54 protein-coding genes (1 of these 54 running past the window's edge) are annotated in these 57671 nt (G+C 59.5%); 33 read left to right on the top strand and 21 right to left on the bottom strand.

Annotated elements, in window-relative coordinates; translation table 11 throughout:
• From KW839_RS25165 to KW839_RS28190, 16 genes are all read left to right on the top strand, one after another.
• Positions 1-415, top strand: partial view of a TonB-dependent copper receptor gene (locus KW839_RS25165; RefSeq protein ID WP_218425779.1) — the 3' end only. The gene continues 1703 nt to the left of window position 1, outside the view; only the last 415 of its 2118 coding nucleotides appear in the window; its start codon lies beyond the left edge, outside the window; it ends in the stop codon at positions 413-415.
• Between the two features lie 129 nt (positions 416-544).
• Positions 545-1924, top strand: coding sequence for a PepSY domain-containing protein (locus KW839_RS25160; RefSeq protein ID WP_218425778.1), 1380 nt, complete (start codon positions 545-547; stop codon positions 1922-1924).
• Positions 1925-2193: 269 nt separating this feature from the next.
• On the top strand, positions 2194-3459 hold the full coding sequence (gene urtA, locus KW839_RS25155; protein WP_060542799.1) for an urea ABC transporter substrate-binding protein: 1266 nt from the start codon (positions 2194-2196) through the stop codon (positions 3457-3459).
• 401 nt (positions 3460-3860) lie between these two features.
• Positions 3861-5363, top strand: coding sequence for an urea ABC transporter permease subunit UrtB (gene urtB, locus KW839_RS25150; RefSeq protein ID WP_060542798.1), 1503 nt, complete (start codon positions 3861-3863; stop codon positions 5361-5363).
• Positions 5363-6442: an urea ABC transporter permease subunit UrtC gene (gene urtC, locus KW839_RS25145; protein WP_060542797.1), complete on the top strand. Its 1080-nt coding sequence runs from the start codon at positions 5363-5365 to the stop codon at positions 6440-6442. Before urtB ends, urtC begins: the two co-directional genes overlap by 1 nt.
• The gene (gene urtD, locus KW839_RS25140; RefSeq protein ID WP_060542796.1) at positions 6439-7308 is read left to right on the top strand and encodes an urea ABC transporter ATP-binding protein UrtD; all 870 of its coding nucleotides are present in this window, start codon (positions 6439-6441) and stop codon (positions 7306-7308) included. Before urtC ends, urtD begins: the two co-directional genes overlap by 4 nt.
• 130 nt (positions 7309-7438) lie before the next feature.
• Positions 7439-8137: an urea ABC transporter ATP-binding subunit UrtE gene (urtE, locus tag KW839_RS25135; protein ID WP_218425777.1), complete on the top strand. Its 699-nt coding sequence runs from the start codon at positions 7439-7441 to the stop codon at positions 8135-8137.
• Between the two features lie 54 nt (positions 8138-8191).
• A complete protein-coding gene (locus KW839_RS25130) occupies positions 8192-9028 on the top strand; it encodes an urease accessory protein UreD (RefSeq protein ID WP_060542794.1) in 837 nt (278 codons plus the stop codon).
• Positions 9029-9238: 210 nt separating this feature from the next.
• A complete protein-coding gene (gene ureA, locus KW839_RS25125) occupies positions 9239-9541 on the top strand; it encodes an urease subunit gamma (RefSeq protein ID WP_218425776.1) in 303 nt (100 codons plus the stop codon).
• 9 nt (positions 9542-9550) lie between these two features.
• A complete protein-coding gene (locus tag KW839_RS25120) occupies positions 9551-10084 on the top strand; it encodes a GNAT family N-acetyltransferase (protein ID WP_218425775.1) in 534 nt (177 codons plus the stop codon).
• Positions 10085-10090: 6 nt separating this feature from the next.
• Positions 10091-10624 carry a GNAT family N-acetyltransferase gene (locus KW839_RS25115; RefSeq protein WP_060542792.1) on the top strand — a complete coding sequence of 178 codons (534 nt, stop codon included), beginning with the start codon at positions 10091-10093 and terminating at the stop codon, positions 10622-10624.
• A complete protein-coding gene (locus KW839_RS25110; protein ID WP_218425774.1) occupies positions 10624-10959 on the top strand; it encodes an urease subunit beta in 336 nt (111 codons plus the stop codon). Before KW839_RS25115 ends, KW839_RS25110 begins: the two co-directional genes overlap by 1 nt.
• Positions 10956-12656 carry an urease subunit alpha gene (gene ureC / locus KW839_RS25105; protein ID WP_218425773.1) on the top strand — a complete coding sequence of 567 codons (1701 nt, stop codon included), beginning with the start codon at positions 10956-10958 and terminating at the stop codon, positions 12654-12656. Before KW839_RS25110 ends, ureC begins: the two co-directional genes overlap by 4 nt.
• A gap of 252 nt (positions 12657-12908) precedes the next feature.
• Positions 12909-14036, top strand: a complete 1128-nt coding sequence (locus KW839_RS25100; RefSeq protein WP_218425772.1) for a sensor histidine kinase KdpD — start codon at positions 12909-12911, stop codon at positions 14034-14036.
• Positions 14037-14153: 117 nt separating this feature from the next.
• The gene (locus tag KW839_RS25095; RefSeq protein WP_218425771.1) at positions 14154-15242 is read left to right on the top strand and encodes an RHS repeat-associated core domain-containing protein; all 1089 of its coding nucleotides are present in this window, start codon (positions 14154-14156) and stop codon (positions 15240-15242) included.
• Between the two features lie 253 nt (positions 15243-15495).
• Positions 15496-16419 carry an RHS repeat-associated core domain-containing protein gene (locus tag KW839_RS28190; protein ID WP_218425770.1) on the top strand — a complete coding sequence of 308 codons (924 nt, stop codon included), beginning with the start codon at positions 15496-15498 and terminating at the stop codon, positions 16417-16419.
• Positions 16420-16476: 57 nt separating this feature from the next.
• Here the strand turns inward: KW839_RS28190 and KW839_RS25085 are convergent, their stop codons facing one another.
• Positions 16477-16782 carry a chaperone modulator CbpM gene (locus KW839_RS25085; RefSeq protein WP_218425769.1) on the bottom strand — a complete coding sequence of 102 codons (306 nt, stop codon included), beginning with the start codon at positions 16780-16782 and terminating at the stop codon, positions 16477-16479.
• Positions 16783-16808: 26 nt separating this feature from the next.
• Positions 16809-17756: a DnaJ C-terminal domain-containing protein gene (locus KW839_RS25080; RefSeq protein WP_060542787.1), complete on the bottom strand. Its 948-nt coding sequence runs from the start codon at positions 17754-17756 to the stop codon at positions 16809-16811.
• 296 nt (positions 17757-18052) lie between these two features.
• Here KW839_RS25080 and KW839_RS25075 point away from each other — a divergent pair, with 296 nt between their 5' ends.
• Complete coding sequence (locus tag KW839_RS25075) at positions 18053-19327, top strand: Hsp70 family protein (protein ID WP_218425768.1); 1275 nt, start codon at positions 18053-18055, stop codon at positions 19325-19327.
• A gap of 158 nt (positions 19328-19485) precedes the next feature.
• Here KW839_RS25075 and KW839_RS25070 read toward each other — a convergent pair whose 3' ends face one another.
• The 3 genes from KW839_RS25070 to KW839_RS25060 form a co-directional block, all read right to left on the bottom strand.
• Positions 19486-20499 (bottom strand): AI-2E family transporter, encoded by a 1014-nt coding sequence (locus KW839_RS25070; protein WP_060542785.1) that lies wholly within the window; start codon positions 20497-20499, stop codon positions 19486-19488.
• A gap of 147 nt (positions 20500-20646) precedes the next feature.
• Complete coding sequence (locus KW839_RS25065) at positions 20647-20952, bottom strand: PsiF family protein (protein WP_060542784.1); 306 nt, start codon at positions 20950-20952, stop codon at positions 20647-20649.
• Positions 20953-21015: 63 nt separating this feature from the next.
• On the bottom strand, positions 21016-21810 hold the full coding sequence (locus KW839_RS25060; protein ID WP_060542783.1) for a helix-turn-helix transcriptional regulator: 795 nt from the start codon (positions 21808-21810) through the stop codon (positions 21016-21018).
• A 96-nt stretch (positions 21811-21906) separates the two neighbouring features.
• Between KW839_RS25060 and KW839_RS25055 the strand changes: the two genes are divergently transcribed.
• Entirely contained in the window at positions 21907-22800 is an 894-nt protein-coding gene (locus KW839_RS25055; protein ID WP_060542782.1) for a DMT family transporter, read from the top strand.
• An 18-nt stretch (positions 22801-22818) separates the two neighbouring features.
• Here KW839_RS25055 and KW839_RS25050 read toward each other — a convergent pair whose 3' ends face one another.
• Complete coding sequence (locus tag KW839_RS25050) at positions 22819-23709, bottom strand: triacylglycerol lipase (RefSeq protein ID WP_060542781.1); 891 nt, start codon at positions 23707-23709, stop codon at positions 22819-22821.
• 87 nt (positions 23710-23796) lie between these two features.
• A complete protein-coding gene (locus KW839_RS25045; RefSeq protein ID WP_156465524.1) occupies positions 23797-23940 on the bottom strand; it encodes a hypothetical protein in 144 nt (47 codons plus the stop codon).
• A gap of 72 nt (positions 23941-24012) precedes the next feature.
• On the opposite strand from KW839_RS25045, the gene KW839_RS25040 reads away from it, so the two are divergent.
• From KW839_RS25040 to KW839_RS25030, 3 genes are all read left to right on the top strand, one after another.
• Positions 24013-24543, top strand: a complete 531-nt coding sequence (locus KW839_RS25040) for a bacterioferritin (RefSeq protein WP_060542780.1) — start codon at positions 24013-24015, stop codon at positions 24541-24543.
• A 182-nt stretch (positions 24544-24725) separates the two neighbouring features.
• A complete protein-coding gene (locus KW839_RS25035) occupies positions 24726-25490 on the top strand; it encodes a hypothetical protein (protein ID WP_218425767.1) in 765 nt (254 codons plus the stop codon).
• An 81-nt stretch (positions 25491-25571) separates the two neighbouring features.
• Positions 25572-26273, top strand: coding sequence for a hypothetical protein (locus tag KW839_RS25030; protein WP_218425766.1), 702 nt, complete (start codon positions 25572-25574; stop codon positions 26271-26273).
• A gap of 79 nt (positions 26274-26352) precedes the next feature.
• Here KW839_RS25030 and KW839_RS25025 read toward each other — a convergent pair whose 3' ends face one another.
• Positions 26353-28422 carry an AsmA family protein gene (locus KW839_RS25025; protein WP_218425765.1) on the bottom strand — a complete coding sequence of 690 codons (2070 nt, stop codon included), beginning with the start codon at positions 28420-28422 and terminating at the stop codon, positions 26353-26355.
• A gap of 378 nt (positions 28423-28800) precedes the next feature.
• On the opposite strand from KW839_RS25025, the gene KW839_RS25020 reads away from it, so the two are divergent.
• From KW839_RS25020 to KW839_RS24990, 7 genes are all read left to right on the top strand, one after another.
• Positions 28801-29187 (top strand): hypothetical protein, encoded by a 387-nt coding sequence (locus KW839_RS25020; RefSeq protein ID WP_218425764.1) that lies wholly within the window; start codon positions 28801-28803, stop codon positions 29185-29187.
• Between the two features lie 152 nt (positions 29188-29339).
• Positions 29340-29972: a TetR family transcriptional regulator gene (locus tag KW839_RS25015; protein WP_060542775.1), complete on the top strand. Its 633-nt coding sequence runs from the start codon at positions 29340-29342 to the stop codon at positions 29970-29972.
• Positions 29973-30198: 226 nt separating this feature from the next.
• The gene (ureE, locus tag KW839_RS25010) at positions 30199-30699 is read left to right on the top strand and encodes an urease accessory protein UreE (RefSeq protein WP_218425763.1); all 501 of its coding nucleotides are present in this window, start codon (positions 30199-30201) and stop codon (positions 30697-30699) included.
• Positions 30696-31370: an urease accessory protein UreF gene (locus KW839_RS25005; protein WP_060542773.1), complete on the top strand. Its 675-nt coding sequence runs from the start codon at positions 30696-30698 to the stop codon at positions 31368-31370. Before ureE ends, KW839_RS25005 begins: the two co-directional genes overlap by 4 nt.
• Before the next feature lie 22 nt (positions 31371-31392).
• Positions 31393-32007, top strand: coding sequence for an urease accessory protein UreG (gene ureG / locus KW839_RS25000; RefSeq protein ID WP_060542772.1), 615 nt, complete (start codon positions 31393-31395; stop codon positions 32005-32007).
• Between the two features lie 29 nt (positions 32008-32036).
• Entirely contained in the window at positions 32037-32609 is a 573-nt protein-coding gene (locus KW839_RS24995; RefSeq protein ID WP_218425762.1) for a HupE/UreJ family protein, read from the top strand.
• Positions 32610-32807: 198 nt separating this feature from the next.
• Entirely contained in the window at positions 32808-33941 is a 1134-nt protein-coding gene (locus tag KW839_RS24990; protein ID WP_218425761.1) for an AGE family epimerase/isomerase, read from the top strand.
• Positions 33942-34000: 59 nt separating this feature from the next.
• Here the strand turns inward: KW839_RS24990 and KW839_RS24985 are convergent, their stop codons facing one another.
• The 9 genes from KW839_RS24985 to KW839_RS24945 all read right to left on the bottom strand — a co-directional run bounded on the left by KW839_RS24985 (position 34001) and on the right by KW839_RS24945 (position 45104).
• Positions 34001-34906 carry a cation diffusion facilitator family transporter gene (locus KW839_RS24985; RefSeq protein ID WP_060542769.1) on the bottom strand — a complete coding sequence of 302 codons (906 nt, stop codon included), beginning with the start codon at positions 34904-34906 and terminating at the stop codon, positions 34001-34003.
• Between the two features lie 128 nt (positions 34907-35034).
• Complete coding sequence (locus KW839_RS24980; RefSeq protein ID WP_218425760.1) at positions 35035-35796, bottom strand: SDR family oxidoreductase; 762 nt, start codon at positions 35794-35796, stop codon at positions 35035-35037.
• An 847-nt stretch (positions 35797-36643) separates the two neighbouring features.
• Positions 36644-37360, bottom strand: a complete 717-nt coding sequence (locus KW839_RS24975; protein ID WP_060542767.1) for an ABC transporter ATP-binding protein — start codon at positions 37358-37360, stop codon at positions 36644-36646.
• Complete coding sequence (locus KW839_RS24970) at positions 37357-38229, bottom strand: ABC transporter ATP-binding protein (protein WP_218425759.1); 873 nt, start codon at positions 38227-38229, stop codon at positions 37357-37359. The genes KW839_RS24975 and KW839_RS24970 overlap by 4 nt, the downstream gene beginning before the upstream one ends.
• Positions 38226-39509, bottom strand: coding sequence for a high-affinity branched-chain amino acid ABC transporter permease LivM (gene livM / locus KW839_RS24965; RefSeq protein WP_060542765.1), 1284 nt, complete (start codon positions 39507-39509; stop codon positions 38226-38228). The genes KW839_RS24970 and livM overlap by 4 nt, the downstream gene beginning before the upstream one ends.
• Before the next feature lie 3 nt (positions 39510-39512).
• Positions 39513-40427: a branched-chain amino acid ABC transporter permease gene (locus KW839_RS24960; RefSeq protein WP_046819754.1), complete on the bottom strand. Its 915-nt coding sequence runs from the start codon at positions 40425-40427 to the stop codon at positions 39513-39515.
• 253 nt (positions 40428-40680) lie between these two features.
• Positions 40681-41814: a branched-chain amino acid ABC transporter substrate-binding protein gene (locus KW839_RS24955; RefSeq protein ID WP_218425758.1), complete on the bottom strand. Its 1134-nt coding sequence runs from the start codon at positions 41812-41814 to the stop codon at positions 40681-40683.
• Between the two features lie 362 nt (positions 41815-42176).
• On the bottom strand, positions 42177-43460 hold the full coding sequence (locus KW839_RS24950; RefSeq protein WP_060542763.1) for an FAD-binding oxidoreductase: 1284 nt from the start codon (positions 43458-43460) through the stop codon (positions 42177-42179).
• Positions 43461-43613: 153 nt separating this feature from the next.
• The gene (locus tag KW839_RS24945; protein WP_218425757.1) at positions 43614-45104 is read right to left on the bottom strand and encodes an aldehyde dehydrogenase family protein; all 1491 of its coding nucleotides are present in this window, start codon (positions 45102-45104) and stop codon (positions 43614-43616) included.
• A 174-nt stretch (positions 45105-45278) separates the two neighbouring features.
• Here KW839_RS24945 and KW839_RS24940 point away from each other — a divergent pair, with 174 nt between their 5' ends.
• The 3 genes from KW839_RS24940 to nadE all read left to right on the top strand — a co-directional run bounded on the left by KW839_RS24940 (position 45279) and on the right by nadE (position 48473).
• Positions 45279-46190, top strand: a complete 912-nt coding sequence (locus KW839_RS24940) for a LysR family transcriptional regulator (protein WP_218425756.1) — start codon at positions 45279-45281, stop codon at positions 46188-46190.
• 227 nt (positions 46191-46417) lie between these two features.
• On the top strand, positions 46418-47641 hold the full coding sequence (gene pncB / locus KW839_RS24935; protein WP_060542760.1) for a nicotinate phosphoribosyltransferase: 1224 nt from the start codon (positions 46418-46420) through the stop codon (positions 47639-47641).
• Between the two features lie 4 nt (positions 47642-47645).
• The gene (gene nadE, locus KW839_RS24930; protein ID WP_218425755.1) at positions 47646-48473 is read left to right on the top strand and encodes an ammonia-dependent NAD(+) synthetase; all 828 of its coding nucleotides are present in this window, start codon (positions 47646-47648) and stop codon (positions 48471-48473) included.
• 181 nt (positions 48474-48654) lie between these two features.
• Here the strand turns inward: nadE and azu are convergent, their stop codons facing one another.
• A complete protein-coding gene (azu, locus tag KW839_RS24925; protein ID WP_060542758.1) occupies positions 48655-49101 on the bottom strand; it encodes an azurin in 447 nt (148 codons plus the stop codon).
• Positions 49102-49445: 344 nt separating this feature from the next.
• On the opposite strand from azu, the gene KW839_RS24920 reads away from it, so the two are divergent.
• Both KW839_RS24920 and KW839_RS24915 read left to right on the top strand, forming a co-directional pair.
• Positions 49446-50033 (top strand): TIGR00730 family Rossman fold protein, encoded by a 588-nt coding sequence (locus KW839_RS24920; protein WP_060542757.1) that lies wholly within the window; start codon positions 49446-49448, stop codon positions 50031-50033.
• Between the two features lie 68 nt (positions 50034-50101).
• Positions 50102-50281, top strand: a complete 180-nt coding sequence (locus KW839_RS24915) for a hypothetical protein (RefSeq protein ID WP_060542756.1) — start codon at positions 50102-50104, stop codon at positions 50279-50281.
• A gap of 246 nt (positions 50282-50527) precedes the next feature.
• On the opposite strand, the gene KW839_RS24910 is transcribed toward KW839_RS24915, so the two are convergent.
• From KW839_RS24910 to KW839_RS24900, 3 genes are all read right to left on the bottom strand, one after another.
• Entirely contained in the window at positions 50528-51418 is an 891-nt protein-coding gene (locus KW839_RS24910; protein ID WP_218425754.1) for a transglutaminase family protein, read from the bottom strand.
• Positions 51418-53904: a circularly permuted type 2 ATP-grasp protein gene (locus KW839_RS24905; protein ID WP_218425753.1), complete on the bottom strand. Its 2487-nt coding sequence runs from the start codon at positions 53902-53904 to the stop codon at positions 51418-51420. Before KW839_RS24905 ends, KW839_RS24910 begins: the two co-directional genes overlap by 1 nt.
• An 88-nt stretch (positions 53905-53992) precedes the next feature.
• A complete protein-coding gene (locus KW839_RS24900) occupies positions 53993-57268 on the bottom strand; it encodes a transglutaminase family protein (RefSeq protein ID WP_218425752.1) in 3276 nt (1091 codons plus the stop codon).
• Positions 57269-57671 lie beyond the last annotated feature (403 nt).

The raw sequence follows: 57671 nt of genomic DNA, 5'->3' as shown, positions 1-57671 counted from the left end.
AGCCGATGCAACCCTGGCCTACGCCTGGGGCAAGAACAGCAGCGATGGCAACGCCTTGCCGCAGATGCCCCCCCTGGATGCGCGTTTCGGTCTGACTTACAGCGAAGACAACTGGAGCGCCGGGGCACTGTGGAGAGTGGTCGCGGCGCAAAACCGTATCGACCAGAACAAGGGCAACGTAGTCGGCAAGGACTTCGACAAGACGCCGGGGTTCGGTGTGTTCTCCCTCAACGGTGCCTGGCGGATCAACAAAAACTGGAAGGTCAGCAGTGGCGTCGACAACCTGTTCGGCAAGGCTTACGCCGAGCATTTGAACCTGGCCGGCAACGCAGGTTTCGGCTATCCGGCCAGTGACCCGCAAGCCATCAAGGAACCGGGGCGCACGCTCTGGACCAAGGTCGATATGAGTTTCTGACAAGAAAAAAGATCGCAGCCTTAGGCTGCTCCTACATTGGACCGCCGTACACCCTGTAGGAGCTGTCGAGTGAAACGAGGCTGCGATTTTTTAAACAATAAATGATTTCGCCACAGCGGAGCACACGTGATGAAACAGCCCAAAGTGAATTTCTACAACATGGCCTGGCGCTGGCATTTCTATGCCGGGTTATTCGTCGCGCCTTTCATGGTGATGCTGGCCCTGACCGGCACCATCTACCTGTTCAAACCGCAGCTCGACTCGCTGATGTACAGCAGCCTGCTCAACGTGCCGGCCGGACATCACACCGTGCCGGCCGATGACCTGCTGACACGGGTCAAAGCTGCTTATCCACAGGGCCAGGTCAGCCAGTACCTGCCACCGGTAAATGCGCAGCGCAGCGCGCAGTTCGTCGTCCTCGACGCCGGCAAGGAGCTGAACGTTTTCGTCGACCCCTACCACGGTGACATTCTCGGCGAGCAAGACGCGAAGAAAAACCTGCAGGCCATTGCCCGGGCGATTCATGGCGAACTGATGATCGGCACCGTGGGTGATCGACTGATCGAACTGGCCGCCGGTTGGGGCGTTGTGCTGGTGGTGTCCGGCGTGTTCCTGTGGTGGCCGCGCGGCCAGGCGGCGGGCATCCTGTGGCCACGCCTGAACAGCCGCGGTCGCGTGCTATGGCGTGACCTGCACGCTGTGACCGGGTTCTGGGGTGCATCCCTGCTGCTGGTGATGCTGCTCAGCGGCATGACCTGGACCGGGTTCTGGGGCAAGCAATATGCAGAAGTCTGGAACACCTTCCCGGCCGCCATGTGGGATGACGTGCCCAAGTCCGATGTCGAGGCGCGCAGCCTCAACACCGCCACCCGCCAGACCGTGCCATGGGCCATGGAAAACACACCGATGCCAATGTCCGGCGGCCATGCCGAACACATGGGTCACGACGCTGCATCTGCCGGCCCGGCCGCGCCGACCATCCGCCTGCAAGACGTGCAGAACATCGCCACCCAGCGCAAGGTCGAAGCAGGCTACAGCATCACCATGCCGACCTCCGCGACCGGTGTGTTCACCATCGCCGTATTCGCCGACGACCCGCGCAACGACGCCACCCTGCATGTTGATCAGTACACCGGCAACGTTCTTGCCGATGTGCGCTTCGAGCATTACGGGACCGTCGCACGCGCCACGGAGATTGGCGCGATGCTCCACGAAGGCAAGATGTTCGGCGTGTTAAACCAGATTATCGTGCTGCTGATTTGCCTGATGATTCTGCTCAGCGCCGTCAGCGGCGTGGTGATCTGGTGGAAGCGTCGCCCGCAAGGCAAGTTCGGGGTACCGCCGCTGCGCCACGACCTGCCGAAATGGAAAACCGCGATGGTGATCATGTTCGCCCTGGCGGTAGCGTTCCCGCTGGTGGGTGCTTCGCTGGTGGTGGTCTGGCTGCTCGATCGGGTGCTGTTGTCGCGCTTCACCCGACAAACTGAACCGACCTCTTCGTCCTCATGAGGCAGGCGATCGCCCGAACTCTCCTCTGACGTGCAGGAGCTGCCGCAACCTGCGGCAGCTCCTGCAGGCACACCTTGCGCCCCAATGTGGCGCACCTCTTCGCACCACTGCCCCGACCTCGTCCCTTCATGGTGCGCCAGCGCCCCGCACAACTGCTCTGGCACGGTATTTCCCTGTCTTTTCCCGACCGGGCACAGCCCTTGCTAAAGACCCTTCAGTAGTCCGCATCTGCCAACCAAGAAAACTTCCAAGTTCATGGAGATCGCACAATGAAGCGTCGCAGCTTGATCAAGGCTTTCACACTATCGGCAAGCATTGCCGCCATGGGTATGACCTGGACCGTCCAGGCTGCTGAGACCATCAAGGTCGGCATCCTGCACTCCCTGTCCGGGACCATGGCGATCTCCGAGACGTCGCTCAAGGACATGGCCTTGATGACCATCGACGAAATCAACGCCAAGGGCGGTGTGAACGGCAAGATGCTCGAACCGGTAGTCGTGGACCCTGCATCGAACTGGCCCCTGTTCGCCGAGAAGGGCCGACAGTTGCTGACCCAGGACAAGGTCGCTGTGGTGTTCGGCTGCTGGACTTCGGTGTCGCGTAAGTCGGTGCTGCCGGTGTTTGAAGAACTCAACGGCCTGCTGTTCTACCCGGTGCAATACGAAGGTGAAGAGATGTCGCCAAACGTGTTCTACACCGGTGCCGCACCGAACCAGCAAGCGATCCCGGCGGTGGAATACCTGATGAGCGAAGAAGGTGGCAGCGCCAAACGCTATTTCCTGCTTGGCACCGACTACGTCTACCCGCGCACCACCAACAAGATTCTGCGTTCGTTCCTGCACTCCAAAGGCGTGGCCGACAAGGACATCGAAGAGGTTTACACGCCGTTCGGTCACAGCGATTACCAGACCATCGTTGCCAACATCAAGAAGTTCTCGGCGGGCGGCAAGACTGCCGTTATTTCCACGGTCAACGGCGACTCCAATGTGCCGTTCTACAAAGAACTGGCCAACCAGGGCCTGAAAGCTACGGATGTACCGGTCGTGGCGTTCTCGGTGGGTGAAGAAGAGCTGCGCGGTATCGACACCAAACCATTGGTGGGCAACCTGGCAGCGTGGAACTACTTCGAGTCGGTGGAAAATCCGGCGAACAAGAAATTCGTCGCTGACTGGAAAGCCTACGCCAAGAAACACAACCTGCCGGGTGCCGATAAAGCGGTGACCAACGACCCGATGGAGGCCACCTACGTGGGTATCCATATGTGGGCCCAGGCTGCGGAAAAAGCCAAATCCACCGACGTCGACAAAGTCCGCGAAGCCCTCGCCGGCCAGACGTTCGCTGCGCCGTCCGGTTACACCCTGACCATGGACAAGACCAACCACCACCTGCACAAGCCGGTGATGATCGGCGAGATCCAGGCCGACGGTCAGTTCAACGTGGTGTGGCAGACCGAAGGACCGATCCGTGCCCAGCCATGGAGCCCGTTCATTCCGGGTAACGACAAGAAGCCGGAATATGCGGTGAAGAGCAACTGAGGCGAATTCGGGTTTTGAGGCGGGCTTGAGAACCACCCCCTCACCCCAACCCTCTCCCCCAGGGGGGAGAGGGGGAAAGGGAGCCGATCTTCAAGCTTTTCAAAGGCTGAGTTCGAAGCAATACGGAGCCGGTTTTCAAGCTTTTCAAAGCCTGAGTTCGACACAGGATTGTCAGGTCGATGCTGATGACCAAACAACCCGGTCAGCGTCCTCGCCCACAAGCGTGCGAGGGAAATGGAGCCGGTTTTCAAAGCCTGAGTTCGACACAGGATTGCCAGGTCGATGCTGGATGACCAAACAACCCGGTCAGTCCCCTCTCCCTCTGGGAGAGGGTTAGGGTGAGGGGCGGATTCAACGCCGAACCCAGCTCCATCGGCCACCGCAGACAGGAACCACCACCAATGCCCACTGCCTTGCACCGCTTCATCCTCGCCATGGCACTGCTACTGCCGATGGCCTCCCATGCTGGTGACGCCGAAGACTTCGTCGCCGCAAACCCCATGCAGCAAGCAAAACTGCTTGAATCCTGGGCCGCCCAACCCGACCCGGTCCGTATCGAACTGGTCAACGCCCTGCAACAAGGCGAATTGACCGTCGACGGCCAGCCGAAAACCCTGCGCCTGAACAACCGCCTGCGGGGCCTGATCGACACCGCGCTGGCCAGCCATCAGCTCCTCGCCGCCGATGCCAAGATACGTCTGGGCGCCGCACAGCAACTACAGAAAAGTGCAAAACCGGCGCAGCTGAAATTCCTCGACCAGCAACTGGCGGGCGAAAAAGACGAAACCGTTCACGCCGCCCTGAGCCTGGCCCTGGCCAACCTGCAACTGGTCGATGCGGAGCCCGCCGTGCGCCTCGCCGCCGTGCGTTTGCTGGGTGCAACCGGCGACCCGTTGGCCCGCACTCGCCTCGAAGGCTTGCTCGAACCGGGCGTCGAAACCGATGCCGGCGTACGTACCGCCGCCGAAACCAGCCTGGCTCAAGTCAAACGCAAACTGCTGGTAGGCGAACTGCTTGGCCAGGCCTTCAGCGGCATGTCGCTCGGCTCGATTCTGCTCCTGGCGGCCTTGGGTCTGGCCATCACCTTCGGCCTGCTCGGCGTGATCAACATGGCCCACGGCGAAATGCTGATGATCGGCGCCTACTCGACTTATGTCGTGCAGTTGCTGTTCCAGCGCTACGCCCCGCAGGCCATCGAGTTCTACCCGTTGATCGCCCTGCCGATGGCGTTTTTTGTCACCGCGGCGATCGGCATGGCGCTGGAACGCACGATCATTCGCCATCTCTATGGCCGGCCGCTGGAGACCCTGCTCGCCACCTGGGGCATCAGCCTGATGCTGATACAACTGGTGCGTCTGGTGTTCGGCGCACAGAACGTGGAAGTCGCCAACCCGGCATGGCTGTCAGGCGGCATTCAAGTGCTGCCGAATCTGGTGCTGCCATACAACCGGATCGTGATCATTGCCTTCGCCCTGTTTGTGGTGGTGCTGACCTGGCTGCTGTTGAACAGGACGCGCCTGGGTCTCAACGTCCGCGCAGTCACTCAGAACCGCAACATGGCCGCCTGCTGCGGCGTGCCTACCGGGCGCGTGGACATGCTCGCCTTCGGTCTCGGCTCGGGCATTGCCGGCCTCGGTGGCGTGGCCCTGAGCCAGATCGGCAACGTCGGCCCAGACCTCGGCCAGAGCTACATCATCGACTCGTTCCTGGTGGTGGTGCTGGGCGGTGTCGGCCAACTGGCGGGCAGCGTACTGGCCGCCTTCGGCCTGGGCATTGCCAACAAGATTCTCGAACCGCAGATCGGTGCAGTACTCGGCAAGATCCTCATCCTCGCGCTGATCATTCTGTTCATCCAGAAGCGTCCGCAAGGCCTCTTCGCACTGAAAGGACGGGTGATCGACTGATGAACCAGCCCCTGATGCTCACGGCCACACAAAAGGCCGGCCCCAAGGTAACCCTCGCTGTCGGTGCAGTGACCCTCGTTGTGCTGCTGGCATTGCCGCTGCTCTCGCTGCTGTCGCCGGACAGCTCACTGCACATCTCTGCCTATACCCTGACCCTGGTGGGCAAGATTCTTTGCTACGCCATCGTCGCCCTGGCCCTGGATCTGGTCTGGGGTTACGCCGGATTGCTCTCGCTCGGTCACGGCCTGTTCTTCGCCCTCGGCGGCTACGCGATGGGCATGTACCTGATGCGCCAGGCCTCCGGCGATGGCTTGCCGGCCTTCATGACCTTCCTGTCGTGGACCGAATTGCCGTGGTACTGGACCGGCACAAGCAGCTTCCTCTGGGCCATGTGTCTGGTGGTCTTGGCGCCTGGATTGCTGGCGCTGGTGTTCGGCTTCTTTGCCTTCCGTTCGCGGATCAAGGGCGTGTATTTCTCGATCATGACCCAGGCCCTGACCTTCGCCGGCATGCTCCTGTTTTTCCGCAACGAAACCGGCTTTGGCGGCAACAACGGCTTCACCAATTTCCGCACCATCCTCGGTTTCGGCATCACTGAACCCGCGACCCGCGCGGTACTGTTTTTCGCCACGGTGCTGTTGCTGCTGGCGAGCCTGTTCATCGGCTGGCGGCTGGCGCAAAGCAAGTTTGGCCGGGTGCTGACCGCGCTTCGGGATGCCGAGAACAGGCTGATGTTCTGCGGTTACGACCCCCGTGGCTTCAAGCTGTTCGTTTGGGTGTTGAGCGCCGTGTTGTGCGGCCTGGCGGGTGCCTTGTACGTGCCGCAAGTCGGGATCATCAACCCGAGCGAAATGTCGCCGACCAACTCCATCGAAGCCGCCGTCTGGGTGGCACTCGGCGGTCGTGGCACCTTGATAGGTCCGCTGCTCGGCGCTGGCGTGGTCAATGGCATGAAGAGCTGGTTCACCGTGGCTTTCCCGGAGTACTGGCTGTTCTTCCTCGGTGCGCTGTTCATTGTCGTGACCCTGTACCTGCCCAAGGGCGTGATCGGTCTGCTGAAGAAAAGAGGTGAACAATGAGAGTGACTGCGACGGCTGAATTCATGCTCGAACCGGCCTTCTTTCCAGTGGAGCCGAACAAGGATGCCGGCAGCAGCCGCGACGCCATTGGCCTGGGCCAACGCGTCGGCCCAGGCCTGGACACTCGTCACGGCACCATCCTGACCCTGGAGGACATCAGCGTCAGCTTTGATGGATTCCGCGCCCTGAACAATCTGAACCTGTACATCGGCGTCGGCGAACTGCGCTGCATCATTGGCCCCAATGGCGCGGGCAAGACCACACTGATGGACGTCATCACCGGCAAGACCCGGCCCAGCCACGGCAAGGCCTGGTTTGGCGAGACCCTGGACCTGACGCAGATGAGCGAAGTGCAGATCGCCCAGGCCGGCATCGGTCGCAAGTTCCAGAAGCCGACGGTGTTTGAAGCACTGAGCGTGTTCGAGAATCTGGAACTGGCGCAGAAAACCGACAAGTCGGTATGGGCCAGCCTGCGGGCGCGCTTGAGTGGCGAACAGAAAGATCGCATTGGCGAAGTGCTGGACACCATACGCCTGACGACCTCGGTCAACCGCCCAGCCGGTCTGCTCTCCCATGGCCAGAAGCAGTTCCTGGAGATCGGCATGCTGCTGATGCAGGACCCGCAACTGTTGTTGCTCGACGAACCGGTGGCCGGCATGACCGACGCCGAAACCGAATTCACCGCAGAGTTGTTCAAGAGCCTGGCCGGCAAGCACTCACTGATGGTAGTGGAACACGACATGGGCTTTGTCGGCTCCATCGCCGACCACGTGACCGTGTTGCACCAGGGCAGCGTGCTGGCTGAAGGATCGCTGGAACAGGTGCAGGATAACGAGCGGGTGATCGAGGTGTACCTCGGTCGCTAGACCTGTAAACACAGCCCCCTGTAGGAGCCGGCTTGCTGACGATGGCGGCGTGTCAGCCAACATCATGGTCGCCTGCCCCACCGCGATCGCCAGCAAGTCGGCTTCTACAGGGGTTGAGAGGAATTTGAAAATGCTGCAAGTCGACAAGCTGCACCAGTACTACGGCGGAAGCCACATCCTGCGCGGCCTGACATTCGACGCGAAGGTCGGTGAGGTCACCTGCCTGCTCGGGCGCAACGGCGTCGGCAAGACCACCCTGCTCAAATGCCTGATGGGGCTGTTGCCTGCCAAAGAAGGCGCGGTGAACTGGGAAGGCAAGCCGATCACCGCTTTCAAGCCACACCAGCGGGTGCATGCCGGAATCGCCTACGTACCTCAGGGCCGGGAGATTTTCGGCCGGCTGACCGTGGAAGAAAATCTGCTGATGGGCCTGTCGCGCTTTCCCGGTTCCGAAGCCAGGGAGGTCCCGGCGTTCATCTATGAGCTGTTCCCGGTATTGCTGCAAATGAAACAACGCCGTGGCGGCGATCTGTCCGGCGGCCAGCAACAGCAACTGGCTATCGGCCGGGCGCTGGCCAGCCGGCCACGCCTGCTGATCCTCGACGAACCTACCGAAGGCATCCAGCCGTCGGTGATCAAGGAGATCGGAGCGGTGATCAAGAAACTGGCGGCCCGTGGTGACATGGCGATCCTGCTGGTAGAGCAGTTCTACGACTTCGCCGCCGAACTGGCCGATCAATATCTGGTGATGTCCCGGGGCGAGATCGTGCAGCAGGGTCGCGGCGAAAACATGGAAGCCGAGGGCGTGCGCGGCCTGGTCACTATTTAAAGCTACGCTGCAGGGTTACGATAATCTGTAGTGTCCTAACGATAATTACAAAACATGAATTTACCTGCCTCGCTCCTGTTCACGCCCAGCTGGCACGCCGAGCTGGAACTGGCTTATGCCCGCTTCGGCGAGAGCACGCGCCCTGTTATGCGCCGCCACCAAGGTCCGTTGCGGGTGCAGAAACATCTGTATGCCGAGGGGCCGCAAGTCTGCCAGCACATCATCGTCCACCCTCCGGGCGGTATCGCCGGTGGTGATCGTCTGGACATCACGGCCAAGGTCGAGCGCGATGCCTGGGCGCAAATCACAAGTCCGGGCGCGGCGAAATGGTATCGCGCCGCCGGCCCCGCTTATCAACAGCTGAAACTGCACGTAGCAGCGGGGGCGACCCTGGAATGGCTGCCGCAGGAAACGATCATTTTCAGCGCCGCCCAGGCCGAACTCAGCACCTGCATCAACCTTGAAGGTGATGCCCGGCTGTTCTACTGGGATGTAGTGGCATTGGGTCGGCCGGCCAGTGGTGAGCGTTTCGACCTCGGGCATTTCCAGGCGCACCTGGATATCCGCCGTGACGGCCAGTTGCTCTGGCACGAACGTCAGCGCATTGTCGGGGCTGATGGCTTGCTCGATTCGCCGATAGGGCTGGATGGGCAGCCGGTGTTTGCGACATTACTGGTGACCGGGGAGATTGATAACGAACTGCTTGAGCGCTGCCGCTCGCTGGCCAATGACGTGCGCGGGGATCTGACGCAATTGCCCGGGTTGCTGGTTGCGCGCTGTCTGGCCAGTGAAGCGTTGCTGGCGCGCGGCTGGCTGATTGATTTGTGGCGATTGCTCAGGCCGGCGCTGCTTGGCCGTGAGGCTGTGTTGCCGAGAATCTGGAGTACATGAAGGCCTACCCTCACCCCCCTCCCGCAGGGAGAGGGAGCCTGACCGATGTGATTGTTAAAGACACAAGAATGCAACTGACTGATCCGGACCTTACAAGCAACCGAGACCAGTCCCCTCTCCCTCCGGGAGAGGGCTAGGGTGAGGGGCCGTCGCATCTGACACACCCCACACCGCAAGAACCTCAAAAAACTGCCCTTATGGATTCAAACGATGGACCTGACCCCACGCGAAAAAGACAAGCTGCTGATCTTCACCGCCGGCCTCGTCGCCGAGCGGCGTTTGGCGCGCGGCGTGAAACTCAATTACCCGGAGGCCATGGCCTATATCTCCGCCGCCCTGCTCGAAGGCGCCCGTGACGGTCAGACCGTGGCCGAGCTGATGCACTTCGGCTCCACCCTGCTGAGCCGCGAACAAGTGATGGAAGGCATCCCGGAAATGATCCCGGAGATCCAGGTCGAGGCCACCTTCCCCGACGGCACCAAACTGGTCACCGTCCATCAACCCATCGCCTGAGGCCGCGTCATGACTTACCACATCCGCGATGCACTGCACGCCGACCTGCCGGCCATCCGTGACATCTACAACGACGCCGTGCTCAACACCACGGCAATCTGGAACGAGCAGGCGGTCGACCTCGGCAACCGCCAGGCCTGGTTCAGCGCCCGGCAATCCCAGAACTATCCGATCCTGGTGATTGTCGACGCCGATAACGCCGTGCTGGGCTACGCCTCATTCGGCGACTGGCGCCCGTTCGACGGCTTTCGCCACACGGTCGAGCACTCGGTGTATGTGCGCAGCGATCAGCGTGGCAACGGACTCGGGCCGAAACTGATGGATGCGCTGGTCGAACGCGCCAAAGGCTGCGGCAAGCACGTGATGGTCGCTGCCATCGAAAGCGGCAACGCGGCGTCCATTCGCTTGCATGAGCGGATCGGCTTCGTGACTACCGGACAGATGCCTCAAGTAGGCACCAAGTTCGGCCGCTGGCTGGACCTGACTTTCATGCAATTGACCCTCAATCCCGGCGCGCAGCCACCCGGCGCCAAGCAGGAGTAATGCCCGATGAACGCCGCCCAGTTGCGACGCGTCAACGCTGAGAGCTTTGCCCATTATCGTCAGGGCCTGATCGACCTGCTGCTTGACGCTGTGGGTTATGGCGCCAGCGTCGGCTTCATGGCGGATCTGGACGCGGCGCAGGCCCGTGCATATTTCGACGAAGTGCAGGAGAACCTGAACAACGGCAATGTGTTGCTGTGGGTGGTGGTCAACGACGAACAGGTGCAAGCCAGTGTGCAACTGAGCCTGTGTCGCAAAGCCAATGGTTTGAACCGCGCCGAGGTGCAGAAACTGCTGGTGCGCGAGCATGCGCGGCGTCGCGGCCTCGGCCAGCAGTTGATGAGCGCCCTCGAACAGGCGGCCCTGCAACACCAGCGGGGCATGCTTTACCTCGACACCGAAGCCGGCTCCCCGGCCGAAGACTTCTACAAGGCCTTGGGTTACACCCGCGCCGGTGAAATCCCCGACTACGCCTGCGACCCCAGCGGCCGTTACATGCCGACTGCCCTCTACTACAAGATTCTCCAAGGAGCCCATTGATGATTCCCGGTGAGTACCAGATCCAGCCCGGCGACATTGAACTCAACGCCGACCGGCGCACGACCACTCTGAAAGTGGCCAACAGCGGCGACCGGCCGATCCAGGTCGGCTCGCACTACCACTTTTTCGAAACCAACGACGCCCTGACCTTCGACCGCGCCGCCAGCCGTGGCATGCGCCTGAACATCCCTGCCGGGACTGCCGTGCGTTTTGAGCCGGGGCAGAGCCGGGAGGTTGAGCTGGTTGACCTGGCGGGGCATCGCCGGGTATTCGGGTTTGCCGGCAGGATCATGGGCGATCTCGCCACAATGAATTTTTGCAAGGAGCTGCAATGAAGATTTCCCGTCAAGCCTACGCCGACATGTTCGGCCCAACCCTCGGTGACAAGGTCCGCCTGGCCGACACCGAGCTGTGGATCGAAGTGGAACAAGACTTCACCACCTACGGTGAAGAGGTGAAGTTCGGCGGCGGCAAAGTGATCCGCGATGGCCAGGGGCAAAGCCAGTTGCTTGCCGCCGAAGTGGTCGACACGGTGATCACCAATGCGTTGATCATCGACCACTGGGGCATCGTCAAGGCCGACGTCGGCCTCAAGGACGGACGCATCGCCGGCATCGGCAAGGCCGGCAACCCGGACGTGCAACCGAACGTCACCATCGCCATTGGCGCCAGCACAGAAGTGATCGCCGGTGAAGGCATGATCCTCACCGCCGGCGGCGTCGACACGCACATCCATTTCATCTGCCCGCAACAGATCGAAGAAGCGCTGATGAGCGGCGTCACCACAATGATCGGCGGTGGCACCGGACCGGCCACGGGCACCAACGCCACCACCTGCACGTCCGGGCCCTGGCACCTGGCGCGCATGCTCCAGGCCGCCGATGCGTTCCCGATGAACATCGGTCTCACCGGCAAGGGCAACGCCAGCCTGCCAGAGCCGTTGATCGAACAGGTCAAGGCGGGCGCCATCGGCCTGAAGCTGCACGAAGACTGGGGTACCACCCCGGCCAGTATCGACAACTGCCTGACGGTGGCCGACCAGTACGACGTGCAGGTGGCGATCCACACCGACACCCTCAACGAGTCGGGCTTTGTCGAAACCACCCTCGCCGCCTTCAAGGGCCGCACCATCCACACCTATCACACCGAAGGCGCGGGCGGCGGTCATGCCCCGGACATCATCAAGGCCTGTGGCTTTGCCAATGTGCTGCCGAGTTCGACCAACCCGACCCGCCCTTTCACCCGCAATACCATCGACGAACACCTGGACATGCTGATGGTCTGTCACCACCTGGACCCGAGCATTGCCGAAGACGTGGCCTTCGCCGAAAGCCGCATCCGTCGCGAGACGATTGCCGCCGAAGACATCCTCCACGACCTCGGCGCGTTCTCGATGATCAGCTCCGACAGCCAGGCCATGGGCCGTGTCGGTGAAGTCATCACGCGCACCTGGCAAACCGCCGACAAGATGAAAAAACAGCGCGGCCAACTGCCCGGCGATGGTGAGGGCAACGACAACTTCCGCGTCAGGCGCTACATCGCCAAGTACACCATCAACCCGGCGATCACCCACGGCATCAGCCATGAAGTGGGCTCAATCGAAGTTGGGAAATGGGCCGACCTGGTGCTCTGGCGCCCAGCGTTTTTCGGCGTGAAACCGACGTTGATCCTCAAAGGCGGCGCCATCGCCGCCAGCCTGATGGGCGACGCCAATGCTTCGATCCCGACCCCGCAACCGGTGCATTACCGCCCGATGTTCGCCAGCTACGGTGGCTCGCTGCATGCCACCAGCCTGACATTCATCAGCCAGGCGGCGCAGGAGGCAGGTTTGCCCGATGCACTGGGATTGAAAAAGAAAATCGCCGTGGTCAAGGGCTGTCGCGAGGTCAAGAAAACCGACCTGATCCACAACGACTATTTGCCGGACATCGACGTCGATCCGCAGACCTATCAGGTCAAGGCCGATGGTGTGTTGCTGTGGTGCGAGCCGGCAGATGTATTGCCGATGGCCCAGCGATATTTCCTGTTCTGAACCATCGAACATGCACAGGCCCCAGTGTGAGCTACCTGTTGCTTGCACAGGGGGACTCCTGTTGCAAAGCCCGTTCTATGCCAGTGCGCCTTTATGGCAAATGGTATTTAGTCCCTATGGGGGTTGGCCCTGCCGATCAATGGCAGCGGTCATCCTGTAGCGCCTCTTTATCGGCGCTTGCTCTTGGGCAACGACAAAGCCCCCCGGATGCGCCACACTCTTTCGCTACCACTACCACACAGACACCCAGCCATGCGTTTATCTGACTTCATCTTGCAGCACGTGGATCGCATCGTTGATGAATGGGAGAAATTCGCCGAAGCCATCAGCGCCGACGACGAGCTGGATCGCGCAACACTGCGCGATCACGCGAAATCGATCCTGCTCGCCGCGGCAGCCGATATGCGCAAGGCGCAAACCGCCAGCGAGCAGGAGGCCAAGGCCAAGGGAGAAGGCCCGGAAAAAACGCCGAGCCTGGACATTGCCGCCGCCAGCCACGGCGAATTGCGCCACAACGTCGGCTTCGATCTCGTGCAGATGACCTCGGAGTTTCGTCATCTGCGCGCCTGTGTGATCCGCCTGTGGGTCAACAGTCTGCAATCCCCCGACCTTGCCTACTTCCAGGACATGATCCGCTTCAATGAAGCCATCGACGAAGCCCTGGCCGAATCCACCGCAGCCTATGCCGAACAGGTCAATCGCTCGCGGGATATCTTTCTGGCGATCCTCGGGCACGACCTGCGTGCGCCGCTGCAAGCGGTAACCATGTCCACCGAAATGCTGTTGCGCAAAGCCCCCCTCGAAGGCGATGCACTGACTTGCGCAATCAACATCAAGCACAGCGCGCGACACATGGCGGTGATGGTCAGCGATGTGCTGGAACTGGTGCGCAGTCGGCTGGGCAAGAGCCTGCCGCTCGAGCCTGCCCCCATGGACCTGGCTGATGCGGCGCACGCGGCGATTGCCGAGGCCTGCGCGGGCAACCCTGAAAGCGATCCGCGAGTGGAAGTGACGGGGGACACCCGAGGGCTCTGGGATGCCGGGCGCCTTGCCCAGATGCTGCAGAACCTGATTGGCAATGCGCTGCAGCACGGTTCAAACAAGCGTGATGTGACGATCAGCCTCAATGGCGAGCCGGACTGTGTTCGCCTGAAGGTGCATAACTATGGCGTGCCGATTCCGCAGGAGGCGATCAGCACCCTCTTCGACCCACTGGTGCGCAGCGCCAGCGAAGAACTCGGACAACCCACCACCAGCCTCGGCCTGGGCCTGTTTATCGTCAAGGAAGTGGTCACCGCGCACGCAGGGACGATCGAGGTCAGTTCCAACGAGACGGAGGGGACGCTGTTTACCGTGGTGTTGCCCCGCAGGAGCCAGTAGGAGCTCCCAGACAGCTCCTGGAGATTCGCCGCACTATCAGTTCTGCTAGTACCACAAGCTCAATGCCAACGTCAGAATGAGTGCATTGCAACGCCGACCTCAAAAGAAGGCTTCGCCATGCCCCGCACAATCACTGATGATCAACGCCAATCCCGCGCCATCCTGCTTGCCACCGACGCCAGTAATTCCGTGATCGCCGAAATCGCCGGAGGCAGGCCAAACCCTATTGCCTATTCCGTCTACGGCGAGCAGTCCGCACGACAGGAGGTTGCCACACGCCTGGGCTTCAACGGCGAACTGCACGAATCGAACATTGGCTGGTATTTACTGGGCAATGGCTACCGCGCGTACAACCCGAAACTGATGCGATTTCATAGCCCGGATAGCTGGAGTCCGTTTGGGGGCGGAGGGTTGAATGCTTACATGTATTGCGTGGGTGACCCGGTGAACTTTACCGATCCGACGGGGCATTTCGGCTGGAAAACCATACTTCGCGGGTTGGATTTCTTCTTGGGTGGCCCTGATTTTATAGCGACATCGGGTCGAAGGGATCCGACCAAAATCGGGGCACTTAAAGCGTTCGCAGAAATAGGTGCGGCGATTGCCTCATCAGCACCGTCAGCAACGTCAGGAATGAAATACAATGATCCTGACATCACTCTCCCCAACGCAACACGCCCGACCGGCAATGGCAATGCGACCTCAGCAACGATTGCGGCTTTACATGCGGTTGCCGGTGCAGGTTCGCCCCGACCTGCGCGCGTAAATTATTCCCCTCCGATATCCGGCGGCAGTCCTACACCTGCCCCTTCAGGTAATAGCGACACGTATCCTACCAATACACCACGAGGCGTGGAAATTAACTCCAAAGGCCGGGGTGGCGGTGGTTCCAGTTCGAAACAAAAAGGATATAGAACGCTGGAAAGCCCCCGACCCAACAATCAGGCCAACGTCTATGTCACGCCTCCAAAGCCCCAACCAGTAACGCAACTTCAAGTACGAGCCGAAGTACACACGCCTCCCCCTATTCCTCCTCGTCCTGCTCCTGCGTCTGATTCTATTTTTCCTCCCGTTCCATCATCAAGACAGGTACCCGGAGGTGGTGTGCGCACATACAGAATAGAAAGTACGATTAACGGGACTTTCACGCAAACTAGTACTTTGAAGATGACGCAAAATGAGATCCAGAAGTTAATTAGAAAATAAGGAGGCGTCTAAGATTCGCTTATAGCAGTTAGTGCTCATCATATAAAAAAGGACTGTATAGCTTACTGAACGAATGATTTAGATCAAACAATACGAAAGAGTTAGTTTAATGGCAGGGAACTATTGAGATCAATGTTGGGCCATTAGCGTGTTATGTGTGACGCTGGCTTGGGAGCCCGACTCTTATTTGCCCGCTGCCGCGCGTATCGGGACTATCAGATCTGCTAGTACACAAGCGGCTGGGAGCTGAGTAATGCTGCAGGTTCGAACCAGTCGAGAAACCGACAAGGAGGACGCCGTCATGCCCCCATCAAATGTTGATAGCAGCAACACCTCTCCCCAGCCACGTACCCTGATGCTGGCCACCGACGCCAGTAATTCCGTGATCGCCGAAATCGCCGGAGGCAGGCCAAACCCTATTGCCTATTCCGCCTACGGCGAGCGGTCCGCGGGACAGGAGGTTGCCACACGCCTGGGCTTCAACGGCGAACTGCGCGAATCGAACATTGGCTGGTATTTACTGGGCAATGGCTACAGGGCTTACAGCCCGGTGTTGATGCGTTTTCATAGTCCGGACGATTTGAGTCCTTTTGGGAAGGGAGGGTTGAATGCGTATATGTATTGTTTGGGGGATCCGGTGAATTTTTCGGATCCGACGGGGCGTATCAGAAATTTTTTTAATGTCGTCAGACGTAGATCTACATCTCCACCTCCCCGTCCCCCTGCTGCACGTCCCCTGATAACAACTGACGCGAATGTCTATGTTCCTGCTCCAAGGAGGGGATCATCTGGGACTCATTCTCCATCCGCTGGCGATGCAATGGATCCGCCGCCTCCGTATGTAGAATCGGCACTGCCCTCGTATGATGAGGCCGCCGCACTGAGAGAGCATGCGTCGTTAAACCCGTCTTCGTATATGCAACCACGCACGGTCAGGGGTGCAATAGTGGTGCCGTCGAATTCGGGTCAGCCCGGAAGAGTCAGAACTCGACCTGCAGAATTTACTATCGATGGAATCAGAGCAACAGACCCAGACGTACCGCCTCTTCCTCCGACGAGAAGGATTTCTCAAAACATAGTCCGTCAATACAGTATGAGTCGAAACCCTGATGGCTCTTGGTCACATCGCAGTGTCGAAATGGTCACTTTCGGAAACAATGCCAGAAGGGGGCATTGAGCATTTAAGACTTCAAACTCCAGGCGTACCCCAAGCATGGCGTCGTTTCACGCTGCCTTAGTCCACCACCAACCGCCCCAGCCGCTGCTTGAGCATCCGGTTCTCCGCCCGCAACTGCTGGACCTCCTCAAGCAGATCCAGCGCCAGCGCAACCCCTTCCCATTCCAGTTCCAGATCGCGCCGCAGCTTGGCGGCGCGTTTGGCCAGGGTCAGTTCGTAGTCGGTGAAGCGCCAATCCTTGGGCAGCGTGCCCTGAGGTTCGAGGATGCCGTGCTCGACGATTTCGATCACGTAGACGTCCGACAGCTCGGTCGCCTCGCAGAATTCGGCCAGGTCCAGTTGAACGATCAGGGGACTGCTCATGGTCAGTGACTCCTTGTTCTATAGGGTCAAAAGTTCTCTCTCGGATCGAATGCGGCTTTTTTCGCCAGTTCCTGCCACAGGGCCTTGATGTCGTCGTCCGATTTCTTCGGCATAACCGCCTTCAACTGCACAAACAGATAACCGCGCTCGCCAGCCTTGTTCATCAGGCCATGGCCCTTGGCGCGCATGCGCTGGCCATTCTGGCTGCCGGCCGGGACCTTGAGGTTGATCTTGCCAGTCAGGGTCGGCACCGCGACTTCAGCGCCCAGGGCCAGCTCCCACGGTGCCAGCGGCAGGGTGATGATCAGGTTTTCGCCTTCGACATCGTATTTCGGATGCGGCGCAAAACGGATCGTCAGGTACAGGTCGCCATTGGCGCCGCCACCGACACCCGGGGCGCCCTGCCCTTTGAGGCGGATGCGTTCGCCATCGGTCACGCCGGCCGGAATCTTCACGTTCAGGCTTTTGCTGGTGTTGCTCACATGCTGGCCGGCCGCGTTGTACTGCGGCACCTGGAAGGTGACTTTCTTCGATTCGGTCGACAGTGTTTCTTCGAGAAAAACCCCAAGTTCCATTTCCACGTCTTGCCCTCGACGTCCAGTGCTGCGACGTGACTGTTCACCACCACCAAAACCAGGGCCACGGTTGCCGAAGATCGAACTGAAAAAGTCCGAGAAATCGCCCGTATCCTGACCACCGCCACCGAAACCGCCACGGCTCTGCCAGCCCGGTGGTCCCTGGAACGGCTGACCGTGCTGGCCATAGCGGCGCAAGTCATCGTACTCAGCACGCTTGTCGGCACTTTTCAGTGCTTCATAGGCTTCCGAGGCATCCTTGAACTTGGCTTCGGCGTCCTTTTCCTTGCTGACATCCGGGTGGTATTTGCGCGCCAGCTTGCGATAGGCGGCCTTGATCGCCTTGTCGTCCGCTGTCGGTTCCACACCGAGAATCTTGTAATAGTCTTTGAAATCCATCGCGGGAATCACCATCCGTTAAAAATCGCGCCACAGGCCACAGCATGCGCTTGTTTGCAGCCTTTGGTCTGCCCGATCTCAATGTTGTGACCGGCCGGCGCAGAAGAAGTTTATCGGCAGCAGGCGGTGCTTCTTGCGAGCAGTCGCGCGGCTGTCCGGTTGATGCAGGGTAGTTTGGGGGTGTCGACGCGTCTTTCAAGACATAGCGCTGCGAGATTTAGCAGATAGTCGGCCTTCGAATCTGTCGCACTCTGACATACACTGCGCGGCCGTTTTTTAACCGGAACCTGAAAGACATGAACAACGCATCTCCAGCCCGTGCCGTGGGTATCGACTTTGGCACGTCCAACTCCACCGTCGGCTGGCTGCGCCCCGGCATGGAAACGCTGATCGCGCTGGAGGACGACAAGATCACCCTGCCTTCGGTGGTCTTCTTCAACATTGAGGAACGCCGCCCGGTGTACGGCCGGCTGGCGCTGCACGAGTACCTGGAGGGCTACGAAGGCCGCCTGATGCGCTCGCTCAAGAGCCTGCTGGGCTCGAAGCTGATCAAGCACGACACCAGCGTCCTGGGTACGGCCATGCCATTCAAGGACCTGCTCGGCCTGTTCATCGGCCAGCTCAAGAACCGCGCCGAAGCCGCCGCCGGTCGGGAATTCGAAGAAGTGGTGCTGGGCCGTCCGGTGTTTTTCGTTGACGATGACCCGATGGCCGACAAGGAAGCCGAAGACACCCTGGTGGATGTGGCCCGCAAGATCGGCTTCAAGGAAGTGTCTTTCCAGTTCGAACCGATTGCCGCCGCGTTCGACTACGAGTCGACCATCGAAAAAGAAGAGCTTGTCCTGATTGTGGACATCGGCGGTGGTACTTCCGACTTCTCGCTGGTACGCCTGTCGCCGGAGCGCCGGGCTGTGGATAACCGCCACGAGGACATCCTCGCCACCGGCGGCGTGCACATCGGCGGAACCGACTTCGACAAACAGCTCTCGCTGGCCGGCCTGATGCCGCTGTTCGGCTACGGCAGCCGGATGAAAAGTGGTGCCTACATGCCGACCAGCCACCACATGAACCTGGCGACCTGGCACACCATCAACTCGGTGTACTCGCAGAAATCCCAGCTGGCCCTGGGCAGCATGCGCTATGACATCGAAGACACCGGCGGCATCGATCGCCTGTTCAAGCTGATCGAGCAGCGCGCCGGGCACTGGCTGGCGATGGAAGTGGAAGAAACCAAGATCCAGCTGACCCACGCTGAGCACCGCCATGTGCCGCTGGATCGCATAGAGGCGGGCCTGAGCGTGGAGCTGAGCCGCGCCCTGTTCGAATCGGCCATCGACAACCTGCTGGAGCGGGTGCGCAACAGCGTGACGCAATTGCTCAATGACGCCAACGTGCGGGTCGATCAAGTGGACACGGTGTTCTTCACCGGTGGTTCGAGCGGGATTCCGGCCTTGCGCAACAGTGTCTCGGCGATGCTGCCGAATGCGCGGCATGTGGAAGGGAACATCTTTGGCAGTATCGGCAGCGGCCTGGCGATTGAGGCGGCGAAACGCTACGGCTCCATGGACTGATCTGCAACCCTGTGATGAGAGGGCTTGCCCCCGTCGGGCTGCGCAGCAGCCCCGAAACCAGACACCGCATACTGTCAGATGTGTTGATTCAACTGACTGCGGTTGCTGCGCAACCGAACGGGGGCAAGCCCCCTCGCCACAATCAGATCAACAGCAGATCAAACCATTCCCACCTGCTTCAACTCACTCTTCAGATAAGCGTAGTAAATCGGCCCCGCCACCACCCCCGGCAGGCCGAACGCGGCCTCGAACACCAGCATCGCCAACAGCAACTCCCACGACTTGGCACTGATCTGCCCGCCGACAATGCGTGCATTGAGGAAATATTCAAGCTTGTGGATAAAAATCAGGTAACCCAGCGCGGCCATGGCGACCCAGATCGACAGGGACATCCCGACGATGGTGATCAGGGTGTTCGACATCAGGTTGCCAATCACCGGCAACAGGCCGAGCAGGAAGGTCAGCACGATCAGGGTCTTGGTCAACGGCAGCTTGATGCCGAACATCGGCAGCACGACCGCCAGGAAGATACCGGTGAAGAAGGTGTTGAGCAGGGAGATCTTGATCTGGGCAAACACGATGTTGCGAAACGCCTGAACCAGCAGGTGCAGCCGATCGAACAGTGCAGCGGCCAACGGCTTGCGTTTGGTCAGGTCAGGCACTCGCTGCAAGGCAATGATCGCACCCAGCACCATGCCGATCAGCAACGTCACGAACATGTGCGCTGCATCCTTGCCGACCAATTGCAGATCGCTGAGGTGCTTGCTCACCCACTCGCCAATCGCCACGCGGAATTCGGCGGCGCTGGCCGGCAGATAAGCGTCGATGAACGGCGGTAACTGTCCGCGCGCGCGATCAACCACCCCCATGAACTTGTCGAGCGAAGCACCCGGGTTTTCCGCCTCGTGCAGCAGAAAGCTGAAGGCGCCGGCAAAGATCAGCGTCAGCACACTGACAATCAAGGTTCCCAGTAACGCCACCGCGAGCCAGCGCGCACGCCGACCCTCGATCAGCCGCTGCAATTGCGGGGTGAGCATGTTGACCAGTTCGAAAACCAGCAACCCGGCCAGCAAGCTGGGCAGCAACCGCAGGGGCAGGACCAGTAGAAGCCCGCCAAAAATGATGACCCAGCTGATGACCAGCAAGATTTGTCGCTGAGAAAACGTTGGCATACAGCCTCAAAAACAAACGGCGTAAAAAGGATTGGCAGTCTGCCAGCGATCCCTTGTAAGCACTAGGGATTGTGTGGGTCGACCTTTGTCGGGGTTCAAGTAAATGCACTCGCCCCCTGACCGTCCCCCGCATCTTCGCGCCTGGCTTTATTTCTTGAGGCAACTACTCATGAACGCCTTGCGCTCATCGCCCTTGAGGACTTTTCTGGTGGCGTCGGCATTGCAGGACTTCATCTTCTCTTGCTGAGGGGTCAGGGCAGTACCGGCTTCCTCAACTGCTGGTGCCACCTTCAGGCAAGTGCTCATGAAGGCTTTGCGTTCATCGCCTTTAAGGCTTTTTGCAGAAGCTTCGGCGTTGCAGGTGGTCATTTTCTCCTGCTGGGGCGTGGTGGCGAAAACCTGGGAGCACAGTAGCAAACCAATCATCAACAGCGGGACACGCAAGATCTTCATGGAGTTTTCTCCTGGTCGTAGCAGCAAGGGGGGCAGCATGGTTAGGAGTGTAGACAACCCCGGTTACGCCTTCCTGTTCTCCAGTTGGCTGCGCCGATATTGCTCCGGCGTGCAGCCGGCCTGGCGCTGAAACATCGCAATAAACGCCGAGCCACTGCTGTAGCCCATGTCGAAAGCCACTTCCTGAATGCTGCGATGACTATCGAGAGCTTCTATGGCCGCCAGAAAGCGCAAGCGCTGGCGCCACTCACCAAAACTCATGCCCAACTCACGGACAAACTGGCGCGCCAACGTACGTTCGCTGACATGAATGCTTGCGGCCCACTCCGCCAGGGGGCGGTTATCGCCCGGTTCGGCCTGCAAGGCTTGCAGAACCCCGAGCAATCCGGAGCTGCTGGCGTAAGGTAAATAACACTCGTGCACCGGCGCTTGTTGCAGTTGATCCACCAGTACCTGAGCCAGGCGCTGGTCCGCATCGCAGTCGGGGATTTTCACGTCGCGGGCCGCGAAGTCCTTGAGGATTGCCTTGAGGATGTCACTGATGGCCAGGGTGCAGGCCTGTTTTGGCAGATCGCGGCAAAGGGTCGGCGCCAGACACACGGCGCGATAGTTGATTGGCTGGTTACTGTAGAAACTGTGCTCGGTTTCGGGTGGTACCCACACTGCATATTGCGGTGGCGACATGAACCGGCTGCTGCCGATTTCCATGTGCAACACGCCGTTGGCCGAATACTCCAGGGTCCCCCAGGGGTGGCGGTGTGCCGAGGCGTATTCGTGGGTTTCGAAATCGGCATAGCGGAAATATACCGGGGTCGGCAATTCGCTGAAATCCAGCAGGTCAATGTGCTTACTGTTCATGCTGTCCGAAATCAGGGGCGGGTTGTCTGGATAGAAGTATAGGCTTGTATCCAGACAAGCGGATAATTGCCCCTCATTAACGTTCTGGTTTTTCCCATGCAATACGCTTATCCCCTGCTGGCCATTTTCATTTGGGCCGGCAACACCGTGATCACCAAGATGTCAGCCGGGGCGATCTTCCCCGCCGAGATCGGCTTCTACCGCTGGCTGCTCGCCGGCCTGCTGTTCACCCCCTTCATGCTCAAGCCAGTGCTGAACCATTGGCCGGCGATCCGCCCGAACCTGGGCAAGGTCTTTGTCCTCGGCGTTCTCGGCATGGCCGTCTACCAGAGCCTGGCCTACTTCGCCGCAAGCCTCACTTCGGCCACGAACATGGGCATTATCCTGTCGCTGATGCCACTTATGTCATTGGCCATGGCAATCATCAGCCTCGGTCAGCGCCTGACCATCGGCGCGCTGGCGGGTGCCGTGTTGTCGTTCGCCGGTGTGCTGGTGGTGGTGTCCTCGGGCAGCCTCGACACGCTACTGGAGCACGGGGTAAACCTCGGAGACGCAATGATGCTGATCGCCACCCTGGCCTATGCGGTCTACAGCACGTTGCTGAAGAAGTGGCAGCTGAAACTGCCGCCGCTGGTACTCCTGTATTTGCAGGTGCTGGTAGCGGTGGTGGTGTTGTTTCCGCTGTTCCTTTTCTCAGAGAAGGCCGGCTTGACCCTGCAGAACACTCCGCTGGTGCTGTACGCCTGCCTGCTGGCTTCGATGGTTGCCCCGCTGGCCTGGATGCAGGCCGTGATACGCCTGGGGCCGAGCCGGACCACCTTGTTTTTCAATTTGCTGCCGTTGATTACCGCGCTGATTGCGGCGGTGGTGCTGCATGAGCAGCTGGCGATGTATCACTTGGTGGGGGGGATGTTGACCCTGGGCGGGGTGATTCTTTCTGAGCGCTGGACCACTGTATTAGGCCGCAAGGTCAGCGTTAGCCTGACCTGACGCATCGCGGTCTTCCTGTTAAACACCGGCTGCCTGCAATCGTGCCGCATGCTCGACAAACAACCTGATCGGGTCCGCCCCCTTGCCCACCAGTCCCAACGATTGATTGACGATATCGAAGTGATCCAGCGGATACTCGTCGCCAATCACCGTCCCAAGGTGCGAGCTGTAGCGCCCGACCATACCATCACAATGCCCGGCTTCACGGACGAAGGTTTTGGCGAACAACCGGCAACTGCGGTTGGTACCGTCAAACAGGTTGCGCCCCTTGTCGGTCTTGCCCGGCTGCAAGGTGCCGGACCATGAGTAATAGCGTACGCCATTGACCTCCTCCGGCCCTTGCCCGCCCCAGGTATCAGGCAATCCCTGTGGATAACGCTGGTTGAACAGCGCCACGCCTTCGGTGGTGAGGGAGTGATGGGAGGCATGTATGTCCACCGGCAGCTTCGGCCCGCGATAGCCGGTTTCCAGCAGGCCCATCAACGAGGCGATCAGCCGTAGCAGGAAACTCATCAGCCGGCCTTTGACGCTGTCATGGGGGTAGTGTTTGTGCAGATAGTCCGCCAGCTCCGAGCCATGATTCGGCCCCGCCACCGAAGTGACCGATGCGACCAGGTCCGGGCGCTTGGCCGCGGCATAGCGGGCAGTCAGTGAGCCTTGGCTGTGGCCGATCAGATTGACCCTCGCGGCTCCGGTTTCCCGGAGGATTTCGTCGATGTGAGTTAGCAACTGCTCGCCACGCACCTCGGTGGAATTGAGCGGTGAGACCTGCACCGCAAACACCACCGCACCATTACGGCGCAGCGCCTCGACGATCCCGTACCAGTACGGATAGAGCAGCAGACGGACAAACCCGAGCATTCCCGGGACCAGCACCAGCGGATAGCGCGCAGCAGAACCTTGCGACATGGGCGAACATCCTTGTGATCGGTGGGTGACGCAAGGCGCGATGCAAGACATCAGCCAAGCATCGCCAGCGAAGATGACAAGTCTATGTCAAATGCCTTGCTGCAACTGCACGACGCCCTCCACGACATCCGCAATGTCGATGAATTTCGGGCCGTTTTGCAAGGCTGCAGGCTGAACCCGGGGGGTTCGATCTGTTGCCAAAAATCTCATAAAACTTTTCGCCGGAGTCATCACTCACACCTTAAGTAGCGATCACGTCCTCAGAGGCGTGACGCAAACCGGGTTAGCCTCCAGGAGAACGAGATGAGTGACATGCATTTGTCTGACGTAACCACCCTTCGCGAACGTGCGCGCAAGAACGTCGAAAACGGCGCCGTGACCGAGGACTACAGTGCCAACCTTGAGGAAGTACTACGCCTGCTCAATGAGTCGCTGGCCACCGAACTGGTCTGCGTGCTGCGTTACAAACGCCACTACTTCATGGCCAGTGGCCTAAAAGCTCACGTCGCTGCTGAAGAATTCCTCGAACATGCCAAACAGGAAGGTGAACACGCCGACCGACTTGCCGAGCGAATCGTGCAACTGGGAGGTGAACCGGAGTTCAACCCTGACACACTAACGAAAAACTCCCATGCTCAGTACGTGGCGGGTAACTCGCTCAAGGAAATGGTCTACGAGGATCTGGTGGCCGAGCGAATTGCCATCGACAGTTATCGCGAGATTATTCAGTACATTGGCGAAAAAGACCCGACTACCAGACGCATCTTTGAGGATATTCTGGCTCAGGAAGAAGAGCATGCGGATGACATGGCGGACATACTCAAAGATCTCTGATAGCAACCAGGCCTTATCGCAATTAATTTGCTATCAGGCCTTTTTTTATTGACCAGCAGATCATCTTGCACCCCCCCACACACGAGCATCAAGTTACAATCGCACAGTAGATTTAAAATACGAAATCCTTATATTTAAAACACAGACAAGACGTCTGCATAATTCCATAAAGGACTATACCCATGTATCTTGAAGACCAGCTTGAATTCATCGATTCGTTACCAGCACTACCAAAAACAGTAAAACCTCGAGCATTTTCCTCAGCACCTGACAGTCTGCCGATTGATCCATCCAAGGAAAGCGGCACTGTCGGCCCGGACATGATGAATATTTACGTGGCAGGAGTATCTGCTCAAAACCGCGATGACGTCGATAACTGTAAACTGCTGATGCAAAACGCCGCCTCACAGAAGTATGACATCAAAAAAGAACTGGAGCAGTGGTACGACTATTATGTACAGGGTCTGCGTACCCTCGGCTGGACATACAGCAAAATCAACAATCAGAACAAGGTAATACAAAGAACAGGCCTGACAATGGACGGTGTAGCCTTTGACATCCTTCAAAACCTGGTTGGCGCAAATGCACCACGCTTGGCGCAACTGGCCGGCAAAGCCGTGGAAGGCGTTAAAGGGGACGACGGGCTGATCAAAATCTATGAGCGAAATGCACAAACAGGCTATGACGCCAACTTTGACATTTCTCCGGTCTGGCAAACCCGGGAAGGCTCTCCCATGATGATTCTCAGCTACATAAGTGTAGATGTAAAGGAAAGCTCCCGGGGTATTCTCTGGTGGAAATCGACCACTAAATCCACCGCCGTAAAATCAATGGCCACCCCCGTTTATCTCAACACTCAACTGTACGGCAGGGTCCGAAACAAGGTTCTTGAAAAGTTGGGGAACGCCGCTGACGAATTCCTTGACGGCATCCCAGGCTTCCAATAAAGCCCAGTTAAAAATGGCGCCGAGGTTTTTTGATTACGACCTCAGCGCCAACCAAATCCAATTTCATTAGCGCAGAATCACATGAAACCATTATCACCCGACATCTATATAGTCGACGGGCACATAACCCTATTCCTCGGTCTACACCCAGAGCACTTCAAAGAAAATATTCTGCACGCATCCTTACTGGCAAGTTTAATAGCTAACGGGACCGCCGAGCGCTGGCTCTCTTCTTATACGACCTCGTTAGGAAGGCTGTTCTGGGAATCTGGGAAATTCAAAAATAGCCGCCGTCCAAAATCGCCATCCAGCGTGCTAAAAATTGCGACCAACGCTCTATCCGAAGAACTAAGCGAAAAACAGCTACAACAACTTAAAACTGCATTATCGATCGTCACGCAACTCCCCAGCGAGTCGCCCGCCAGCAATGCGTTCCTGAGCAGGATTCAAACAGAAAAACCACCTGCACTCGAAGAGTTCCCGTCGTTCAACGTGACTACTCTCTTGACGATTGTCTGCGAAAACAAAAAAATCGTTTCGCTTCAATTATCACTCGAAACCTCTAAAAAGGTAGACATAACCTTCCTTGAGCAACCGATCCGTGAAACGCTCATCCTCGGAGATATCGAAACGTCCTTGTGGAGCACTCGTTTGATTGAGGACAAGTACGCCTCAATTAGAAACCAGGTGTTCGCTAAACTCGGTAGCAAGGCGCGGACCCATTTGTTCCACGCCATTACTCCTGAAACTGAAACTGAAACTGAAACTGACTCCAGCGATTGACTCTGCATTGAAGAACCTGCGGCCCATTACTGCGCATAGGCGCCCCTTAAACATTCCTTGTGCGGACAGCCGCAGGCCTTCAACCCTTCACTGTTTTCGGTGCCTTTCCTTCCTTCATCTGCTCCAGCAACGGCGCACACTGATTCTGCTCTCCGCCGCTCGGCGCCACCAACGCCAGCAAGCCCGCCGCCGGTGCGGCAATCACACCCAGCGCAACCATTCCCGCACCACGCAAAATCAACGGCACTGCTTTGACCCCAGCATCGGGCTTGATGAACTTGCCCCGCACGTACAGCGGTGAACGCAACGAAATCAAACGCCAACCCTTGGATTCCGGAGTGATGGTCAAGTCCAACTGCTCGGTCGCCATATTCGCCGTGCCATCGATATAGATGATTGCGTTCTCGGTATCGAAGACAAACAGCTGCGTGGTCGCCAGACCGCTCTTGATGTCGAAATCGGCAGCCGCACAGTTGATCTTCACTTCCTTGTCGCCGAAGATCTTGCCAACCACGTAATTGCCAACATTCAGCCCCGCCAACTCCATCAGCTCGCGACTGATGGCGCCGTCGTTGATCAGCATTTTCAGCTTGCCGTTGGCGCTGCCCAGCAATTTCGCCACCGAGTTGCCGCGCCCGCTGATATCGGCATCGCCATTGAGCTCGCCGAAACTGGTTTTCATCGGCTCGAAGGTCGGGAACAACTGCTTGAGCTTGAACCCCCTGGCAGTGAGTTTTGCCTGGCCTTCCAGCGGATCGGTATGGCCGTTGAGACGAATCTGCGCATCCAGCTTGCCGCCGGCCACACCGAAGCGCAGCGGCTCCAGGCTGAGCACACCATCGGTGAGCACCAGGTGGGTGTAGAGGTCATTGAACGGCAGCTTTTCACTGTGGACGATACGCTTGCCGGTGAATTCGACATCCGCGTCCATATCACGCCAGCGCTCGGTCTTGAACTCTTCGACTGGCAGCACCTTGTCCGCCGGTTGCTTGCTGTCACCGCCACGGGCTTGTTGCTTGGCATTGGAATCGGCCCCGATCAGCGGCGCCAGATCGGCAAACAACAATTGATTGGACAGTAGCGAGCCGCTGAGTTTCGGCCGTGGCTGACTGGCGACGTATTTCAGGCTGCCGTGGATGTCACTCCCGCCGATTTTGCCGTTGAACTCCTCATAGCGAAATACCGCACCACCGGCCTCATGCAACCTGGCGATCAGGTGACCGTCGGTGGTGTAGGGGGACGTATCCGGCAGGATCACGCCGGTCAGCGGGTAAAGATTGCCCAGGCTGGTGCCCGCCAGTTTCAGGCGCAGGTCCAGGGCGCCGAGATTCAGCGGGTCCGTCAGGGTACCGACCAGCTCGACGCTGGTATCGGCGATCTTCACCTGCGCCTGCAGCGGAAACGGTCTGTTCGAGTCTTGCAAGGCCAACAAACCGCCGATCTTGCCCTGGCCCGTCAGCTTCTGGCCGTGATACTGGCCGTTGACCTTGAGGGCGAACGCATAATCCTGCGGCGCTGCCCCCTTCTCCAGGACCTTTTTTGCCGTTTTGTCGCCAACGATATCGCTGAACGGGATCGGCTTGCCCAAAGGATCGATGAGCACATCGAGTTGGCTTTTCAGCTGCCGGTCATCAAGGGTGACATGGCCTTTGTCGAAGCCGATTGCACCTATATCGACTACCCAGTTCGACGGTTCGGCATTCGGGTCCTTGGGATCGAATTTGAACGTCCAGTTGGCACGCCCGTCGGCCAGGCGCTGCAGCTCGGCATTGGGTTCGGTGAGGTCGATACGCGGAATGACCACGCGTTGCGCGAGCAACGCCAAGGGCGAGATGCGCAGTTCGACGCGCTTGAGGGTGACCATCTGCGGCGCCTTCGACCAGTCCGGGTTACCCAGGCTCAAATCCTGCGCTACCACATGCGGCCAAGGCACCCAGGCGCGCCAGCCTCCTTCATCAGGTTCGCGCTGCCAGACCACCGCGAGGTTGCCGTTGATGGCAAACGCACGGTGCAGCTCCTCGGAGACTTTGGCATTGATATTCGGTTTGATCCGGTTCCAATCGAAGAACACGATGACCAGTACCAGAATTGCCAGCAGGGCAAAAAGGCTGGCGAAGGTCCAGGAAAGTACTTTACGGGTGCGCGTCATTGCACAGGACTCCTGATACGACTGGGCGCCATGACCGCGGCGCACCTATGAAACGGTGAGCCAGAAACGGCCCGCCATGCAATCTACGACTGGTAAAAGCTCCGCAGGTTTAACCGATATCGCGTAAATCTGCGAGTCAAATGCTGACCAATGAGTTCTTGCAGCGTCACCGAGCCCTTATTTTTGTGAGACACAGCCAGGTCGAAAACAGCCATTTCACGGCGAAGCCCGCGACCGGAACGCCCGACCTAGAGCCCCGCGGGCAAACAATCAATTCCGTTGATTATTACCATTGCGTTTATGAACTTTTATATCGATTTATCGAGAGTAGCATTGCCCTCGTAGCCACTTTCAAGCCCTTACGAGGAGCACCCGATCATGAAACGCCAACTACTACTTAGCCTTACCCTCTCGATGCTGGCCAGCAGCGCTTTTGCCCTGCCCGCCGCCGACCAGGCCACTCCCCAGGTCAAAGACAGCCACTCGGTTTTCAGCCAAACGGTCGCCGCTGATGGTTCCGATCGCACCCCACAGGGCCAGACCCTTGCCGAAGGCGGTAATGATCGCCTGAAAGAAAAAGGCCTGATCACTCAGGACGGTTCCGACCGTACCCCGCAAGGCCAGACCCTCGCCGCCGATGGTTCGGACCGCACTCCACAAGGCCAGACCCTTGCCGCCGATGGTTCGGACCGCACTCCACAAGGCCAGACCCTTGCTGAAGGTGGTGGTGATCGCGTAATCGAACGCAACAGCACTCTGAGCTAAGCCCATGGTCGCTCAGAAAAAAAGCCCAATCACCGGATTGGGCTTTGATTTTTCAACACCGCCCTTCCCCGCGTGATCCCCCATAGTCGTTCGACGCCGGCAAAGCCGATTTGCTAGAGTGCGCCGCTCTCCCTTTGCAGAAAAACCTTGCGATGCTGCCCCGCGCCGAACAGAAACAACAGACCCGTAACGCCCTGATGGACGCCGCCCGGCGCTTGATGGACGGCGGCCGAGGATTCGGCAGCCTGAGCTTGCGCGAAGTGGCGAAAACCGCCGGCATAGTGCCCACCGGTTTCTATCGTCATTTCGCCGATATGGATGAGCTGGGCCTGGTGCTGGTAAGCGAAGTCGGCCAGACCTTTCGCGAAACCATCCGCCTGGTGCGGCACAATGAGTTCGTCATGGGCGGCATCATCGATGCTTCCGTGCGGATCTTCCTCGACGTGGTCAGCGCCAACCGTTCACAGTTCCTGTTTCTCGCTCGCGAGCAATACGGCGGCTCGGTGCCGGTGCGTCTGGCGATCGGCCGACTGCGCGAAGACATCAGTTCGGACCTGGCGGCTGATCTGTCGTTGATGCCGAAACTGCAACATCTGGGCATCGCTGACCTGAGCGTCATGGCCGATCTGATCGTAAAAAGCGTATTCGCCACCCTGCCGGACATCATCGACCCGCCTGCCGAAGCGTTGCCCGAACATCTGACGCCGCAAGCGAAGATCACCCAGCAGTTGCGCTTTATTTTTATTGGGCTCAAGCACTGGCAGGGACTCGGAAGCACCGAGTAATCCATAGGAAGATCGCAGCACGCCCCCTGCAAGAGCTACCGTACGCTGCGCTCTCTTAATGACGCCCCAAAGAAGGGCATCAGAAAAATCAACGCACCAACTTCAATCAAAAAAAAATATCCCAACCGCACACGTCCTACATTTCCCACAGCCTTTTCCTACACTTCCCGCTATTGGCAAGCCCCTTGCTCTAGCCTGAGCATTGTCCATTGCTGGAAGTCATCCCATGCTGGTGATTCATCGCAGAATCGACCCTCAACCTGAGTGGGCCGCCGAGCTTCACTTGACGTTCGAGGCCCGAAGCAAAAGCCGTTCGCGCTGTTTCAGTGCCGAGGGCGAGGACGTCGGGTTGTTTCTGGAGCGCGGCCAGCCTCCCCTGTATGACGGCGAATACCTGCACGCCGAAGACGGTCGCATTGTCCGCGTCTGCGCACGTCCGGAGCAGCTGCTGCACGTCACCTGCGCCAACGCCTTTGAACTGACTCGCGCCGCCTATCATCTGGGTAACCGTCACGTGGCCCTGCAAGTCGGCGACGGCTGGTTGCGCCTCCTCGACGATTACGTCCTCAAGGCCATGCTCGAACAGCTGGGCGCACAGGTCGAACCGATCGAAGCACCGTTCCAGCCTGAACACGGCGCATACGGCGGCGGCCACCACCATTCGCGCCACGGCGACGAAGACTTCAACTACGCGCCGAAACTGCACCAGTTCGGTGTGCGCCTGTGAACCCGGCCTGGGCGCTCTTGCGCCTGGCCAGCCCGCAACTGCCGATTGGCGGCTACAGCTATTCTCAAGGCTTGGAAATGGCGGTGGATAACGGCCGCGTCAACGATCCCGACAGTGCCCGACGCTGGATCAGCGATCAGTTGCTGTTGAATCTGGCACGCTTTGAAGCGCCATTGCTGCTCGCCCATTGCGTGGCCGCCGTGGAGGAGAACTGGGGCGAGTTGCTGCACCGCTGCGAAGAGCATCGCGCCAGCCGGGAAACCCGTGAGCTGCATCAGGAAAGCCGGCAGATGGGCTATTCCCTTCAGCAACTGCTCAATGGCCTGCCGGAACTCGATGAGGCGGCCCGCAGGTTTCTCCAGCAGCGTCCCGAGCCACATCTGGCGCTTGGTTGGGCCCTGGCCGCTCGCGCCTGGCAGATCAGCCCGCAGGATGCGCTGGCCGCGTGGCTGTGGAGCTGGCTGGAAAACCAACTGGCGGTACTGATGAAAACCTTGCCCCTGGGCCAGCAAGCCGCACAGCGCCTGACCAGCGAACTGGTGCCGCTCCTTCAACAAGCTCAACACCACGCCACTCAAATCGATCCCGAGCATTACGGCAGCGCCCCTTTCGGCCTGTCCCTGGCGTGTATGGCCCATGAGCGCCAATACAGCCGTCTATTCCGTTCCTAGGGCCCTTACTTTGGAGAATCACATGAACGCACAACCCCTGCGCGTCGGTATCGGCGGTCCGGTCGGCTCCGGTAAAACCGCGTTGACCCTGGCCCTGTGCCTGGCCCTGCGCGAGCGCTACAACCTGGCCGTCGTCACCAACGACATCTACACCCGCGAAGACGCCGATTTCCTGGTGCGCAACGAGGCCCTGGCGCCGGAACGCATCATCGGTGTCGAAACCGGTGGCTGCCCGCACACGGCGATCCGAGAAGACGCCTCGATCAATCTCGAAGCGGTGGATCAACTGAACCGGCGTTTTCCGGGGCTGGACCTGATTCTGGTGGAGTCCGGTGGCGACAACCTCTCCGCCACATTCAGCCCGGAACTGTCCGACCTGACCATCTACGTTATCGACGTGTCCGCCGGCGACAAACTGCCACGCAAGGGCGGGCCGGGAATCTGTAAATCCGATCTGCTGGTGATCAACAAGATCGACCTCGCGCCGCTGGTGGGTGCTTCGCTGTCGTTGATGGACAGCGACACAACACGCATGCGCAACGGCAAGCCCTTCGTGTTCAGCAACCAGAAAACCGGCCAGGGCCTGGAAGAGATCATCGCCTTCATCGAACGCCAGGGCCTGCTGACGGCTGCCTGATAACGACTTTTCAACAAGGAAGCTTATCCATGACACTCAAACGCATCCTCGCCGCGACGGCCCTGCTGTTGACCCCGGCCCTCGCCTTCGCCCACCCGGGGCACGGCGACAACGGCTTGATCGCCGGCATCAGCCACCCGATCGGCGGCCTCGACCACTTGTTGGCAATGCTGGCGGTCGGCCTGTGGGCGGCGCAGCAGCAAGGCATCGCGCGTTGGGCCCTGCCGTGTACCTTTGTTGGCACCCTGTTGATCGGCGGGCTGCTGGGCTTTGCCGGGATCAACCTGCCGGCGCTGGAAACCGGGATTGCCGCTTCAGTGCTGGCCCTGGGCCTTGCAGTGGCATTGGCGGTGCGTCCGCCATTGGCCATGGCGGTTGGCGCGACAGCGTTGTTTGCGCTGTTCCATGGCGTGGCGCACGGTCTGGAGTTGCCGGAAATGACCAGTCCCTGGACCTATGCCGCAGGATTTGTAGCCGCGACGGCGGTGTTGCACGCCGGCGGATATGCGCTGGTGCGGGTACTGCCGCAGGCCGCCGCACCACTGGTGAGACTGGCCGGTGCTGCTTCGGCCGCGACCGGGGCATGGCTGCTGGCAGGCTGAGTCCCTGTTGCCTGAACCGGCCTCTTCGCGGGCAAGGCGGCTCCCACAATTTACAGGGTGTCCACACTATTAAGATTCGGCGCAAATCCTGTGGGAGCGGGCTTGCCCGCGATGGCGGCCTGACAGACACCGCATCTCTGCGGTCAGCCTCTCTGCTACCATGTCGCGCAATTAACCCTGCCGTGACGACGCCAGCCAATGCCGCATGTTTCCCGCTCCGCCTCCCAGCCTGAACTGACCGCCCTGTTCGCTTCAGTGCAACAGCATTTCCTGGACGTCATTGTGCCGCTCTGGCAAGGCCCGGGCTGGAACGCCAACATGGCGCTGCCTTACGAGGCACTGGACGCCGAGCAGCATGCGCTGCCCCCACAGCGTTACCGGGCCATGGCCTGTGCGCGGCAGCTGTTTGTGTTTGCCAGCCTGATCGGCCAGGTGCCGGCCGCCGAAGAGCGCGCCGCAGCGCTGTTCCGTTCCCTGCAGCGGCATTTCCACGATGCCGAGCACGGCGGCTGGTTCTACAGCGTCGACGCACAGGGCGCGCCGCTGGACCAGCGCAAAGACCTGTACACCCACGCCTTCATCCTGTTCGCCTGCGCCCATTACTGGGACAAGGTCCGCGAGCCGTTAGTGGAGTCGGTGCTCAACGCCGCCCTGGAAGTGGTGTCGCAACGTTTCGCCACGGGCGACGGCCTGTACGAAGCCACGCTCGAGCGCGATTGGTCTTGCCTTGATAGCGGCCCCCTGCAAAACCCGCTGATGCACCTGGCGGAAGCCTTCCTCGCCACGCTATCGGTTCGCGAAGACCTCGCCGTACAACAGGCGCTTGTCGAGTTATGCACAGCCATGCAAAAGCGTTTTATTGATCCACAACACGGTGTGCTGATGGAAAAGCCGCTCGATGCTGTGGATAACTGGTTCGAGCCGGGCCACCAGTTCGAGTGGTATTTCCTGTTGGAGTCCAGCGAGCTGCTGCGTGGCTCGAAGTTGCATGACTCGCTGGAACGCGCGTTCACCTTTACCGAGCAACTGGGCGTCGAGCAACAGACCGGAGCCGTGCGGGCCATGCTGGACCTCGGGCCGGATGGCGGCTCCCGGGACGCTACGCAACGCATCTGGGCACAGGCCGAGTACCTGCGCGCCTTGACGCTACGCCCGCACAGCGAAGCCGTGGTGCTGCGTCAATTGCAGGCATTAAAGCAGCACTCGCTGCATGCGCACGGTTGGTATGAATGCCGGGATGAACATGGTGAAGTGAGCCGTCGCGACATGCCATCGACCACGCCTTATCACCTGGCGACTTGTTACCGCGGGTTGGCCGATTACCTTGCCTGACCTGCGAAAGATCGCAGCCTCCGGCAGAGCTGGAGCAGGCTGCGATCTGGCTATACGTGCTACTCAATCCACTTGCGGTCGCCAGTGAAGCTGATGGTCAACCATCTCGCCGCATCCGCCTTGCCGAGTTTCGCGGAAATGTCCTCCCGTAACCGGTCCAGGTCCCCAACGCCATCGATCGGGTAATCCCCCGGCAGCACCACGTGAATCTCGATAAAACACGCCCGTCCGTGTTTCTGCACGTAGGAAATGTAATCGTCGAACCCGTGCTCGAGCTTGGCCGCTTCCATCACCTGACGCACCTTGTCGTCCAGTTGATCCGGGACGATACCCAGCACTTCGCGCAAAGCCGGACCAAGGATTTTGAAAGCCGGGGGAAGCATGCCCAAGGCCAGCAGAATCAGAATCAGCGGGTCGACATACACCGCCCATTCGTCGTATCCCTGAACTTTGAGCAGCAACGCGATGAGGAAACTCACCAGCAGGCCCGCCGACAGCATCGCATCCACCAGCCAACTGATGTTGTCGAACTGAATCAGTGATGATTTGAGTGTGCGATTGCGATGGCGGACGTAGAAGAAATAAATGAGTTCAACGACCGTAAACACAGCCGCATAAAAGATCACCAGCCCGAGCTCGACCTCGCGGCCGCCGCTGATGATGCCGAACACACCGTTGAGAAAGGCGTAAACGGCCACCAGGAATATGAAACTGCCTTCGATCACCAGCACCATGGGCTCCAGGTGCCAGGAGCCGAACTGGAAGCGCTGATTGCTTTCCTTGGCGATCAGCCGCGCGGTGATCAGCATCAGCACCTTGATGAAGGCTGCGATTAACGAAAAGAAGCCATCGAACAGGATGGATTGAGCGCCCGAAACAAAACCGGTGATGATCCCGGCGACTGTCACGGCGAGCATCAGAAAGGTTGATTGTTTGAGCAGCGACTGCTCGCCTCGATTACTCACTTGAGCTCCTCTAATACCTCTAGACCGCCGTGTACGGCGGGTTACTTGAGGGAGGAGTCTAGCTGATGTCTTGTACTGCCTGTTCCGGCCCCTTCGCGGGCAAGCCCGCGAATGGCCGTTACTCGGTCTTAAGCCTTGCGCTCAATCGCGAAGCCAGCCCAGGTCTGGCTGACCGGCATCAGCTCCAGGCTGTTGATGTTGATGTGTGCCGGAGCATTGAGGACCCAGAAGATGGTCTCGGCAATGTCTTGCGGCTGGATGGGTTCGGCGCCGGCATAGGTCGCGTTGTAGCGTTCCTGGTCGCCGGCAAACCGCACCAGCGAGAACTCGCTCTCGCACAGGCCCGGTTCGATGTTGCTGACGCGCACACCGGTGCCTTGCAGGTCGCAACGCAGATTCAGGGAGAACTGTTTGACGAATGCCTTGGTCGCACCGTAGACGTGGCTGCCCGGGTACGGATAGTTACCGGCGATGGAGCCAAGGTTGATGATGCCGGCACCGCGACCGTGGGCGATCAGGCGAGGCAGCAGCAAACGGGTGCTGTACATCAGGCCTTTGACGTTGGTATCGACCATGGTGTCCCAATCGTCCAGGTCGCACTTGGGCGCTGGATCAACACCCAGGGCCAACCCTGCGTTGTTGATCAGCCCACGCAATTTGGCGAAGGACGGCGGCAGGTTGGCGATCGCCTCTTCCATGGCCTTGCGGTCGCGCACATCGAGCACCAGGCCATGAACCTCGGTCTGCTTCGACAACTCGGCGCACAGCGCATTCAGGCGCTCTTCACGACGACCTGTCAGCACCAACTTCCAGCCGGCCTCGGCAAAACGACGGGCACAGGCTTCACCAAAACCGGAAGTCGCGCCGGTAATAAACAGGGTGTTGGACATCGTGTTCTCCTTGCGTCGGCTGATCGCCAGCCATTGGAATAGAAAATCAGCAGGCAGCATGCCGCGCCGCGCTCATACCGGCAACACGTTCCCGGCGGGCCGACACTGTACAAAAAACAGCCAACCCATTGCGCACCATACGGTACGGGGCTTTGCGCCATGTGCACGCACGTTATCCACAGGCCGGTCCACAGTCTTTGGGGGCAAGTGGAAAAGCTGCAAGCCGCTATCCACAAGGCTTTGCGCGGTGATTTGAAACTTTTTTGCTTGACCCTCGATAGTCTGCGGTGTAGTCCATGGCATTTTGCACGATCGACCGGGCAAACGGGCGATGGCGCCAAGCCAGTAACCACGGCCTTCAGCGAAGTCTTTCCAGAGTTTAATCACAGACTTATCCACAGGCTTATCCACGCCATTTTGACGCAGTTTCATCATCAACAAAAAGGTTGACAAAGCAGGCTTTAGGCTACGTAAAAACGCCTGATCAAAAAACAACCACACCCACGCAAGCCACGGATTCAGAGGCTTTCAGCCAGCTACTCCCACGTTATTCACAGCCAGTTCCACAGCAAACGGGGACAAGTCCAAACCGTGTCAAAACAACTATTTACAGCGGCTTTATGTCGCGCTTTCGGAGCTTGGAAAATTTGTTTTCCACAATTTCCTGAATGCCTGCAAAAAACCTGTGGGAGCGAGCGTGCTCGCGATTGCGCAGTGTCAGTCACCTCGATGCTGACTGTACCGCCGCAATCGCGGGCAGGCTCGCACACAAGGGATGACCGCCGTTTCGGGGATGTAAAAAAGCCCCGGCGATTGCTCGTCGGGGCTTGGTTACTTCAGCGTGGAATCAGTGCCCACCAAGATACGCGTTACGCACATCCTCGTTGACCAGCAGCTCCTTGCCGGTACCCGTCATGCGGATTTCTCCGTTGACCATCACATACGCACGATCCGACAGTCTGAGCGCGTGGTTGGCGTTCTGTTCCACCAGGAAGATGGTCATGCCGGTCTTGGCCAGTTCGCGCAGGGTCGCAAAAATCTGCTTCACCACGATTGGCGCCAGCCCCAGGCTCGGCTCGTCCAGCAGCAACAACTTGGGTCGGCTCATCAGCGCACGGGCGATGGCGAGCATTTGCTGCTCGCCGCCGGACATGGTCATCGCTCGCTGGGTTCGCCGCTCCTCGAGCCGTGGGAACAGCTCGAACATGCGTTGCATGTCTTCCTTGGCGTACTTGTCGCCAATCGGAATGGTGCCCATCAGCAGGTTTTCCTCGACGGTCATGTCGGGGAACACCCGCCGCCCTTCCGGCGACTGCGCGATGCCGTTGGAGGCGATGTAGTGCGACGACTTGTGGGTAATGTCCACGCCCTGATAGAGAATCTTCCCGTTCGCCGCGCGCGGCTGACCGAAGATCGACATCAGCAGGGTCGACTTGCCGGCGCCGTTGGAACCGATGAGGCTGACGGTTTCTCCTTCGTTGATGTGCAGCGAAACTTTCTTCAGGGCCTGGATCGGCCCGTAAAACACGTCCAGTTCCTGGAGTTCGAGGATGGGTTGGGTCATACCACCTCCTCTTCATCGGCGCCCAGGTAGGCTGCAATCACTTTCGGGTCGTTGCGGATATCGTCGGGGCCGCCCTCGGCGATGACGATGCCGTGGTCCAGCACCACGATGTGGTCGGAAATACTCATAACCATGCCCATGTCGTGTTCGATCAGCACCACGGTCAGATCGTGCTCGTCGCGCAGCAGCCGGATCATCGCGCTCAGCGCTTCGGTTTCCTGAGGGTTGAGGCCAGCGGCCGGTTCGTCGAGGCAGATGATCTGCGGACGGGTGCACATGGCCCGGGCGATTTCCAGGCGGCGCTGTTGGCCGTAGGACAACTCACCCGCCAGGCGGTTGGCGCAGTCCACCAGGTCCACCACTTCCAGCCAGTAGAAGGCGTGGTCCAGTGCATCGCTTTCAGCCTTGCGGTAACCCTTGGTGTTGAGGATACCGGCCAGCATGCTGCGATTGACCCACATGTGCTGGGCCACCAGCAGGTTTTCCAGTACCGACATTTCCTTGAACAGGCGAATGTTCTGGAAGGTCCGCGCCAGCCCGGCCCGGTTCACCAGGTGGGTGCCGCCGAACATCTTGTAGCGCAGCCGGGTGATGAAGTTTTTTGGCGAGACGAAATCGGTCGGCTTGAACGATTCGCCCAGCAACTGGATGACGTTGGTCTGCTGCCCGCGCACGTTCAGTTCGATCTTGCCGCCGGAGGCCTTGTAGAACCCGGTCAGGCAGTTGAACACGGTGGTCTTGCCGGCGCCGTTGGGGCCGATCAGGGCGAAGATAGAGTTGCGCTTGACCTGCAGGCTCACATCATTCAACGCCTTGATGCCGCCGAAGTGCATCATCAGCTTCTCGACAGAGAGTACGACTTCGCTCATGGCGCTACTCCTTTACGCGGGGTCACACCCGTGCGGCTGATCCGAATCAGGCCGCGTGGTCGCCAGATCATCATCAACACCATCAGGATGCCGAACAGCAGGACGCGGTATTCGGCGAAGCCTCGCAGCAACTCCGGGGCGACGGTCAACACAAAGGCTGCAATCACTACGCCGATGGTCGAGCCCATGCCGCCGAGTACCACGATGGCGAGGATCAGGGCCGATTCAAAGAAGGTGAACGAGGTCGGGTTGACGAAGCCCTGGTAGGTGGCGAAGAACACGCCCGCCAGACCGGCCGTCGATGCACCGATGGTGAACGCCGAGAGCTTGACCAGCACGTGGTTCAGTCCCATGGAGCGGCAAGCGATCTCGTCTTCACGCAGCGCTTCCCAGGCACGACCGACCGGCATCTTCACCAGACGATGCTTGATGTACAACACAGCCAACACGACCAGGAACAACACCGCGTAGATGAAGTAGTACTTCACGTCCGGGTTGTAGGCGATACCGAAGAACTCATGGAACGGTACGCCACCATCCTTCGCCCGCTTGCCGAACTCCAGGCCGAAGAAAGTCGGCAGTGGCGCAGGCATGCCGTTCGGGCCGCCGGTCAGGGACAGCCAGTTGTTAAGGATCAGGCGAATGATTTCACCGAAGCCCAGGGTCACGATCGCCAGGTAGTCACCGTGCAAGCGCAGCACCGGGAAACCCAGGATGCAACCGGCCAGCCCGGCTGTGATTGCCGCCAGTGGCAACACCGTCCAGAAACCCAGGCCCAGATACTGATAACCGAGTGCCAGGCCATAGGCGCCGATGGCGTAGAACGCCACGTAACCCAGGTCAAGCAGGCCGGCCAGGCCGACCACAATGTTGAGCCCCAGACCCAGCAGCACGTAGATCAACCCGAGAATGACCACGCCCAGCAGGTAGGAGTTGGAGAAAAATGGAAACACCACGGCGATGACGATCACCAGCGGGATGATCCAGCGCAACCGCGACTTGTAGTCTGGCGCCAGAACATGGACCCCGGAACCGGTGGACTCAAAACCTTCGAGAATTTTCAGACCCTTCGGGGTTTGCAGGAACATGCTCAGGGCGAATCGACCCGCCATGACTATGGCGACAATCCAGGCCACCCGGGTGGTTTCCAGGTTAAAGCCGTAGCCATCGAGTACGACGCCGACAATCGGCCCGAACACAATCAGGGCAATGAGGCCGGCAAGAATCGCGTCAACCAGACTTTTTTTGATATCAATGGTTTTTTTAGTGGTTGAAGACATCGTTTACACCTTCGACACAAGAGGACGGCCGAGCAGGCCTTGGGGCCGAAAGACCAGAACGAGAACCAGCAGCGAGAAGCTGAAAACGTCTTTGTAGTCCGAGTTCACAAGACCGGAAAACAGCGACTCGGAAATCCCGAGGATAATCCCGCCGAGCATGGCGCCAGGCAGCGAACCAATCCCGCCGAGTACCGCGGCGGTGAACGCCTTGATCCCGATGATGAAGCCGGCGTAGAAGTCGAATGTGCCGTAGTTCATGGTGATCAGTACGCCGGCCAGGGCCGCCATCGCTGCACCGATGATAAACACGTAGGAAATCACCCTGTCGGTGTTGATCCCCAGGATCGAAGCCATCTTGCGGTCTTGCTGGGTTGCACGGCACATGCGGCCGAGCTTGGTGTACTTGATGATGTAGGTCAGCGCGGCCATGCCGACAAACGCGGCGACCAGAATGAAAACCTTGGTGTAGGTCAACTGCACAAAACCTGTACCGACCTCGACACGCCAGGCTCCCGTGAGCAACGTTGGAACACCTTGTTGTTTGGCGCCCTGGGCGATTTGCGCATAGTTTTGCAAGATCAGCGAGATACCGATGGCGCTGATCAGCGGTGCCAGTCGAGTGGAGTTACGCAGGGGTTTGTAGGCGACACGCTCGATGACCCAGCCATACACCGCCGTGACGACGATGGTGAAGATCAGGGTGCCGAGCATCAGCAGCGGGAAGGATTCAATACCGAAGTATGCCAGCAGAGCCAGACTGATTGCCGCGAGGTAAGCGGAAATCATGTAAACCTCGCCGTGGGCGAAGTTGATCATGCCGATGATGCCGTAGACCATTGTGTAGCCGATGGCTATCAGGCCATAGACCGACCCGAGGGTCAGGCCGTTGACCAGTTGCTGCAGGAAAATACCATCCATAACGCAATCTCACGCAATGAGAACCTGCACACCTGTGGGTGTGCGGCTCTTCTAAGAAAAATACAGATGTACGTCGGAGCGATGTTAGACACGATCAGGCAAGCCACCACCGCCCCCCTGTAGGAGCGAGCATGCTCGCGAAGAACCTGAGGACAACGCGTTTAACCAGCAAGCACGCGTTATCGTTGACGTTTTTCGCGAGCATGCTCGCTCCTGCAGGGGAGCAGCGCGGCTCAACTGATCAGGTAAGCCCTTACTTCTGTTTTTCCAGCTGGTGGTATTTGCCGTCCTTGTCCCACTGGTAAACCACGTAGTCGGACACTTTCAGGTCGCCCTTGCCGTCCCAGGTCTTCTCGCCCATGACGGTTTTGACCGGGTTTTTCTTCAGCCATGCAGCCGCTTCTTCGCCCTTGTTGGACTTGGCGCCGTTGAAGGCCGCAGCCAGGGTCTGTACCGAAGCGTAGGCGTACAGGGTGTAGCCTTCAGGCTCGGTACCGGCCTTGCGGAAGGCGTCTACCACAGCCTTGCTGTCTGGCAGCAGGCGAGGGTCGGCACCGAAAGTCATCAGCACGCCGTCAACGAATTGCGGACCGCCAGCAGTGGTCACCAGTTCGTCGGTCACGATGCCGTCGTCGGACATGAACTTGACGTCTTTCAGCCCTTGTTCACGCAGTTGACGCACCAGAGGACCGGCTTCCGGGTGCAGGCCACCGAAGTAGACGACGTCAGCGCCGGCACCGCGAATCTTGGTGACAATGGTGCTGAAGTCTTTCTCGCCACGGGTCAGGCCTTCATACAGCACAGGCGTTACGCCGCGCTTGACCAGTTGAGCCTTGGTGGCATCCGCCAGGCCTTGGCCGTAGGTGTCCTTGTCGTGCAGCACGACAACCTTCTTGCCCTTGAGCACGTCGACGATGTAGTCGCCGGCAACGATGCCTTGCTGGTCGTCACGCCCACACATACGGAACATGGCGCTCAGGCCGCGCTCGGTAACAGCCGGGTTGGTGGAGCCTGGAGTGATTGCGATGATGCCCGCTTCGTCATAGATCTCGGAGGCCGGGATGGTCGACGAGGAGCAGAAGTGACCGACCACGCCGGCGACTTTCTGGTTGGTCAGGTCCTTGGCGACCGTCACAGCCTGTTTCGGTTCGCAGGCGTCATCGCCCTTGACCAGTACGATTTTTTCCCCGTTTACGCCGCCCGCTGCGTTGACCGCATCGGCCGCAGCCTGTGCACCCTTCATGTACTGCTCGCCGAATGCCGCGTTGGCGCCAGTCATTGGTCCCGCTACGCCGATCTTGATGTCAGCCTGAGCAAACGCAGAAACACCCAACGCAGCTGCCACTGCGAGGGCCAGAAAACCTTTCTTGTAAAACGTCTGGGACATGAGGTGGTGCTCCATGGTTTTTTTAATTGGCACTGCGACTTCACTGACTGCTCAGAGCAAGGGCCGTGCCATCGGTTTTTTATTCTGAAAAAAGTCGCTGCTTTATTATTATTTCGACTGTCTCGAGCCCATTTTCATTGGGCGTGCAACCGTCTAAACCGCGGAAGGTAAAACCTAAGTTTTTTTGAGGCGCAACCCACGCGCGCCATCATTGCAACCGCGACACCAAACGACGTGCAACCAGCCTGTAACATCGTGCGTCACCGAAGTGCACACTGCTGGTGCGGGACTGCTACAACCCGCACCACTACAGGCTAGCTGCAGATCGAAAAAGCGCCGCTTTCTGCTATCGATATCAACAATCAAATCACGATCCGCAGGCACTGGCCTGCGTGATACAGCGAGAAACCCGCCTCGTACAGACAACTACGCAATCCGACTCCCGCCAAGGGTTGCATGGGGGCGAAGGGTATCGGCAAGGATTGAGGATTTCCGTTACACAAGTAATCGGCAAAGGCTTTGCCGACCACTGTACCCGTTGTTACACCCCGGCCGTTGTAACCGGTCACTGCCACCAGGCCGGGCGCCGGTTCGAACAGGCGCATCAGATGATCGGGGGTGAAGGCGATGCAACCAGTCCAGGTGCATTCCCATTCCACCGGCTTGAGGTACGGGAAGTAGTGTTGCTGAACCCGATCGGCCCAGGCTTTGAGAAACCAGGCCGGCTTTTGATTGCCGTTGCCGAGACTGCCAAGCAGCAGGCGCCCGTCTTTGTCTCGACGGATACTGCTCAGGACCTGGCGGGTATCCCAGGACCCTTGGCCACCAGGCAAGATTTGCTGCGCAGCGTCTTCAGTCAACGGCACCGACGCCACTTGATAGTAATAACCGGGGAAGAAATTGCGCCGCAATTCGGTCCAGTCGCCTTCGGTGTAAGCGTTTGAAGCAATGACCACTTGCTCGGCCAGTACCGAACCCTGGGCGGTTTGCACCGACCAGCGCTGCCCCTGGCGTTCGAGCCGGGTGACCGGGGAATGATCGAACAGCTGTCCACCAAGGCCGATAGCCGCTTTGGCCAGGCCGGTGGTGTAGGCCATCGGATTGAGGGTGCCGGCACGGCGATCGAGCAACGCAGCGGCGATCTTTTTAGTGCCGGTGGCTTGCTCGCAGGCTTGACCGGTGAGCAATTCCACCGGCGCCCCACGGCGCTTCCATTGTTCTTCGCGACTGCGCAAGTCCGCTTCGCCACGGGCGTTGTGCGCCATGTGCAGCGTGCCTTCGCGGCGCAACTGGCAATCGATGTTGTACTTGTCCACAAGGCTGAACACCAGGGATGGAGCCGCACCGAGCATGCGATTGAGCTGGCTGCCAACCTCTTCGCCAAACCCGGCTTCGATCTCGTCCGGTGGAATCCACATGCCGGCGTTGACCAACCCGACATTGCGCCCGGAACCGCCGTGGCCAGCGCGATGGGCTTCCAGCACACAGACAGTTTTGCCTTGTTCCAGCAGATGCACCGCCGCCGACAAACCGGTGAAGCCGGCGCCGATGACGCATACATCGACTTTTACTTCACCCTTGAGCGCCGAGTTGTCGGGCCTTTGCGGCGTCAGTTTTTCCCACAGACATTCTTCGCGTAACGGCATTGCCAGACTCCAACAGAAACCTAACCACCCACACAAATCAGTGTGGGAGCGGGCTTGTTCGCGAAAGCGGTATGTCAGTCACCATTAATATCGCTGACAGATTGCATTCGCGAGCAAGCCCGCTCCCACAGGGAATCTGGTTCGACTTGAGACTCAGTCGAACGTGATCCCTTGAGCCAACGGCAACTCCAGCGAATAGTTCACGGTGTTGGTCTGCCGGCGCATGTAGCCGCGCCATGCGTCGGAACCGGATTCACGGCCGCCACCGGTTTCTTTCTCCCCGCCAAACGCGCCGCCGATTTCTGCGCCGCTCGGGCCGATGTTGACGTTGGCGATGCCGCAATCACTGCCCACCGCGGACATGAACTGTTCGGCTTCACGCACGTCAGTGGTGAAGATGCATGACGACAGGCCTTGTGGCACCGCGTTGTTCAAACGCAGGGCTTCCTGGAAATCGCTGTAGCCGACCACGTAAAGAATCGGTGCGAAGGTCTCGTGGCAGACCACATCGCTTTGCTCGGGCATTTCGACGATGGCCGGCGAAACGTAATAGGCATTCGGGAACTGCTCTTCCAGCTGGCGCTTGCCGCCGAACACCTTGCCGCCTTCGCTCAGGGCCTGTTCCAGAGCATCCTGCATATTTTCGAAGCTGTTTTTGTCGATCAGCGGGCCGATCAGGTTGCCTTCCAGTGGGTGACCGATACGCACTTTGGAATAGGCGGCTTTCAGACGGGTGACGATTTCTTCCTTGACCGATTCGTGGGCAATCAAACGACGCAACGTGGTGCAACGCTGACCGGCTGTGCCGACGGCGCTGAACAGAATGGCGCGAACGGCCATGTCCAGGTCGGCGCTTGGGCCGAGAATCATCGCGTTGTTGCCGCCCAGTTCCAGAATGCTGCGGGCGAAGCGCGCGGCGATTTTCGGCGCCACTTCGCGGCCCATGCGAGTGCTGCCGGTGGCGCTGACCAGCGCAACACGCGGATCATCGACCAGAGCTTCACCGGCATCGCGACCGCCAATAATTACCTGGCTCAGGTGCGCAGGTGCGTCGCTGAAGTTCTTCAGCACGCGATCGAACAGAGCCTGGCAAGCCAGCGCGGTCAGTGGGGTTTTCTCTGACGGTTTCCAGATCACCGGGTTGCCGCAGACCAGCGCCAGCGTGGCGTTCCAGGCCCAGACCGCGACCGGGAAGTTGAAAGCGCTGATCACGCCGACGACGCCCAGCGGATGCCAGGTTTCACGCATGTGGTGGCCAGGACGCTCGGAGGCGATGGTCAGACCGTACAGCTGGCGGGACAGACCGACGGCGAAGTCGCAGATGTCGATCATTTCCTGAACTTCACCCAGGCCTTCCTGGGTGATCTTGCCGGCTTCCCAGGACACCAACTCGCCGAGGTCAGCCTTGTATTCACGCAGGATATCGCCCAGTTGCCGCACCAGTTCGCCACGGCGTGGTGCCGGCACCTTGCGCCACAACTCGAACGCATGATCTGCGCGACTGATGTGCTGCTCGACTTCGGCAGCGCCTTCCCAGTTCACGGCGGCGATGCGACTGCCGTCGATGGGGGAATGAACCGGCACTTTGCCGTTCTGGTAAAGGGTCGGGTTCACACCTAGACGATCAAGCAATGCGGCAACCATGGGTCACTCCTCAAGCAAAAGACAGAATGCGTGCAGCCGATGGATCGCGGCTGATCAGACCTGTAGTTTTAGCCTCCCGCAGGTTACTCAACAAACGACCTTTAAGAGAGATATCATTCCGTTTATTCATGCTGCGCATTGTTGGCAATAAGAAATAAGCACAAAGGACCACCCATGCTGAACAAACGCTATTTGCCATCGATCACTGCGCTGCAGTGTTTCGAAGCCGTGACCCGGCATTTGAGCTTCACCCGGGCCGCCGAAGAGCTGAATTTGACCCAAAGCGCCGTGAGCAAACAGGTCGCGCAACTCGAAGAGTTGTTGCAGCACCTGCTGTTTCGCCGGGTTCGCCGACGCCTGCAAATGACGCCCGCCGGCGATCTGTACCTGGTGGAAGTACGAAAAATCCTGACTCAGGTAGAGATGTCGACCCACTACTTGCGTTCCTACGGCGGTGAAACCGAAGTCCTGCGTGTCTCGACGCCCTCGACCTTCGGCGCGCGCTGGCTGGTGCCGCGCCTCAAGGGCTGGCGCCTGCGCCACCCGTCAATCCATCTGGACCTGTGCAATGAGCAGGAAGCCGACGACCTGCTGCAAGGTCGCAGTGACCTGGCGTTCTACTTCGGCCAAGGCGCACGGCCCGGCACTGAGTGCCTGAAACTGTTCGGTGAAGAGCTTGTGCCTGTCTGCGCCCCCGACAGCCTGCCCGCCAAGCCGTTCACCGACCCGACGCAACTTGCCGATCTGGTCCTGTTGCAAAACGCCTCACGGCCCCAAGCCTGGCATGACTGGTTCGACAGTCAGGGCTACCACACCGAACACAGCTACCACGGCCCGCGTTTCGAAACCTTTTACATGTGCATTCGCGCCGCCCAGGTCGGTTGTGGCGTGGCGCTGTTGCCGCGTTTTCTGGTGGAAGAGGAACTGGCTGACGGCAAGCTGGTCATTGCCTGGCAGCATGCAATGCCCAGCAGCGACGCTTACTACCTGGCCTATCCGGAACATTCGGCGGAAGTGCCCAAGGTGCGGGTATTTGTGAAGTGGATGCTGGAGCAGATTGATAGCCCGGACATTTCACAAATTTAAAGGTGTACCCAACCCCTGTGGGGGCGGGCTTGCTCGCGAAGGCGGTGTGTCATACATCCATGTTGAATGACACTCCGCCTTCGCGAGCAAGCCCGCTCCCGCAGGGGATCTGCTGCGGTCTGGAAATTGCTGGCAATTCTGGCCATTGATATGCGCCACTACGCCCATTCGTTGAAACAGCTGAACCGTCGCGACCACAGGCCGCGACCTGCCTGGAGACCCCCGCTATGAGCGAGAGTGTGTTTGCCGATCGCATCGTGCAGAACCTGCTCGACACCGACTTCTACAAACTGACGATGATGCAGGCGGTGCTGCACAACTACCCGAACGTGGAAGTCGAATGGGAGTTTCGTTGTCGTAATGGCGAGGATCTGCGCCCGTACCTGGCGGAAATCCGTTTCCAGATCGAGCGCTTGGCCGAGTTGAGCCTGAGTGCCGACCAGTTGAGTTTCCTGGAGCGCATCAGCTTCCTGAAACCGGATTTCCTGCGTTTTCTCGGGCTGTTCCGTTTCAATCTGCGCTACATCCACACGGGAATTGAAAACGGCGAGCTGTTCATCCGCCTGCGCGGTCCCTGGTTGCACGTGATTCTGTTCGAAGTGCCGCTTCTGGCGCTGATCAGCGAAGTGCGCAACCGCTATCGCTACCGGGAAGTCGTCCTGGAACAGGCGCGCGAGCAGCTCTACAGCAAATTCGACTGGCTGAGTGCCAACGCCGGCAGCGACGAATTGTCCGAATTGCAGGTAGCCGATTTCGGCACCCGTCGGCGTTTTTCGTACCGTGTGCAGGAAGAAGTGGTGAACGTGCTCAAGCATGATTTCCCCGGACGCTTCGTCGGCACCAGCAATGTGCACCTGTCCCGGGAGCTGGGCATGAAACCGTTGGGTACCATGGCCCACGAGTGGATCATGGCCCATCAGCAACTCGGCCCACGGCTGATCGACAGCCAGATTGCCGCTCTCGACTGCTGGGTCCGCGAGTACCGTGGCCTGCTCGGCATCGCCCTGACTGACTGCATCACCATGGATGCGTTCCTTGGCGATTTCGATCTGTTTTTTGCCAAGCTGTTCGACGGCCTGCGTCATGACTCCGGTGACCCGATCCTGTGGGCGGAGAAAGCCATTACCCACTATCACCAGCTCGGCATCGACCCGATGAGCAAGACGCTGACCTTCTCCGACAGCCTGACCCTGCCCCGGTGCCTGGAGATATTCCGGGCGCTGCGCGGGCGGATCAATGTCAGTTTCGGCATCGGTACCAACCTGACGTGCGACATTCCCGGTGTCGAACCGACGAGCATCGTGCTTAAAATGACCGCCTGCAACGGCCAGCCGGTGGCGAAGATCTCCGACGAGCCAGGCAAGACTCACTGTAAAGACCCGAATTTCGTCGCCTATCTGCGACACGTGTTCCAGGTTCCTGCCCCATCCAGTCTATCTAGCAAGGAGTGAATTCATGCAAGCCGTACAGCGTGAGATTGCTGAACAGCTCAATGTCCAGCCGCCGTTCGCCGACGAGGCCGCGCTTGAAGCCGAAGTGGCCCGGCGCGTTACTTTCATTCAGGATTGCCTGCTCAATTCCGGACTGAAAACCCTGGTGCTGGGCATCAGTGGTGGCGTCGACTCGCTCACCGCCGGCCTGCTGGCACAGCGCGCCATCCGCGAACTGCGCCAGCGCAGCGGTGACGCCGCCTACAAATTCATCGCCGTACGCCTGCCGTACGAAACCCAGTTCGATGAACACGACGCGCAGGCGTCCGTGGACTTCATCAAACCGGACGAGCGCCACACCGTGAACATCGGCCCGGCGGTCAAATCCCTGGCCAATGAAGTGGCGGCGTTTGAAGGCAAGCATGCGGTATCGGTGGACTTCGTGCTCGGCAACACCAAGGCGCGGATGCGCATGGTCGCCCAATACACCATCGCCGGTGCGGCTCACGGCCTGGTGATCGGAACTGACCACGCGGCTGAAGCGGTGATGGGCTTCTTCACCAAATTCGGTGACGGCGCCTGTGACCTGGCCCCCCTCAGCGGCCTGGTGAAAAACCAGGTGCGTGCCATTGCTCGCAGCTTCGGCGCACCGGAGTCGCTGGTGGAAAAAATCCCGACGGCCGACCTTGAAGACCTGTCCCCAGGCAAACCTGACGAAGCGTCCCATGGCGTGACCTATGCCGAAATCGACGCGTTTCTGCATGGTGAACCGGTGCGCGAGCAAGCGTTCAAGATCATTTGTGATACGTACAACAAGACTCATCACAAGCGGGTAATGCCGTTTGCGCCTTGATTTGTGAGTGGTATGAAAAAGCCCGCTGAAGCGTTGATCTTCAGCGGGCTTTTCTTTGGTCGGAGCCTGTGTCGATGCTACCGGCCTCTTCGCGAGCAAGCCCGCTCCCACAGTGATTTGTATTGATCACAACCCCTGTGGGAGCGTCGCCCCGCGATGAGCGATAACGCGATATTCCGACTTACTTGAGGGTCACAGTGCCTTTCATCATCGAGATGTGGCCCGGGAACGAGCAGAAGAAGCCGTATTTTTCAGCCGCATCCAGCTTCGACACGTCGAAGGTCACCGAGTCGGTTTCCTTGGCGCCGATGATCTTGGTGTGAGCGATGACGCGCGCGTCGCCTTCTTTCAGATAGCTCTTGTCGATACCGGCGGCCAGGCCGTCAGTGGCGATCGGCTGCATGTCGGCTTCTTTACTCAGCACCCAGTTATGACCCATGACGTTTTTCGGCAAGCTGCCGGAGTGAGTCAGTTCAACGGTGAACGTCTTGCAGCTCTTGTCGATTTCGATGGCCTTGGTGTTGAAGGACATTTGATCGGTGGAGTCAATGGTGGTCTTGCACTCGGCAGCCATCAGTTGGCTGCTCGCCAGTGTCAACAGGGATACCGCAACAAGTTTGGCAAACATGGTGAATCTCCAAGGCAGGGTTATCGAAAACGCGAATGCACAGAAGACTGCCTGAAATCTTCGCAAGTTCCTATGATTTGAATCAAAAATTGTATACAACTTTTGAGCTATTAGCCCGATGCAGACAATCTACCGGCCAAGCGTCTGGTCCGGCCCTATCATCAGGGCGTCATCTCTGAACCGGAGTACCGCTCATGTCCATCAACAGCTTGTTGTGCAGCTTGCTCGCCGCCTACGCCTGCGGCGCCAGTGGTACCCATCAAACGCCTGAACGGGAAGTTTAGCCCTTGGAGCGTCGCGCGCCTGCCTTTACTCTGTGCCCCTGATCGACCCAGGAGCAAGGCATGTCTTTAACATCCGTTTGTGTATTTTGCGGCGCCAGCACCGGCACCAACCCGGCTTACCGTGAAGCCGCCGTGGCCCTTGGTCAGGCCCTGGCTGCACGCAACCTGACCCTGGTCTACGGCGGAGGCGCCGTGGGCCTGATGGGCATCGTCGCTGATGCGGCGCTGGCGGCTGGCGGTGAAGTAATCGGCATCATCCCGCAAAGCCTGATGGACAAGGAAATCGGCCACAAAGGCCTGACCCGCCTGGAAGTGGTCGATGGCATGCATGCGCGCAAGGCGCGGATGGCCGAACTCAGCGATGCCTTTATCGCTCTGCCAGGTGGGCTGGGCACTCTGGAAGAGCTGTTCGAAGTCTGGACCTGGGGCCAGCTTGGCTACCACGGCAAGCCGCTGGGGTTGCTGGAAGTGAACGGTTTCTACAGCAAACTGACGTCTTTTCTCGATCATATCGTCGGCGAAGGCTTCGTTCGCGAACCGCACCGTGACATGCTGCAAGTGAGCGAATCGCCGCAATCGCTGCTTGATGAACTGGATGCCTGGCAGCCGACAGTGGTGCCAAAGTGGATCGAGCAAAAACCCAGCTAACGGCTAGGCATCGATACAGGGCAGAATATGCGCCGCTCAACCTCACCTTCGACCCAAGAGGATCGCCCATGGCTAAACCTAATTATTCCTTCGCCAAACGTCAGAGAGACTTGGCCAAGGAGCAGAAGAAAGAGGAAAAGCTTCAGCGCAAGAAAGCTTCAGCTGAAGAAACCGCACTGAACCCTGAGGGTGAAGTGGCGGCAGAAGACGATGTTGATGCACCGAAAGATCAGGCGCCCGACGCCTGAGAACCTCCGGGCCGGATGACCTGATCAATCTGTGTCCAGGCTTGGCAGCTTTGTGGCGAGGGGGCTTGCCCCCGTTGGGGCGCGAAGCGCCCCCCCCATATCCGGGTTCGGGTTCTATCTGACCCATTGAGCTTTTTGGTATTGGGCCTGCTGCGCAGTCCAGCGGGGGCAAGCCCCCTCGCCACAAAAGCCCCTGACCACAAAAGCCCCCCTCACCATAAAGCTGGCTCCCACAGCGGATCTGCGTTATTCCAGCGGCATTACGGTGACCCGCACCTCCGGGTCGTGATTGCCACCGCCCAATATCACCCCGCGCAACGGCGACACATCGGAAAAGTCCCGGCCCCAGGCCAGGGTGATGTGTTCCAGCGCCGGTTGCACGTTGTTGGTCGGATCAAAGTCCACCCAGCCCTGTACCGGACAAAACACCGAGACCCAGGCATGGGACGCGTCGGCGCCGATCAATCGTGGCTGGCCCGGTGGTGGCTGGGTCAGCAGGTAGCCGCTGATATAGCGTGCCGCCAGCCCCCGGGAACGTACGCAGGCCAGCATCAGGTGAGCGAAGTCCTGACAGACTCCGCGGCGGCGCTCCAGCACTTCCACCAGTGGTGTTGCCACCTGGGTCGCTTCGGCATCGAAAGTGAATTCGCTGAAGATTTTCTCCATGAGGGCCTGCACACCCAGCAATAACGGCCTGCCCGCCGGAAAACAACTTTCCGAGAATTCGACGAAATTCCTCTTTAGATGCACATAGGGTGATTCGAACCGGTACCGGCAGGCCTCGAGCAGTTCGGGGGAAAGTGCCTGGCCGCTGTAGGTCAGCACTCTGCGCGTTTCTTCCCACGCCGGGGACAGGTGGAAATCCGCTATCTGTCGGGGCAGCACTTCGATCGTCAGGCTGGCATTGACCAGCAACTCATCATGGGGACGCTCGAATGCCAGCCTCGTCACTGGATTACCGAACACATCCAGTTCATCACGGCGCGAAGTGGGATCCGGGCTGATCTGCAACTGCTGGTCGACGCAGTGCTGCCAGGCACAAGGCCGTGGCCATAAATGGGCCAGTTGTTGGGCGAGGGACACCGGACTGTCATAGTGATAATGGGTGTCGTGGAAAATCTGGTAGCGGGCACTCATCACACAGACACCGTACGTTGACTGACATCATCGACATGCGCGAAATGCCGCAACGCGAGACGATCCGATACGTGTCCACTGGCGTCGGCAATCTCTTGCAGCAACCCCGCCAGCCCGTCTATGGCAGCCCGGACGCTGGCATCGCCGAACAATGAGTGTTCCAGACAGCCCAGGTCGAAGCGCGCCAGCCGCTCCACCAGGGCTGGCAGCACCGCTTCGCGCGCAGCGCCAAAGTCGTCGTTCAGGCGCTTGACCGTACGGGTCACCAGTTTCAACTGGAACAGCACCGCGTGCGGGTTTTCTTCGTCCAGCAGCAACAGGTCGAACACCGGGATCAATTGCGCCACTGCCAGGTACCGCGAGCGGTAGGTAATGCTGCTGTTACCCAGTTCCAGCAGCCACTCCAGACTGGATTGATCGAAGGCCCCGGCACCACGCAGGAACGCCGCCAGGCTGGCGCAGAGAAATTGCAGTCGCTCGATTCGCCGGCCAATCATCAGGAAACGCCAGCCCTCATCCCGGGTCATGTCATCCAGGGCAAAACCGGACAGTGCCGCCAAAGACATCACCAGGCGGTTGAGAAAATCCAGCAACTCGCCGAAATCCGGGTCTTCAGCTTCCAACTCCAGGGCGTCGCGTTGCAACTCTACCAGCGCCTGCCAGTTTTCCCGCGAGAGCTTGCCGCGCACCTGAGAGGCGGCCCACTGCAGACGTTGCAGATTGGTGCGCAGGCTGAACGGCCAGTCATCACCGAGTAACGCCACCAGCAAGCGTTCCGGCAGCTCGCCTTCATCGGGTAACAACATCAGCCGTTCGCTGAGCTCGACCGCCGACTGCAGGGCTTGCGGGTCATCGCCATCGACATAGCGCGTCAGCATGATGCGCAGCAACCGCGCGCTGTCGTCGCAGCGTTCGCAATAACGGCCGAACCAGTACAGGTTTTCCACCACCCGCGAGGGCAGGTACGGATCGCGCCGCACCAGATCGCGTACACCGATGTTGCGCTGGGCTTTCCACTGTTCACCGCTGGGTGGGCGATCACCGAGCACCCAAGTGTCCTTGCTTGCGCCTGCGCGTTGCATCGACACCACTTCGGCATCCGCCTGGGCGGCGACCCGGGTCAAGCCACCGGGCAAGACTCGATAACCCTCGCGGCTGGCCACCGCATACGCGCGCATGCCAATGGCACGTGGTTGCAGTTGACCGTCTTCAGCTTGCCAGATCGGCGCCAGGGATAACTGCGCGAGTTCTTGCGCAACATAAGCGTATGGCCGCGCCTGCATGCGCTTGGCGAGGGATTGACGCTGCTCTTCACTTAAATCACGGCCAAAAACCGGGGAAAAGCTCTGGGACGCAAACGCCGGTTTGATCAACAGCTCCGGAAGTTTTTCAAGCGCCTGGGCCAGCACCGGCGCTTCACCGCACCACCACGTGGCGATGGAAGGCAGGATCAATTCTTCGCCGAACAGGAACTGGTTGATCCTGGGCAGGAAACCGAGCAGTCCCGGCGACTCCAGCACACCGCTGCCGAGGGCATTGGCCACCAGCACCCGCCCCTGTCGCACGGCTTCGAGCAGGCCGGGCACGCCGAGTGCCGAGTCGGTGCGCAACTCCAGGGGGTCGCAGAAGTCGTCGTCGAGCCGGCGCATGATCGCGTGGACCCGGCGCAACCCGCTCAGTGTTTTCAGGTAGACCGTGGCATCGCGCACCGTCAGGTCACCACCTTCGACCAGCGGATAACCGAGCTGCCGCGCCAGATAGAGATGTTCGAAATAGCTCTCGTTGAAGCGCCCCGGCGTCAGCAGCACCACCAAAGGCGCATCAGAATCGCCCGGAGCCTGTCGTGCCAGGGTTTCCTGCAACGTCCGGAAAAATCCGGCCAGATGCTGCACCTTCAAGTCACGGTAGAGCTCGGGGAAGGCTCGGGACACGATGGTGCGGTTTTCCAGCGCATAACCGGCGCCCGACGGTGCCTGGGTCCGGTCCGCCGTAACCCACCAGCGGCCATCGGGGGTGCGCGCCAGATCGACTGCATACAGGTGCAGAAAAGCGCCATCCGGCGGCTTGATACCCTGACAGGGCCAGAGGAAGTTGTTGTGGCCGAAGACCAGTTCGGCCGGCAACAGGCCTTCAGCGATCAAACGTTGCGGACCGTACAGATCGGCCAGAACCGCATTGAGCAGCCGCGCCCGCTGCGCAATACCGGCGGACAACTGCCCCCATTCATCAGCGGCAATCACATGGGGCAGCAGATCCAGTTCCCACGGCCGGTCAGCGCCCTTGGGGTCGGCATAGACGTTGTAGGTCACGCCGTTTTCCTGGATCTGCCGGGTCAGCAGTGCCTGACGCTGCGCCAGTTGCGCCGGTGTGCTGCGCTGCAATTGCTCAAACAGACGTCGCCAGTGCGCACGCACGGCGCCACTGTCGTCGAGCAGTTCGTGATAGGTGCCCGCTGTCAGCGGGTAGCGGTCTAGCAGGTCAGGCATGGAGTGCTCGGCAGACAGCAATGAACAGTCAGACTAACGCAGGCTCATGACGCCGGGATAGACGAAAAATCCGGACGTCGCGTACGGTCTAAAAACGTCGTAAATCGAGGGTCAGCGGTAGCTCGTCGTTGATTTCAACGTTCGGTATCGCCAGTTTTCCTGGTGTATGTCCGATGCGGAAGAAACGTGCCATCCGCCGGCTCTCGGCTTCGTTGGCGTTCACCGGCAAGCTGTCGTAGTTGCGTCCGCCCGGGTGGGCAACGTGGTACTGGCAGCCACCCAGCGAACGCTGCATCCAGGTATCGAGCAGGTCGAACACCAAAGGCGCGTGGACCGGTATGGTCGGTTGCAGACAGTTGGCCGGCTGCCAGGCGCGAAAACGCACGCCCGCGACAAATTCGCCGACCCGCCCGGTTGGTTGCAGCGGCACGGGTTTGCCGTTGCAAGTCAGCAGATAACGCTGGGGCGGCAGGCCGCTGAGCTTTACCTGCACACGTTCAAGGGATGAATCCACATAACGCACCGTGCCACCGACCGCGCCCTCCTCGCCCAGCACATGCCAGGGTTCAAGCGCCTGACGCAACTCCAGCGCAATACCATTGACGGCGTAATCGCCAACCTTGGGAAAGCGGAATTCCAGGTGCGCTGCAAACCACTCGGCCCGCACGGGATAACCGGCGGCGTTGAGATCAACGATGACGTCGGCGAAATCTTGCTCGATAAAGTGTGGCAACAGGAAGCGGTCGTGCAGCTCCGTGCCCCAGCGCGCCAGCTTCGCCGGCGCATAAGGCTCGCGCCAGAACCGTGCGACCAGCGCCCGCAACAACAACTGCTGAGCCAGGCTCATGCGAGCATGGGGCGGCATCTCAAAGGCACGCAACTCAAGCAAACCGAGGCGCCCGGTCGCGCCGTCCGGTGAATAGAGCTTGTCGATACAGAACTCGGCGCGATGGGTGTTGCCCGTCACGTCGATCAGCAGGTTACGCAGCAACCGGTCGACCAGCCACGGCGGGCATTCCTCCCCCGGCTCAGGCATCTGGGCGAAGGCAATCTCCAGTTCGTACAAGGCATCGTTGCGCGCCTCATCGACACGCGGCGCCTGGGACGTCGGGCCGATGAACAGGCCGGAGAACAGGTAGGACAAAGACGGATGGTTGTGCCAGTAGCTGATCAGGCTGCGCAGCAAGTCCGGCCGGCGCAGAAACGGCGAGTCCGCCGGCGTCGCACCACCCAATACGAAATGGTTACCGCCGCCGGTGCCGGTGTGACGCCCGTCGATCATGAATTTCTCGGTGGTCAGTCGGGTTTGGCGCGCTTGTTCATAGAGGAACTCAGCGCGATCGACCAACTCGTCCCACGTGGCGGACGGCTGTACGTTGACCTCGATCACACCAGGATCGGGGGTGATACGGAAATTGCTCAGGCGCGGGTCGCTCGGCGGCTCGTAGCCTTCCAGCAACACCGGGCAATGCAGTTCTTCGGCGGTGGCTTCGATCGCAGCGACCAGTTCGAGGTAATCCTCAGCCCGTTCCAGCGGTGGCATGAACAGGTACAGGCGCCCTTCGCGCGCTTCGGCGCAGAAGGCAGTGCGGGTGAGCCAGTCGGCGGACTCGTCGATTTTTGGCACCCGGTCTTCGGTAACGGCTGCCGATCCCTGATTCTGAGATTGTGTGGTACCCGGAAGTGGCGGGAAGTCCTGATTCGGGTCTTGCGGGTGAATGAACGGATACTCCGCCGCTTTTACCCACGGCTGCGAAGCCAGTGGCAGGCGATAGCCCAACGGCGAATCACCAGGCACCAGGCGACAGTGTTCGTCGCGCAGATACCAGCGACCGCTTTGCCATTGATCACCCTTGGCGGTGCGTGCCAGTGGCAGGACCTGGCCAATGACCTTGTCCAGCCCCTGACTGAAGACTTTACGCAAACGCGCGCGCTCCAGCGGTTCCTCCAGGCGGGAGTCTTCGGCGCTGACGTTTTGCGGCAATGCTCCCTCACGCCAGAGGTAATAGAAATTGTCTTCGTAGGCCGGAAACACAAAACGTGTCGGAATTTTCAGGCGTTCGGCGACACTCGCCAGAAAACGCCCGGCCAGCTCGCCATCGGCACCGTAGTCCTGTTGCTCATCGGCAATCAGTGCGCCGTTTGTCCAGATCGGCACACCATCGCGGCGCCAATAGCAATTGAGCGACCAGCGCGGCAGTTGCTCACCGGGGTACCACTTACCCTGGCCGAAGTGCACCAGACCCTGGGGTGCATAACGCCGGCGCATGCGCTGGAACAATTCGGCAGACAGTCGACGCTTGTCCGGGCCCAGTGCGGCAGTGTTCCACTCGGCGCCGTCCGGATCATCGATGGAGACGAAGGTAGGTTCACCGCCCATGGTCAGGCGGACATCACCTTCCAGGAGATCGGCATCGATCTGCCGGCCCAGAGCCTGGATCGCCAGCCACTGTTCTTCGCTGTAGGGTTTGGTGACCCTTGGCGCTTCCCAGATCCGCTCCACCGACATTTCGTGGCTGAACTCACACTCGCAGGGCTCCACCAGGCCACTGATCGGTGCCGCTGAGGACGGATCGGGACTACAGGCCAACGGGATATGCCCTTCACCGGCAAACAGCCCGGATGTCGCGTCCAGGCCGATCCAGCCGGCACCGGGTAAATACACCTCACACCAGGCGTGCAAATCGGTGAAGTCGACTTCGGTACCGGACGGTCCGTCGAGGCTTTTGACATCGGCCGTCAGCTGGATCAGGTAACCGGAGACGAAGCGCGCCGCCAGCCCGAGATTGCGCAGCAATTGCACCAGCAACCACGCCGAATCGCGGCAAGAGCCGGAAGCCTGAGTGAGGGTATGCTCAGGCGTTTGCACACCCGGTTCCATGCGGATCAGATAATCGATGTCTTCGCTCAAACGCTGATTGAGCGCCACGAGGAAATCCACCGCCGGCAGCGGCGTGCGATCGATGCCGTCCAGGTAGGCCTGGAATTTCGGCGTCAGTGGCAAGGTTTCCAGGTAGGGCGCCAATTCCTTGCGTTCGTCTGTGGCGTAGGTGAACGGAATTTTTTCAGCATAAGGTTCGAGGAAGAAGTCGAACGGGTTGAAGATCGCCATTTCCGCCAGCAGATCCACCTCGATCCGCAGTTCATCGGTTTTTTCCGGAAACACCAGCCGCGCCAGGTAGTTGCCCTGGGGGTCCTGCTGCCAGTTGATGAAGTGTTGCTCGGGCGAGACTTTCAGCGCATAGGACAGAATCCGCGTGCGACTGTGGGCCGCCGGGCGCAGACGAACGATCTGCGGGCCAAGCTCGACGGAGCGGTCGTAGCGATAGTGCGTGACATGGTGCAATGCGACATGAATCGACACGGCGTGCCTCCTGCGAGCCTTAAGCGTATCGGAAAGCGCGCAAGACTTATGCCATCCAGTGGTGCTGGCGCTTTCTCCGGTTGCTGAAGGCAGTACAGCACCAAAACCGGGCGATGCGGGGAATTGGTTTGAGGCAGTTGCACGTTAATGTGGCGAAGGGTTGGCTGCGGGGGCTTCGGACTTTGCGTCCGGCTTGAGTCTGCTCCCTCACCCTAGCCCTCTCCCGGAGGGAGAGGGGACTGACCGAGTGGTCTGGTCGATATACTGCGACCTGAGGGATCAAGTCGAACTCAGGCTACGAAAAGCATGGAGATGGACTCTCCTGGTCGAAAACCTGCGACCTGAGGATCAAGTCGAACTCAGGCTACGAAAAGCATGGAGATGGACTCTCCTGGTCGAAAAC

Source organism: Pseudomonas sp. PDM31 (genome assembly GCF_019218965.1).
Classification (GTDB): domain Bacteria; phylum Pseudomonadota; class Gammaproteobacteria; order Pseudomonadales; family Pseudomonadaceae; genus Aquipseudomonas.
This window is presented reverse-complemented; position numbering and strand designations above follow the sequence as displayed.

Excerpts from the sequence above, each read along its gene's own strand:
- KW839_RS25160 (WP_218425778.1), top strand. The coding sequence starts at position 545 with ATGAAACAGCCCAAAGTGAATTTCTACAACATGGCCTGGCGCTGGCAT.
- urtA (WP_060542799.1), top strand. The coding sequence starts at position 2,194 with ATGAAGCGTCGCAGCTTGATCAAGGCTTTCACACTATCGGCAAGCATT.
- urtB (WP_060542798.1), top strand. The coding sequence starts at position 3,861 with ATGCCCACTGCCTTGCACCGCTTCATCCTCGCCATGGCACTGCTACTG.
- urtC (WP_060542797.1), top strand. The coding sequence starts at position 5,363 with ATGAACCAGCCCCTGATGCTCACGGCCACACAAAAGGCCGGCCCCAAG.
- urtD (WP_060542796.1), top strand. The coding sequence starts at position 6,439 with ATGAGAGTGACTGCGACGGCTGAATTCATGCTCGAACCGGCCTTCTTT.
- urtE (WP_218425777.1), top strand. The coding sequence starts at position 7,439 with ATGCTGCAAGTCGACAAGCTGCACCAGTACTACGGCGGAAGCCACATC.
- KW839_RS25130 (WP_060542794.1), top strand. The coding sequence starts at position 8,192 with ATGAATTTACCTGCCTCGCTCCTGTTCACGCCCAGCTGGCACGCCGAG.
- ureA (WP_218425776.1), top strand. The coding sequence starts at position 9,239 with ATGGACCTGACCCCACGCGAAAAAGACAAGCTGCTGATCTTCACCGCC.
- KW839_RS25120 (WP_218425775.1), top strand. The coding sequence starts at position 9,551 with ATGACTTACCACATCCGCGATGCACTGCACGCCGACCTGCCGGCCATC.
- KW839_RS25115 (WP_060542792.1), top strand. The coding sequence starts at position 10,091 with ATGAACGCCGCCCAGTTGCGACGCGTCAACGCTGAGAGCTTTGCCCAT.
- KW839_RS25110 (WP_218425774.1), top strand. The coding sequence starts at position 10,624 with ATGATTCCCGGTGAGTACCAGATCCAGCCCGGCGACATTGAACTCAAC.
- ureC (WP_218425773.1), top strand. The coding sequence starts at position 10,956 with ATGAAGATTTCCCGTCAAGCCTACGCCGACATGTTCGGCCCAACCCTC.
- KW839_RS25100 (WP_218425772.1), top strand. The coding sequence starts at position 12,909 with ATGCGTTTATCTGACTTCATCTTGCAGCACGTGGATCGCATCGTTGAT.
- KW839_RS25095 (WP_218425771.1), top strand. The coding sequence starts at position 14,154 with ATGCCCCGCACAATCACTGATGATCAACGCCAATCCCGCGCCATCCTG.
- KW839_RS28190 (WP_218425770.1), top strand. The coding sequence starts at position 15,496 with ATGCTGCAGGTTCGAACCAGTCGAGAAACCGACAAGGAGGACGCCGTC.
- KW839_RS25085 (WP_218425769.1), bottom strand. The coding sequence starts at position 16,782 with ATGAGCAGTCCCCTGATCGTTCAACTGGACCTGGCCGAATTCTGCGAG.
- KW839_RS25080 (WP_060542787.1), bottom strand. The coding sequence starts at position 17,756 with ATGGATTTCAAAGACTATTACAAGATTCTCGGTGTGGAACCGACAGCG.
- KW839_RS25075 (WP_218425768.1), top strand. The coding sequence starts at position 18,053 with ATGAACAACGCATCTCCAGCCCGTGCCGTGGGTATCGACTTTGGCACG.
- KW839_RS25070 (WP_060542785.1), bottom strand. The coding sequence starts at position 20,499 with ATGCCAACGTTTTCTCAGCGACAAATCTTGCTGGTCATCAGCTGGGTC.
- KW839_RS25065 (WP_060542784.1), bottom strand. The coding sequence starts at position 20,952 with ATGAAGATCTTGCGTGTCCCGCTGTTGATGATTGGTTTGCTACTGTGC.
- KW839_RS25060 (WP_060542783.1), bottom strand. The coding sequence starts at position 21,810 with ATGAACAGTAAGCACATTGACCTGCTGGATTTCAGCGAATTGCCGACC.
- KW839_RS25055 (WP_060542782.1), top strand. The coding sequence starts at position 21,907 with ATGCAATACGCTTATCCCCTGCTGGCCATTTTCATTTGGGCCGGCAAC.
- KW839_RS25050 (WP_060542781.1), bottom strand. The coding sequence starts at position 23,709 with ATGTCGCAAGGTTCTGCTGCGCGCTATCCGCTGGTGCTGGTCCCGGGA.
- KW839_RS25045 (WP_156465524.1), bottom strand. The coding sequence starts at position 23,940 with ATGACTCCGGCGAAAAGTTTTATGAGATTTTTGGCAACAGATCGAACC.
- KW839_RS25040 (WP_060542780.1), top strand. The coding sequence starts at position 24,013 with ATGAGTGACATGCATTTGTCTGACGTAACCACCCTTCGCGAACGTGCG.
- KW839_RS25035 (WP_218425767.1), top strand. The coding sequence starts at position 24,726 with ATGTATCTTGAAGACCAGCTTGAATTCATCGATTCGTTACCAGCACTA.
- KW839_RS25030 (WP_218425766.1), top strand. The coding sequence starts at position 25,572 with ATGAAACCATTATCACCCGACATCTATATAGTCGACGGGCACATAACC.
- KW839_RS25025 (WP_218425765.1), bottom strand. The coding sequence starts at position 28,422 with ATGACGCGCACCCGTAAAGTACTTTCCTGGACCTTCGCCAGCCTTTTT.
- KW839_RS25020 (WP_218425764.1), top strand. The coding sequence starts at position 28,801 with ATGAAACGCCAACTACTACTTAGCCTTACCCTCTCGATGCTGGCCAGC.
- KW839_RS25015 (WP_060542775.1), top strand. The coding sequence starts at position 29,340 with ATGCTGCCCCGCGCCGAACAGAAACAACAGACCCGTAACGCCCTGATG.
- ureE (WP_218425763.1), top strand. The coding sequence starts at position 30,199 with ATGCTGGTGATTCATCGCAGAATCGACCCTCAACCTGAGTGGGCCGCC.
- ureG (WP_060542772.1), top strand. The coding sequence starts at position 31,393 with ATGAACGCACAACCCCTGCGCGTCGGTATCGGCGGTCCGGTCGGCTCC.
- KW839_RS24995 (WP_218425762.1), top strand. The coding sequence starts at position 32,037 with ATGACACTCAAACGCATCCTCGCCGCGACGGCCCTGCTGTTGACCCCG.
- KW839_RS24990 (WP_218425761.1), top strand. The coding sequence starts at position 32,808 with ATGCCGCATGTTTCCCGCTCCGCCTCCCAGCCTGAACTGACCGCCCTG.
- KW839_RS24980 (WP_218425760.1), bottom strand. The coding sequence starts at position 35,796 with ATGTCCAACACCCTGTTTATTACCGGCGCGACTTCCGGTTTTGGTGAA.
- KW839_RS24975 (WP_060542767.1), bottom strand. The coding sequence starts at position 37,360 with ATGACCCAACCCATCCTCGAACTCCAGGAACTGGACGTGTTTTACGGG.
- KW839_RS24970 (WP_218425759.1), bottom strand. The coding sequence starts at position 38,229 with ATGAGCGAAGTCGTACTCTCTGTCGAGAAGCTGATGATGCACTTCGGC.
- livM (WP_060542765.1), bottom strand. The coding sequence starts at position 39,509 with ATGTCTTCAACCACTAAAAAAACCATTGATATCAAAAAAAGTCTGGTT.
- KW839_RS24960 (WP_046819754.1), bottom strand. The coding sequence starts at position 40,427 with ATGGATGGTATTTTCCTGCAGCAACTGGTCAACGGCCTGACCCTCGGG.
- KW839_RS24955 (WP_218425758.1), bottom strand. The coding sequence starts at position 41,814 with ATGTCCCAGACGTTTTACAAGAAAGGTTTTCTGGCCCTCGCAGTGGCA.
- KW839_RS24950 (WP_060542763.1), bottom strand. The coding sequence starts at position 43,460 with ATGCCGTTACGCGAAGAATGTCTGTGGGAAAAACTGACGCCGCAAAGG.
- KW839_RS24945 (WP_218425757.1), bottom strand. The coding sequence starts at position 45,104 with ATGGTTGCCGCATTGCTTGATCGTCTAGGTGTGAACCCGACCCTTTAC.
- KW839_RS24940 (WP_218425756.1), top strand. The coding sequence starts at position 45,279 with ATGCTGAACAAACGCTATTTGCCATCGATCACTGCGCTGCAGTGTTTC.
- pncB (WP_060542760.1), top strand. The coding sequence starts at position 46,418 with ATGAGCGAGAGTGTGTTTGCCGATCGCATCGTGCAGAACCTGCTCGAC.
- nadE (WP_218425755.1), top strand. The coding sequence starts at position 47,646 with ATGCAAGCCGTACAGCGTGAGATTGCTGAACAGCTCAATGTCCAGCCG.
- azu (WP_060542758.1), bottom strand. The coding sequence starts at position 49,101 with ATGTTTGCCAAACTTGTTGCGGTATCCCTGTTGACACTGGCGAGCAGC.
- KW839_RS24920 (WP_060542757.1), top strand. The coding sequence starts at position 49,446 with ATGTCTTTAACATCCGTTTGTGTATTTTGCGGCGCCAGCACCGGCACC.
- KW839_RS24915 (WP_060542756.1), top strand. The coding sequence starts at position 50,102 with ATGGCTAAACCTAATTATTCCTTCGCCAAACGTCAGAGAGACTTGGCC.
- KW839_RS24910 (WP_218425754.1), bottom strand. The coding sequence starts at position 51,418 with ATGAGTGCCCGCTACCAGATTTTCCACGACACCCATTATCACTATGAC.
- KW839_RS24905 (WP_218425753.1), bottom strand. The coding sequence starts at position 53,904 with ATGCCTGACCTGCTAGACCGCTACCCGCTGACAGCGGGCACCTATCAC.